Below are 41839 nucleotides of genomic sequence, written 5' to 3' on the forward strand. Positions count from 1 at the left end.
TGCGCCGCAGCGGGTCGCCGGTGAAGGTCAGCTCGAACGCGCCGATCACGGCACCGGCCAGGTCCTCGGGCGCACGCACACCCGCCAGCGCCGCGAACCACACGCGGCCCCTGCCGTGCAACGGGTGCCGTGCCGCGACCTCGGTCGCGAGACGCGTCTTGCCCGCGCCACCCGGCCCGACCAGCGTCACGAGCCGAGCCCGGCCGAGCGTGGCCGCGATGTCCGCCAGCTCGTCGTCCCGCCCGACGAAACTGGTGAGCCGCATGGGCAACCGGTCGACGACGGGCCGTGGCCCCAGCTCCCCGCGCACGGCCGCGAGGTGGACGTCCCGCAGCTCCCGGGACGGGTCGACGCCCAGCTCCTCGGCGAGCCTCTCGCGCACCTCGGCGTAGACGCGCAACGCGTCGGACTGCCTGCCCTGCGCGCACAACGCCCGCATCAGCAGCCCGGCCAGCCGCTCACGCAGCGGGTGCTTCTCGTACATGGCGGTCAGCGCGGCGACGTCCGGCTCGCCGCTCGCGAACCTGCTCTCCTGCGCCGAGAGCCTCGCCTCCTCCAGGCGGGCGGCGGCGGCCGCGGCGAACGGCGCCTCCCGCACGTCGGCGAGCGCCTCCCCGCGCCACAGGCCGAGCGCCTCGTCCAGCCGCCCGGCGGCGCGCAGCCGGTCGAACCGGAAGACGTCGACGTCCTCGGCCGCGACGCCGAGCCGGTAACCACCCGGCTCCAGCGTCACGGGACAGACCTTGCGCAGCCGCGACACGAGCGACTGCAACGCGTTCGAGGCGTCCGCGGGCGGCTGCTCACCCCACAGGTCGTCGACGAGCGTGCCGGTCGGCACGGGACGGCCGGGGTCGAGCGCGAGCCGGGCCAGCAGCATGCGGACGCGGGCCCCACCGACGTCGACCGGTGTGCCGTCCTCCGCCTCCACCGAGGTCGGCCCGAGCAGTTCCACGCGCACGTGTCGAGTTTCCCAGATCCCGGGAGCCGGTCTCGCGGGAACCGGTCAGGCGGGCCGCCAGCCCAGCTCCGGTCCGAGCTTCGTCGCCAGGTCGGTGAGGATCTGGACGTAGTCCTCGTGCTCGAAGCTGAACGGCAGCGCGAACGCCACCTCGTCGACCTCCCGGAACGCGAGCTGCGCGTACAGCTGCTCGGCGATCTCGCCGGACGTGCCGATGATGTCGCGGGCGAACATCATCCGCCGCGGCCCGATCGGCGACGCGGTGCGCGGCGTGCGCTTGTCTACGTAGTCCTGGTACTTCGCCCGCTGCTCCGGCGTCGCGGAGTCGGTCGGGATGACGACGAGCCCCTGGGAGACGCGGCCACCGCCGACCTCGCGGAACGCCCGGACGTGCGCCAGCTGGTTCTCGGCGAAGTCCTCCGACCCCTCGGCCGTGACGACGTTGCTGGTCAGGAAGTTCATGCCGTGCGCGCCGGCCCAGGTGGCCGACCGCAGGCTCGCGCCGCCGTACCACATCCGGTCGCGCAGACCGGCGGCGTGCGGCTGGACCCGGTCCGACCACACCTCGATGCCCTCGACGCCGCTGAAGCCGGTGACCTTCTCGCCCGCGACGAAGCCGAGCAGCCGCTGGACGCGGTCGTAGCCGAAGTTCTCGGCGTCGGCGGTCTCCGGGTACAGCGCCCCCTTGACCTCGTCCCAGTGCATCGGCGGGCCGACGCTGACACCGGGGTTCAGCCGGCCGCCGGACAGCACGTCGACCGTGGCGAGGTCCTCGGCGAGGCGCAGCGGGTTCTCCCAGCCGAGCGGGATGACGGCCGTGCCGAGCGCGATCCGGCTGGTCCGCTGGCTGGCGCGTCCTGCGCACCGGGCTCGACGACATCGCGGCACGCCACTCGCTGGTGACCGATGTGCGCGGGCGCGGGCTCTTGGTGGCTTGGAGATCGCGGACGAGTCGCTCAGCGCGCGCCGATCACCCGCCGGTGCCTGGAGCTGGGCCTGCACATGAACATCGTGCGGATGCCGGGGATGGGCGGGGTCTTCCGGATCGCCCCGCAGCTGGCGGCGTCGGAGGAGGAACTGGAGCTCGGGCTGGGCCTCCTGGACGAGGCGATCGGCGCGGTGGGGTAGAGGTCGGCGCGTTCCCCGGCTCGTTTCCCGGCGCGGCCAGACCGAATTGCCGGTTCTGTCCCACGATCAGCGCTGCCACCGGCGAAATGCCCGCGTTAACGTACCGTCATGTGCGGGACACAGCTGGTGAGGTGAGGATCCTCGGTCTTGTCGAGGTGCGGGGACCGCACGGCCGGGCGGTGCTGACCGGCACCCGGCAGCGCAGCATCGTCGCCGTGCTCGCCCTCCGGGCGGGCACACCGGTTTCGGTCGATCGCCTCGTCGACGTGCTGTGGGGCGAGAACCCGCCGCGCACGGCGGTGCGCTCCCTGCACAGCCACGTCGCGCGGGTGCGCCAGGCGCTCGCGAACTGCGGGCTGCCCGGCGCGCTGCGCACCGAACCCGGCGGGTACCGGCTCGACGCGGCCGTCGACGCGCAGACGTTCGACCGGACCCGGGACCTCGGACTGTGGCGCGGCGAGCCGCTGACCGGCACGGAACTGTTCGGGTGGGGCCTCGCGGAGGTCGACCGGCTGCGCGAGCAGCACGTCGCCGCGCTGGAGGCGTTCTGGGGCGAGCGGCTCGACCGGCCGGACGCCGTCGAGGAGCTGGAGCGGCTGGTGGCGGCCCACCCGGCCAGGGAACGTCTGGTCGGCCTGCTGATGAAGGCTCTGCACCTCGGCGGTCGGCACGCCGAGGCGCTGGCGGTGTTCCGCAGGCTGCGGAGCAGGCTCGCCGACGAGCTCGGGACCGACCCCGGCCCCGACCTCGTCGCCCTGCACACCGCCATCCTGCGCCGCGACCCCTCCCTCTACAGCGCACGACCCGCGCAGCTCCCCGCCCGCGCCGGGCACTTCACCGGCCGCGCCGCCGAGTTCGCCGCCCTCGCTGACCTCCCGCCGATCGTCGTCGTCTCCGGCATCGCCGGGGTCGGCAAGACGACGTTCGCCGTCGAACTGGCCCGCCGCGTCGCGGACCGCTTCCCGGACGGGCAGGTGTTCCTCGACCTGCAGCGCCTCACCCCCGAGCAGGCGTTGACGGAGGTCCTGCACAGCCTCGGCGTCCCAGCGGACCGGGTGCCCGCGGACGCCGCCGCGCTGTACCGGACACTGCTGCACGGCAAGCGGATGCTGATCCTGCTCGACGACGTGCGCCGAGCGCGGGACGTGCTGCCGCTCGTGCCCGGTGACCAGGGCAACCTGCTGCTCGTCACGAGCCGCGACACGCTGTCGGCGCTCGGCACACGCCACGCCGTGCACACCGTGGGGCTCGGTCTGCTGTCCGAGTCCGAGTCACGCGACCTGCTGGCGGGCATCCTCGGCGAGGACCGCGTGCGGGCGGAGCCGGGCGCGGCGGCCGAGCTCGTCGTCCGCTGCGGGCGGCTGCCCCTGGCGCTGCGCATCGCCGCCGCCCGGCTCACGGTGCGGCCCGGCAGGCGGATCGCCGACCTGGTGCGCGAGCTGACCCGCAACGACCCGCTCGACGTGCTGTCGGTGGACGGCGACGACCGCACGATCCGCACCGTGTTCGCGAGCGCGCACCGCACGCTGAGCCCGCAGGCGGCCCGGCTCTTCCGGGTCCTGGGCGAGCACCCCGGCGCGAGCTTTCCCGCCGACTTCGCCGACGCGCTCGGACCGGGCCTCGACGAACTCGTCGCGTCACACCTGGTCGAGGAGGTGGGCGGCGGCCGGTACGGCCTGCACGACCTGATCCGGTTGTTCGCCCGGCAGAGCGGCGACATCGGCGACGGCGTGCGGCGGCTGCTCGACCGGTACCTCACCGTCGCGCACGCGGCGGGACAGGTGCTCAACCCGCGCCACGACCTCGTCACGCGACAGGGCTCCGACGACCTCCCGTTCGGCGCGGACCGGGCGGAGGTGCTCACCTACCTCGACACCGAACGCGACAACTTCCTGCGCGTGATCCTGCTCGCCGCCCGCGCGGGGCAGCACCGGGAGACGTGGCAGCTCGCCTACCTGCTGACGGGCTACTTCGAGGCGCGCGGCAACTGGGCGGCGCGCGTCGAGCAGTGCGAGCTCGCCGTCCAGGCCGCCCGCGCGCTCGGCGACCGGCGGGCGGAGGCGGAGATGCTGCGCGGCCAGGGCATCGCGCTCCAGATGACATCCCGCATCCCCGAGGCGATGGTCGTGCAACGTCAGGCGCTCGCCCTGGTGCGCGCGGCGGGCGACCCGCGCGGGGAGGCGCGGCTGCACAACAACATCGGCAACGCGCACTCCGAGCTGCGGGAGTTCCACCTGGCCCTGGAGTCCTACCGCGCGGCGACAGACGTCCACACCGCCGCGGGCGACGAGGTCGGCGCGGCGCTCGCCCGCCGCAACCTCGGCTACACCTACGTCCGGATGGGCCGCCCGGAACTCGCGACCGAACCACTGTCCGCGGCGCTCGCGACCTTCCGGGCCCGGCGCAACCAGCGGCTGGAGGCGGCGACGCTCATGACACTCGGCAACGCGTCGCGGCGGCTCGGCGACCTCGGACCGGCGCTGCGCGACTTCGGGGACGCCCTGCGGATCAGCCGGGAGATCGCCGACCACCGCTTCGAGGCGGACGCCCTGACCGGCCTCGGTCTCACCCAGCTCGCGCTCGGCGACCCGGCCGCGGCGAGGGACGGCCTCACCGCCGCGCTCGAGGTGTGCGAGGCGCTCGGTGACGTGCACCGGCAGGCGGTGATCCTGCTGCACCTGGCGGAGGCGGCGCTGACGCTTGGCGACCTGACCGGCACCCGCGCCCGCCTGGAGGCAGCGCTCGCGGCCAGGACCCAGGCACCCGACGAGTTCGAGCTGGCGGGGGTCCACCGCACGCTGGCCGACCTGGAAGGCCGGTGCGGGCGGTGGACCGCGGCGGCCCGCCACCTGGCTCAGGCGATCACGCTCTTCCTCTCGTGCCGCCGATCGTGAACACCGCGATCCGCTTGCCCACCACGCCGTTCCTCACCGAGGTGATCTCCAGGGTGAACCTCTTCTGCTCCCCGGTCACTCGCAGGACCCGGTAGGGCACACCAGCCTCCCCCGTGCCCGCCCTGATCGTCACCGCCGCGCGGGGCTCGGCCAGGTAGTCCTGGCCCAGCTTCGCGGTGCCGTCCACGAACCGGTAGGTCACCTCGACGTTCTCGTCCGCCTCGCCGTCGCGTGCCCGCAGCGTGGCGGTGTAGGAGTCCGCCTTCTCGTGCACCGGCCCGTCGTGCGCGTCCACGACGTCCGGGCAGTCGGGCGGCTCGCATTCCGTCCCGGCGTAGGCCGGCGCGACTCCGAGCACGAGCAGCAACAACACCATGATGGTCTTCATCGACAACCCTTTCGGTGGGTCCGTCCTCACTCAGCGGAGACGGACCCACCGGGGGTTGATACCGAATAGCCGGAAATCAGTACTTCTGGTTGATCAGGTACTGGGCACCGCCGAGCTCCTGACCCCTGGCGTCGAGCTGGCGCACGTGCAGCTCGGCCGGGCCCACCTCCTGCCGCGTGGAGAAGGTCAGCGCTACCTCGATGCGCTCCTCGCCCTTGAGCGGCACCCCGTCGAAGCGCGCCCTGGTGTCGACGACCTGGAACTGCGTCTCGCCCACCTGCTGCACACCGGCCGCACGCCCGCCGCCGGCCTTCCAGCGGTCCAGCAGCTCCCGGCCGAGGTCGAGGACGACAGTGCCGCCGAACGGCACGGGCTGCTCGACGAGCAGCGTCTGAATCGCCTCACCGCGCTCGGGGTTGCCGATCGTGTAGGGCACGCGGACGGGCTGGTTCGGCGTGACCCGCACCGAGTCGACGTTGCGCCACACGATGTTGTTGTTGTTCTGGGCGTTCGCCTGGGTGTTGCTGCCCTCGGCGAACGTCATCGGGTCCGCGCTGGACACCCAGCGGGCGAGCAGGCAGAAGTGCGCGGGTCCCGGCACGTTCCAGCCCGGCCACGTGATCATGACCGTGGTGCCGCTCACCGGCACCGTCGCGCCGGCCGATCCGATGTGGGTCCAGCCGCTCGGCCACGGCGTGCCGCCGCCGAGGTTGCTGCGGTACAGGTGCAGGGTGCCGTCGACGTTGCCGATGCCGCCCGGCTTCCGCTTGATGTCCACGAAGACGTAGTTGTTCACGCCGACGATGGGGTTCTGCGACACCGCGCACAGCACCGGCGTCGAGCACACCTTGATGTCCGGGCTCTGGTAGATGCTGCCCGAGCTGGGCTCGTTGCCAACGTCGCTCAGGTTGTCGCGCATGTAGGCGTCGCGCTGGTAGGGCGTGGCGTTCACGGCGGGCGCGATCAGCGCCGCCGCTGCCAGCAACGCCGCCAGGGCTGTCGCCAGTCTGGCTCTCATCCAGGTCTCCCTCGTAGGTGGTGGTTTGCTGAACGAAGAAGTACCGGTCTGCTGTTGTGGCGACGTTGTCGTGCGGTTGTCGGCATCGCGCCACGCGGAGGTTCGCGGTCGTCGCAGGCGTATCAAAGTCACGACGTTCGCGCTGCTCGCGTTCGTCCTGCCGGCCGAGGTCCGCGCCGAGCCGAGCGTGCACGTCATGGGCCGCCGGATCAGCGCAGAGGTGCAGCGCCAGGCCGTCACCGTCGCGCTGCTGGGCGTCGGCGTGGTGATGTTCGTGGGATCACCCCGGCGTTGCGCGAACACAGGCGGCGTTAGGACTCCCGAACTGCCGGATCGCGGATGTTACGGAGGTCGACGCCACGAGAGCGCGTCGCCGAGTGGGCTGAACGAGGGTTGGCACGGCGCGAGCTCATCGGCGTTGCCCTGTGCGAGCTGGTCGACGCGGTGCCGTTCACCGACTTCGCTCGCCGGCGTCTCGAGCAGTTCCTGCGGCACTGACGAGTCCACAGTGGTCTTGCGGCCGCACCTCAGGCGCCGCTGGGGAAGGTCTCCGGCTCCAGGGTGTCGATCTGCCGGATCTGCAGCGGGTGCAGCGCACGGGTCTCGTCGAACCAGAGGAAGGCGTCGTAGCGGCCGCCGAGCCTGGTGGGCAGGTAGTTGCGCACGCGGTCTTGGCCGGGGTCGTAGACGACGCCGATGGCGCGATGGGGGAGCTCGGTGGTGAGCAGGCCGGGGAGGTCATCGCGGGGGAAGACCATCAGGGCCAGTTCGGGGGCGCTGACGTGCAGCACGTGTTCGAGCGATCCGGGCCGAGCGGCCGGAACGGGCATCTCGCGCAGCGGGGCGCCCCACGAGCTTCCTGCGATGACCGTGCCGTGGTGGCCGCCGAAGCCGATCAGCACGACCTGGTCGCCACCGTGGCGCTCGCGGGCGAGCTGGCCGATGTTCACGTTGCCGGACATCGCCATGTGCGTGGCGCGGGCGTCACCGACGTGTGTGTTGTGCGCCCACACCACGGCTTTCGAACCTGCGCCGTAGTGCAGCAGGAGCCGGTGCAGAGTCTCGTCCATGTGCTGCTCGCGGATGTTCCAGGAGCTCGGTCCACCGGCCGTCATCGCCCGGTAGTAGTGCTCGGCCCCGGCCACGACCTCGGCGTTCTGCCACGCCCCGAACGAGCCGGTGCCCTCGGTCGCGGCGCGTTCCCGCAGGCGCACCAACAGGTCTACCACTTCGTCCTCGCAACTGGCAGGGAGCAGGCGGGTCGCCCTCGCGTAGTCCCGGGCGCTCTCGCCGTAGGGTTCGAAGCAGCGGTACGCCGCCAGAGCCGCGGGCACCTCGGCGGGGTCGTGCTCACGGACGTGCACCATGATCTCGCGCAAGGACTCCCACAGCGAGTACACGTCCAGCCCGTGGAAACCCACCCGCCCGGCATAGTCCTCCGTGGCGTTGCGGGCGCGCAGCCAGCGGGTGAAGCCGGCGACCTCCTCGTTGGCCCACATCCACGTCGGCCACCGGTCGTAAGCCAGCAGTGCCGCGCGCGGGTCCTCGGGTGCACCGGGGGAACAGCGCACCGAGCGGTCGACCCGGTCGCAGTCCGGCCAGTCGCCTTCCACCGCGACGAAGGAGAAACCCTTCTCGGTGATCAGCCGCTGGGTGAGAGCGGCGCGCCACCGGTAGAACTCGTGCGTGCCGTGGCTGGCCTCGCCGATCATGACCACCCGCGCGTCACCGACGCGGTCCAGCAGCACGTCGAAGTCACCGGGATCGGTCAGCGGCGAGCAAAGCGCCGCGACCTCGTCACCGAAGCGGTGGCTCACCGGTTGCGCAGCCACCGCAGCAGGAGCAGCAGCGAGACGATTCCACCGACCGCTACGAGTCCTGACCGCGCCGAGACCACGCGAACCGCGTCGCTCTGCGCTTGGAGCGCGTGTTCGTCACGCCGGTGACTGCTCATCGTGGACCTCCGTCGGCGGCTCGGCTCGAGCACGCCCGTATACCCGTTTCGACGACCGGCAAACGTCCGGTCGGAGGTGACGGTGGTAGGTGGGCAGTCCAGGCTCGGGCCGTCCGTTCCGCCGCGAACTCGGGATCAGCGCAGGAAGTGGTCGAGGGTGAGCGGCAGGTCCCGCACGCGGATGCCGGTGGCGTGGTGGGCGGCGTTGGCGATGGCGGCGGCGGTCCCGACGATGCCGATCTCACCGACGCCCTTGGTGCCCATGGGGTTGGTGTGCGGGTCGTGCTCGTCGATCCAGTGCGCCTCGACGTGGGGCATGTCGCGGTTGGTGGCGATGTGGTACTCGGCGAGGTCGTGGTTCATCACGTGGCCGAAGCGTTCGTCGAGCAGGCTGTGCTCGTGCAGAGCCATGGACAGGCCCATGGTCATGCCGCCGATGAGCTGGGAGCGGGCCAGGCGGGGGTTGACGACCCGGCCGACGGCGAACACGCCGAGCAGCCGGGACACCCGCACCTCGCCGGTGTCGGCGTCGACGCGGACTTCGGCGAACTGGGCGCCGAAGGCGTGCATGGCGTAGTCGTCCTGTTCGGACTCTTCAGGCATGGATGCGCCGGCTTCGTCGCCTTCCGCGGGGTGGTCGCCGTACTTCTCGCGGAACGCCCGTGCGGCGGCCACCACCGTGGACCCCCACGAGGTGATGCCGGACGAGCCACCGGCCACCGATGCCGCATCTTCTTCCGTCTACATGAGACAGACAGAGGTTCTTCCAGTGGTCGCTTGACTTCTTGTGTCGCAGGAAGCGTTCGTAGTCCTGTCGACGCCTGCAGCGGCCCTGCCACCATGGCGCCTACAACACGCATACCGTGAGGCGCGTCGGCGACCGGGTGATCAGCCCGACTCCACCCGACCAGCCGGTCACCAGGCTGGAACCGGAGCCGCAGGCGCTGTTCTGCGCTGCTCCCACCCGAGCCGCCGAACGCGGGCGATCGGCGTGAGCCGGGCAGTGCGGCACTGGTCGGGGCGTCGTTGGTGACGGCGACAGAACCACCGCATTCCCTGGTCGACGCTTCACCGGTCTTGCCGCCCGAAACCACCTGGAGCAGCCGGTGACCCGTGTAGTCGCCGTTCCTCGGCCGCTACCGGAGCTTCGTCACCGACCGCCCCGGTGCAGGGGCGTGATCGTCACGGGCCACTGCCGGGGCTTTGCGATCATCCGGGGCCTGTGCCCGACACCTCGGCAGCCGACGGCTTTCCGTTCGGCCTCGGGCGTCGGGAAAACGCACCGGCGTTCGGCAACTCGATCAGGGGACGTGTGTCCCCCGTACGGGCTGTAGCGCTTTCGTGATCACGGAATGTCGTGGTTACTGGAGTTGCCATATGACTCTGGGGGTCAGGTGATTTCACCATGTTCAACACAATCGCGTCTTCTTGTCCCGCCGTCCCGAACCCTCGCTCTGGTTCGCTGGGTCAGCTCGTGCACGACCAGTTCGGTGCACTGGTCGAGGCGGTGGGGCCTCCGGGCCGGCGCACGGAGTTCGAGCAGCTGCCGAGTACGCTGCTCGGCCCCTCCGCCGCACTCCCGACCGGCGCGGCCGGGGCGTGGTGCTCGGTCGTGGCCGACGACCACTCGCCCGTCGAGTACTCGATCTCGTTCGAAGCGGGCCGGGCGCCGCAGCTGCGCCTGCTGGCCGAACCGAACGGGACACCGCCGGGGGTGCGGGAGAACACGGCGGTCGGCCGACGGGTCCTGTGCGGGCTGGCGGAGCGCTACGGCTTCGACCTGCGGCGGTTCGCCCTGGTCGAAGACCTGTTCCTCCCCGACCGGCCGCAGGGAGCGTTCGGGCTGTGGTGCGCGGTCGTGCTGACCGGGCACGGCGAGCCGTCGTTCAAAATCTACTTCGACCTGGGTGCACGGGGTGACGGGCAGGCCCTGGAGCTGGTCCAGGAAGGGCTGATCCGGTTGGGGTTCCGCCGCGCCCGCCGGCTGGTCGGCGACGCGGTGGCCGACGGCGGCCGGCCGATGTACTTCGCGCTGGATCTCGGGCGGTGGTCCCGGCCGCGGGTGAAGGTCTACTTCGCTCACCACGGCGGCGGCCCTGAGGACGCTGCGCGGGCGGCGGGCGCGGTTCCCGGGATCATCGGGGGAACTGTCGAGGAGTTCTGCCGCGCCGCCGCCGGGGCGGGCCCGTTCACAGCGCGCCCTTTGGTCTCGTGCTACTCGCTGGTCGACGTCGAGCGGGAACGGCCCGGCGGGTACACGGTGCACGTCCCGGTCCGGGACTACGTCGAGCACGACGGCGAGGCGCGAGCCCGCGCGGTGGCGGCGATGCGCCGCCGGGGGCACGACCCGGTGGTGCTGGACCGGGCGTTGGCCGCGGTGACCGGGCGGCGACTGGACGCCGGAGTGGGGTTGATCTCCTACCTGTCGCAGGTGTCCACACCGCACGCCGAGAGGCTGACCGTGTACCTGTCCGCGGAAGCCAACCGAGTGCGGCCGCCCCGCCCACGCGTTCCCGACGCGGTGCCGGGCCGGTGAAGGGCGTGGACGACGTGCCGGTCATGGAACCGTTCCGCGCCAAGGTCGTGGAACCGATCCCCCTCACCACGCGAGCCCAGCGCGAGCAGGCGCTGCGACGAGCGCACCACAACCTGTTCGACCTGCGGGCCGAGGAGGTGACCATCGACCTGCTGACCGACTCGGGCACCGGGGCGCTGTCCGCCGCGCAGATGGCCGCGGCGATGCTCGGCGACGAGAGCTACGCCGGGGCTCGCTCGTTCCACCGGTTCCGGACGGTGGTCGAGGACCTGACCTCCTACCCGCACGTCCTGCCGGTGCACCAGGGACGGGCCGCCGAACGCATCCTGTTCTCCACCCTGCTGCGGCCGGGGCAGATCACCCTCGGCAACACCCACTTCGACACCACCCGCGCCAACGTCGAACTGGCCGGAGGCCAGGCCCGCGACCTGCCGTGCCCGGAGGCCGCGGACCTGGACAGCCCGCACCGGTTCAAAGGTGACATCGACCTGGACGCGTTGCACCGCACCCTCACCGGCCAGGACAGCCCGCGGGTGGCCGCGGTGGTCATGACGCTGACCAGCAACGGCATGGGCGGCCAGCCCGTCTCGATGGCCAACCTCGCCGAGACCGCCCGGCTGTGCCGGGCCCACGGGGTGCCGCTGTTCCTGGACGCGGCGCGCTTCGCGGAGAACGCCTGGCTGGTGACCCGGCACGAGCCCGGCTACCGCGACCACAGCCCGCGCGAGGTGGCCGAGGAGGCGTTCCGGCTCGCGGACGGCTGCACGGCCAGCATGAAGAAGGACGGCCTGGTCAACACCGGCGGGTTCCTGGGCCTGCGCGACCGCGACCTGGCCCAGCGGTGCGAACTGCTGCTCGTCGCCACCGAGGGCTTCCCCACCTACGGCGGCCTGGCCGGCCGTGACCTGGACATGCTCGCACAGGGACTGGTCGAGGTCACCGACCCCGACTACCTGCGGGCCAGGGCGAGCACGACTGCCTACCTCGCCGAACTGGCGCGGGCGGCCGGGGTCGCGGTGGTGGAGCCACCTGGTGTGCACGCGGTCTACCTCAACGCCGGCCGACTCCTGCCGCACATCCCCCCGCACCGCTTCCCCGGGCACGCGCTGGCCTGCGCGCTGTACCTGGAAGGTGGCATCCGCGGCGTGGAATGCGGCTCCCTCTACCTGGGCAAGGAGGACGAGCACGGCGACCCCGTGATCAGCGCCCCCTGGGAACTGGTCCGCCTGGCCATCCCGCGCCGGGTCTACAGCCAAGGCCACATCGAGCACGTCGGCCGGACCCTGGCACGCGTCGCCCAGCACGCCGACCGCCTGCCCGGTTACCGGATCACCGAGCAGCCCACCCTGCTCAGGCACTTCAAGAGCAAACTGGAACCCGTGCCACTCCACACCGACGAGCCTCGGTCGACGACCGACCCCACCGCCCGGTCGAGCCCGGAGCCACACCCGGCGGCGATGTCGGCCCCGCCCTGCAACACGCTCACCCCAAGCCGATGAACGGCGCCCCGCAGTTGCTCGGTGCGCTCGGGACCGTCCTGCCCCGACTCGCCGGGATAGGCCTTGTCGTGCTGTTCGGACCAGTGCTCCCGGATCAGGTGGTGTTCGCCGTGGTCGCTTTGTGGTCTGCCGGGGTGCAGGACGAGGCGCGGACCCGTCAGCGGGTGTGGACGCCAGGCTGGTCGTCGCCCGTGAGGTCGGCGAACTGGATGCTCACCGGGTCACCGATCCAGCCCTTGCCGATCATCACCGAGGCGTGCCACGGGTGGTCGGGGAAGGCGTGGTTGTTCCACCACGCCGAGGTCGTGCCGTCCGGGTTGATCGAGATCAGCTCGTCGAAGCCGTCGCCGTCGAGATCCGCGAAGCGGACGCGCTCGGGGTCGGCGTGGCTCGGTCCGAGGTCGACGGCTGTGCCCCACGGCCGAGCGGGGAAGGCGCCCGTGTTGCGTCTGGCTTGGACCGGGGTACCGGAGGTGGTGCCCAAGGTGATCAGCTCGGCCTTCGCGTCGCCGTCGAGATCGGCGAACCGCGTGTGCCCGGGCGGTGCCTGACCCAGATCCACCGGGTCGCTCCACGGCCACTCCGGGAAGTCGCCGGTGTTGGGCCAGGCGCGGACCACCTCTTCGACGGTGATCAGCTCGTCTCTGCCGTCGCCGTCCAGATCGGCGAAGTGGATGCCGGCCGGATCGGTCGCCGATGCCGTGCCGACGATCACCGACGCATGCCATGGGCGGTCGGGGAAGCCCCTGTCGTTCCACCACGCCGTGATCGTCCCGTCGGCGGCGATCCGGATCAGTTCGTCGAACCCGTCGCCGTCCAGGTCGGCGAAGCGGGCCAGAGCCGGGTCGACCTGGCCCAGCACCATGCTGACCGGGTCGCTCCACGGCCACTCCGGGAAGCCGCCCGTGTTCGACCAGGCCCGGACCGTGCCGTCGGCGGCGGTGTGGATGTCGACCATCTCCGCTTTCCCGACCGGCGGTTTCCCGCGTTGTGGCGGATCGGTTCCCGCGGTGACCACGACCGCCACCGTCGTTCCCGCCAGCAGGAACAGCGCGGCCAGGATCGCGACCAGTCGGCCGCGGCGGATTCGAGAGCGGACAGCTTTCTTCGGTTCCTCCGGTTGTGCCGGCGCCTCCGATTCCGCAGGCGAGTGCCGATCCGGTTCCACGCGCATTTCCGGCACCCGAGCCGCGGCGGCTTCGTGCCAACGACTTTCCCATTGTTCTTCGTCACCCTCGCAGGCCCGCACGTACGCCAGGGTCACGGCGAGGCTCGGGAACTCACGCCCTCCGGCCGCCCGAGCCAGAGTCGCCGGCGCGTAGTGGGCACGCTGCGCCAGTGCCCGGTACGGCGGGCAGCCCGCCTTCTCCCGCAGCAGGCGCAGGTCGTGGGCGAAGAGTTGCACCACACCCGCGTGCGGATCCACCGGGCTCTCAGGCCGTGGCATGCACGCCCCCTCCATCCGACCGGCTCGGCCGGGTTGTCTCCTGCGTTCCGGGTTGTCTCGCGTTGATTGTCTCGGCCGTCCGGCGCGCGGAAACAATTCCCCGATGCGGTAGACCTGGATCGCGGAACGGGTACAGCCCGTCGCCTCTCTGACCAATCGGGTGAATCGACTCTCGAGCAAGGAATCCACGATGTCGAAGCTACGTCTGGCACTGGCCGTCCTCTGCGCGTTCGCCGCTCTTGCCGCCGGAACCGCCTCGGCGGCCGGAGGGGAAAGGGTGCTGAATTCGCAGAAGTGCGTCGAATACGTCTGCATCAGCGTCATCCACTCCGGCCTGCTGGTGGAAAAAGTGGAGGTTTACCAGAACGGTCGCGGACCCAGTTGGTACGGCCACGTGGGGTTCACGTCGAACGTCGAGCCGCACGTGGTCGGCGCGGATGGCAACCCCGTGCCCTGGGTGGTCATCCAGTTCGACCGCAGGGTTCGGAAGGGCACGGACTTCTGCGGTGAGGCGTGGGTGAAGGAAGGCGGCGGCTACGAGCGCCGCGGACAGCTCTGCGTGCATCTCTGACACCCCGCCCGCGGTGGCGCCCCGCTGGGGGTGGGGCGCCACCGCGGCTCATGACAGGAGAAGACGATGTTCCGGAAAGTCACGCTCGCCGTCCTGACCACGCTGCCCGCCCACACGCGACGGAGATCTGTCCGCACCAGGTCAGCCGCCATGCCGCCCTCTCGTGCGCCGCCAGCGGCCCCACGCAGAAGGACGCCGCCATCGGCGCACAGCTCAACGCCGTGCTGAACAACAAGATGCGCGGCCGCATGAACGCCTACACCACCTCATGCGCCAGCGCGGTCGTGCGTACGGTCCACCACCGGGGTTCGACGAACGTGCCGCCCCGAATGGGTCATGGAAGGAAAGCGTGCCTCCTGATCCTGAAGATTCTTCAGAAGGCGGCTGACGACATAGGTGGCGTCGCGACCGGCGCCGCGCAGGGGTGGCGGAGGAGAGGCTGCGCTGCCATTCGAGGCCGACGAAACCGAGTCCGCGGTGGTGGCGGGAGAGACCGCGGCTGTGCTCGGAGCCGAGTGCGGCCAGGTAGGGCAGGTCGGGGCGGTAGCCGGTGGCAAGGATGATCGCGTCAGCGTGCTCACGTTGCTCGTCGCGCCAGATGACCTTGGAGCGGTCCAGGGCGGTGAACATCGGCCTGCGGTCGGGACGGTGGCGGGCGAGGGCGGCGCGGTAGACGCCGGTGTCCAGCACTGGGGTGGTGAAGCCGTCGGGCAGCCAAGGACCGAGCGGGAGGTTGTCGAGGCCGGACTGGCCTGCGCCGATGATGATGGCGTCGTGGCTGTTCATGGGCACCTCGAAGAAGCCGTCACCGAGCACGATGACGGACGGGTGGACGGTCCGGGCTAGTTGGCGGTGCGGCGTTCCAGGAAGACGGTGTCGCGCCATACGCCGTGGTGCTGGGCGATGCGTTCGCGGACGCCCAGCGTGCGGAAGCCCGCGGAATGGTGCAGGGCAAGGCTTGCGCGGTTCTCGGGGAAGATCGAGGTCTGCAACGTCCACAGCCCGGCGTCGTCGGCGGCGGTGACCTGCTTGTGCACCAAGGCTTTGCCGACGCCTCGGCCGCGGAAGTCCGCGCCCACGTAGACGGAGGTCTCGGCCACGCCCGCGTAGCAGTCCCTCGTGGACACCGCGGTCGCGGCGGCCCATCCTGCTACCTGGCCGTCGACCTCGGCGACCCAGCGGTGGTCGGGGAGCCATTTGGCGTCGAGAGCCCGGCGCAGGGGTACTTCGGTTTCGAAGGTGGCGTGTCCGGTGGCGATGCCCTCGCCGTAGATGCGGCGCACGGCGTTCCAGTCGGAGACCTCCAACGGCCGGATCAGCACGTCGGCCGGCAGATCGGTCGGGCAGCACGGGCGGGGCGCGAGAACGCCCATGACGACGTCGGCGGCGTGGGGCAGGCCGGTGCAGCACGACGGGTTCACGCTGACATGTGTCGCGGTGCCTTCCTTGTGCTGGCGCAGGAAGCCCACCTCGACGAGCTTGCGCACGTGGTGGGAGCACGTGGACTGGCTGATTCCGACGAGTTCGGTCAGCTCGCCGACGGTCATGGAACGCCCGGCGGTCGCCACGGCGTGCAGCAGGCGTACGCGGGTCGGCTCCGCGAGACACGCGAACCAGTCCGCGTAGGTCGCGGCATCATCGGCGGGCAGCACGGCCGGTGTGGGCGCTGTCGTGGTCATGGCTGAAGTATCGACGCAGATCGATGGTTGCGTCAATCGATCCGGGTCGATAGAGTCCGCCGTGTTGTTTTGAAATCCATCAATGCAAGGGGTGTGTGGTGAGGGAGCTTCCGGTCGTCGTAGTAGGTGCCGGGCCTGCGGGTTTGTCCGTGGCGGCGAACCTGGTCGAACGCGGCGAGCGGGTGCTCGTCCTGGAGGCGGGCGATCGTGCCGGTGCGGCCGTGTCTGAGTGGAACCATGTCCGGCTGTTCTCGCGGTGGAGCGAACTCGTCGACCCGGCGGCCGAGCGCCTGCTGACGCAAGCCGGGTGGGTGCGGCCCGACGGCGATGTCTATCCGAAGGGCGAGGAGTGGGTGGAGAGCTACCTGCGGCCACTCGCCGAGGTGCTGGGGGATCGTGTTCGTTTCGGTGCTCGCGTGGTGGGATTGGCGCGTCGCGGCCGGGATCGGATCGTGGACTCGGGACGCGAGGCCGAACCGCTGACCGTGCACGTGCGGACCGCCGACGGTGAGGAACGGATCACGGCACGTGCGGTGATCGACGCATCCGGCACGTGGGGCTCGCCGAACCCGCTCGGCGGAGACGGCCTCCCGGCGGTGGGAGAGAAGGCGGCGGCCGCGCAGATCACCTACCGCATCCCTGATCTGGTGGCTGATCGCGCTCGCTACGCGGGTAAGCGGATCGCGGTCGCCGGTAGCGGCCACTCCGCGCTGACGGTTTTGGTGGTGCTGGCGGAGCTCGCCGAGCAGGAGCCGGGTACGGAGATCGTCTGGCTGCTGCGCAGGGGAGCCGTGGGCAACGCGTTCGGTGGCGGTGAGGCGGATCAGCTGCCGGCACGCGGCGCGTTGGGTCTGCGCGCGAAGAAGGCGGCCGAGGCCGGGCACATCTCGACCGTGACCGGCTTCCGCACGGCGGTTGTCGAACGAGCCGAGGACGGCAGGCTCACGCTGGAATCGTTCGACGGGCACCGGGTCGAGGGCGTCGACGAGGTCGTCGTGCTGACCGGGTTCCGGCCGGACCTGTCGTGGTTGTCGGAGATCCGCCTCGACCTGGACCCGGTGCTCCAGGCGCCGACGAAGCTCGCGCCGCTGATCGACCCGAACGTCCACTCGTGTGGCACCGTCTACCCGCACGGCGAGGCCGAGCTGCGTCACCCCGAGCCGAACGTCTACCTCGTGGGCATCAAGAGCTACGGCCGCGCGCCTACGTTCCTCTCGCTGACGGGGTATGAGCAGGCCCGTTCGGTCGTGGCCGCGATCGCCGGCGACCACGAGGCGGCAGGCCGGGTCGAGCTCGTCCTGCCCGAGACCGGTGTGTGCGGTGGGGCCGGCGTGTTCGACGAGCCGGAGGCGCGGAAGAACGAGGGCGGTTGCTGCGGTTCGCCGGAAAACGGTGTGCTGACGATCGGTTTCGCACCCAGTGCCCACTGACACCACGGCGGCCCTCCCGCGGTGTTCGTGGTGCTGGGCGTGATCGTGGTGCAGGCGGCCGCGTTGTCGAGCGCCGGCGTCTCGCGCTACTGGTCGAGCAGTTCGGCGACCAGGCCGCGCACACGGCGGTCGATGTCGTCACGGATCGGCCGGACCGCGTCGAGGCCCTGGCCCGCCGGGTCTTCCAGCTGCCAGTCGAGGTAGCGCTTGCCGGGGAACACCGGGCAGGTGTCGCCGCAGCCCATGGTGATCACGACGTCGGACGCCTCGACGTCGGAGCCGGTGAGCTTCGACGGGATCTCGGCGGTGATGTCCAGGCCCCACTCGGCCAGCGCGGCCGCGGCGGCGGGGTTGACCTTCTCGGCGGGGTCGGAGCCTGCCGAGCGGACGGCGATGCGGCCCAAGCCGTAGTGCCGCAGCAGCGCCGCGGCCATCTGGGACCGGCCCGCGTTGTGCACGCAGACGAACAGCACTTCTGGGGTCTTGGACACGTCGGTTCTCCTTGTTCCCAGCGGGTGCGTCCCTGGGCGGTTCGGACGAGCAGGGCAGATCACACTCGGTGCATCGACTTTTGTCAATTCAAGCGGCTATGGTCTTGGTCGTGACCAGTCCCGGCCAGACGCTGCTCGACTCGACGACGGCCGCCCGCCTGTTCAAGGCGCTCGGCGACCCCGTCCGTGTCGAGCTGGTCGGCCTGGTCCGCCGGACCGAGGGACAGGAAGCCTGCTTCTGCGACCTCGCCGGCCAGTTCGACATGCCGCAGTCCTCGCTGAGCCACCATCTCAAGATCCTTGTGCAGGCCGGAGTCCTCAGTCGCGAACGCCGCGGTACGTGGAGCTGGTACCGCATCGACAACGCCGCCATCGACACGCTCGCGGCCGTGCTGGCACCGGGCGGTCCGCTGCGTGAGGCCGGCGCCTGCCGCGACTGACCTGACCGAACCGCCCGCCACCCGGCACGCCGTCGGGCGACGACGCCTGTCCCATACCTCGGAGAACTCGTTGACCGCCAGGGAAACCGCCGCGCCGGACGTGCTGCACCGACTGTCCTTCCTGGACAGGCTGCTGCCGGTGTGGATCGGCCTCGCCATGCTCGCAGGGCTGGGACTCGGCCGGTTCGTGCCGGGCCTGCGGGGCGTGCTCGAGTCGGTGAAAGTCGGGGACGTGTCGCTCCCGATCGCACTCGGCCTGCTGTTGATGATGTATCCGGTGCTCGCGAAGGTCCGCTACGACAGGCTCGGCACCGTCACCCGCGACACGCGCACGATGGTGCTGTCACTCGTGCTGAACTGGGTGCTCGGCCCGGCGCTGATGTTCGCACTGGCCTGGATCTTCCTCGCCGACCTGCCCGAGTACCGCACCGGACTGGTCATCGTCGGCCTGGCCCGCTGCATCGCGATGGTCATCATCTGGAACGACCTCGCGTGCGGTGACCGCGAGGCCGCCGCGGTGCTCGTGGCGCTCAACTCCGTGTTCCAGGTGATCATGTTCGGCGTGCTCGGCTGGTTCTACCTCGTCTTGCTGCCCGGCTGGCTCGGCCTGGGAACCGCCTCGGTGGAGTTCTCCGCCTGGGAGATCGCCAAGTCCGTGCTGACCTTCCTCGGCATCCCGTTGCTGGCCGGCTACCTCAGCCGAAAGCTGGGGGAGCGCGCGAAGGGCCGGGAATGGTACGAGTCGACCTACCTGCCGCGTGTCGGACCGATCGCGCTGTACGGCCTGCTGTTCACGATCGTCGTCCTGTTCGCCCTGCAGGGAGAGACCATCACGAGCCGCCCGCTCGACGTTGTGAGGATAGCGCTGCCGCTGCTGGCGTACTTCACGATCATGTGGGCCGGGTCCTACGCGCTGGGCAAGACCTCGGGACTGTCGTACGAGCGCACCACGACCCTGGCCTTCACGGCGGCGGGCAACAACTTCGAGCTCGCCATCGCCGTCGCGATCGGCGTGTTCGGTGTGACGTCCGGTCAGGCCCTCGCCGGCGTGGTCGGACCGCTGATCGAGGTCCCGGTGCTCGTCGGCCTCGTCTACGTCAGCCTGTGGCTGCGGCGCCGGTGGGTGACCGGTGCCGGCGTCTGACGTGGTCGTGATCGGCGGAGGTCAAGCAGGACTGGCCGCCGCCTACTACCTGCGCCGCGCAGGGCTGTCCTATGTGGTGCTCGACGCCCAGCCGATCCCCGGCGGAGCGTGGCCGCACGGGTGGAACTCGCTGCGGCTGTTCTCGATCGCGCGCCACAGCTCCTTGCCCGGCTGGCCGATGCCGGCCTTCTCCGACGGCTACCCGACCGCTCAACACGTGGTCGACTACCTCGCCGCCTATGAGAAGCGCTACGACGTGCCGGTGCGACGGCCGGTCGTGGTGACCTCGGTGAGCCGCGACGGCGACGAACTGAAGGTGCGCACTGATTCCGGGGACTGGTCCGCACGGCACGTGATCAGCGCGACCGGCACCTGGTGGCGGCCATTCCGGCCGCTGATGGAGCTACCCGGCCGTCAGCTGCACACCGTCGACTACCGCGACCCGGGTGAGTTCGCCGGGCAGAAGGTGGTCGTGGTCGGGGGCGGCAACTCCGGCGCACAGATCGCGGCCGATCTGCTGCCCCACGTGTCGCCGACATGGATGACCCGAAGACCGCCGCGCTATCTGCCGGACGAAATCGACGGCAAGGCCCTGTTCGACATCGCCAGCCGACGCGCGGGCGGAGTCGGCGAGCTCGGCGACATCGTGGCAGTGCCGCCAGTCCGGCAAGCGCGGGACAGCGGCCTGCTCACGGCCACGCCGATGGACGCCGACGTGCTCGCTCGAGCCGACGTCGTGATCTGGGCCAGCGGCTTCCGGCCCGCTCTGGGCCACCTCTCGCCGTTGCGGCTGAGGGACGAGCGTGGCCGGATCGCGGTGGAGGGCACCACGGCGATCGGGGAGCCGCGCATGCACCTGCTCGGGTACGGCGGCTGGACCGGAGCCGCGTCGGCGACCCTGATCGGCGTCGGGCCGACAGCGAAAGCAACGGTGGCGAGGATCGACGCGGAGTTGGCCGCCCGGCCACGATGACGCCCTCGAACCGTTGATCATCGGGTTGCTCGCAGCCGCGGTCGATCCCCGCGGCCGGCCGGAGACAAGCGATGGTTCGCCCACGCTCGACACGAGTCGACTCAGCCCGTCCTCCTACACGGGGGTGCGCTCTCCGCTGACGCCGGCCAGCAGCGCGGACATCCTGTTCGCCGTCTCCGGACGCACCCGGTAGTACACCCAGGTGCCCCTGCGCTCGGAGTCGACAAGCCCCGCCTGCCGCAGCAGTTTGAGGTGATGCGAAATCGTCGGCTGCGAGAGGTTGAACGCCGGCGTCAGCTCGCAGACGCAAACCTCACCGGACGGCCGCGAAGCGATCAAGAACAACAGCCGTAGCCGCACCGGATCACCGAGCGCCTTGAACACGGTCGCCATCTCCGTGGCCTGCTCCTCGGTGAGTGGCTCCTCGGACGAGGGCTCACAGCAACCGGTGTCTTGCTTCGACATCTTTCAATATTGGTTCGCCTCCGCCTCCAGCGCAAACGTCGCACGGACGACCAAGGCCGAACCACGCGAGACTGTCCGAGCCGCGCTACGCGGCTGCGGTCGGAACGAGCTAGCGTTGCCGACCATGACCGACCGCGCCGACGTGCCACCCGAGGTGCTGGCTGCCCTGCGCGGCATCTGCGCCGGCCTGCCCGAGAGTTACGAGGAACCGGCCTGGGTCGGGACGAGATGGCGTATCCGGCAACGCACTGTCCTGCACGTCTTCACCGCACATCCCGGCAGTACCGGCGCGTTCAGCCGTGCCGCCGAGCTGACCGAGCCCGCGGTGGTCATGACGTTCCGGGCCCAGGCCGAGGAGTTCGACTCGCTGGTCGGTGCCGGCCACCCGTTCTTCCGCGCCGCTTGGGGAACCCAGGTCGTCGGCATGATCATCGAACCTGACGCCGACTGGACCGAGATCAAGGAGCTGCTGACCGAGAGCTACCGCGAGCTCGCCCCGGCGAAGCTCGCGCGCCTCCTCCCGTGAGCAGCGGTCGAAGTCTTCCAGCCAGTGAGCAGCCGATCTGAGAGGGTCCCCTGCGCTGCCGGTTCGGGGTGGAGCAGGCTCCATCCGCCGGCGCGGCCGTGATCATCGCGACACGGTAACTCGGACGGGTGAGCGAAGTCGCCGGGGCGCGTTGTCAAAGTCCGCCGTTCACGACACATTTGTGTCATGACGCGGGTGGGATGGCGGCGGGGGGAGGTTCTTCTCGGGCTCTACGAGGTGCTCGGCCCCCAGAAGTCCGGCGGAATGGGTGTGGTGCACCGGGTCCGGCACCGGACCTGGAACACCGATCTCGCGGTCAAGGTGCCCAAGCCCGACCACACCGACACGGTCGCGCGCCGTGCCCGGTTCGAGCTGGAGGCCGGTACCTGGGTCGCGCTCGGACCGCATCCCAACGTCGTCAACTGCGTGTACGTGCGCCGCGTCGACGACCAGCCGTGCGTGTTCGCCGAGTGGGTGGACGGCGGGTCGCTGGCCGATCTGCTCGACGAGGGGCGACTGCACGAGGGCGAGGACAGGGGGCTTGCCCGGTTGCTGGACCTGGCGGTGCAGACGGCCTGGGGCGTCCACCACGCCCACGAGGCCGGGCGAGCCGCCCAGTCCGACGACGGTCCGGTCGGTGCGGCCGCCGAAGTAGACGGCGGTGTCCTCGGCGAGCGTGTCCCACCGCAGCGCCATCACGCCGCGGACGTACTGCTTCGGCTCGTCCACGGTTCCGATGAGGGCGCGGTTCTCCAGGTGCTCCAGGACCCGCTCCAGCCGATCGGTCGCGACGTCCGTGCTGTCCGGGTCGACCTGGGAGAGCAGCATGTCCACCTTGGCATCGCTCAGGTAGAGGTAGTAGCGCGGAGAGGCGTCCGGGCGAGGCGGCCCGTGCGCCCTCTCGGGCTGCAGGTACAGGTGAACGCCCCCGTGGATGTCCCCGGCCTGCACCAGGTTGCCGTGCACGTCCCCCGCGGCGTTGAGCGTGCTGCCCGCCGCCTGCTCGGCTTCAGGCACATCGTGTTGTGACACGACGACGATTCTGCCGGTTCACGCCCATTTCATTGCGAATGAACCCGTTCGCGGCCTGTCGAACCGCGCCGGAGCAGCCTGTTGCCCCAGGCGATCCCGATCACCGCCAGCACCAGCCACGCGGCAGCGGCGGCGATCGACGGACTGCTCGGCCCGGCCCAGGCAGGTCCGGGGCAGCCACTGGGGTCGCTTGTCCTCCATCGCCCGTCTCTCAGGTTCTGGCGGGGACGGACAGTGCTGATCGGACCAAAGCTGTCTGATCAACTGGAACGTTCTCCGGGGGCAGGGGCGGGTGCTGCAGGCGAACACGGTGCTGGATCCGGCTTGAGTCCCCTGAGCACCTCGCCGAACCTGTCGACGTCCGGCGGACAGCTGTGAACTGTCTGTCCACAATGGAATTAAGAGTGAACTTTCCCCAGAACCTCGCGGCCGCCGGAATCGCTGCGTAGAGTGCTTTGTGTCGAGGGGAGACATGGATGGACACCGTCCGGTTGGGGGCCGGCGAGTTATCCGGGGATCTGTTGAAGGACCCGCACGAGGTGTACGCGAGGTTGCGAGAACGCGGTCCCGTGCACTGGGTGCGGCTGCCGGACGGCCAGGAGATGTGGTTGGTCGTCGGGTACGAGGTCGCTCGTGCGGCGCTCGCTGACGCCCGGCTGTCCAAGGACCTGACCAAGATCGGTGCCAGTTCGTTCGACCAGGAGTTCCTCGGGCCGCACCTGCTGGTCAGCGATCCGCCGCAGCACACCCGCCTGCGCAGGCTCGTGTCGAAGGAGTTCACGCCGCGCCGGGTTGAGGCGATGGCCGATGGTGTGCGGCGCCAGGTGGCTGTTCTGCTGGACGACGTGCAGGCCGCAGGGCGGGCAGATCTGGTGGAGGACTTCGCCTTCCCTTTGTCGATCGGGGTGATCTGCGAGCTGCTCGGTGTGCCCGCGATGGACCGGGAGTCGTTCCGCAGCTGGTCGAACGCCATCAACGCGCCGATCGGGCTGGCCGCGAAGGTCGACGCGTTCGGGCAGCTCAAAGAGTATCTCGGGGAGCTGGTCGCGGCCAAGCGCGCCGAGCCGGGGGACGACCTGCTCAGTGCGCTGATCAGGACGACTGACGAGGACAGCGACCGGCTCACCGGTGCCGAGCTGCGGTCGATGGCCTACCTGCTGCTTTCCGCCGGGCACGAGACCACGGTCAACCTCATCTCCAACGCCGTGCTGACTCTCATCCGCCACCCCGACCAGCTCGCCGCCCTGCTCGCGGACCTGTCGCTGGTGGACGGCGCGGTCGAGGAGGTGCTGCGGTTCGAGGGACCGATCGAGTCGGCGACCTTCCGGTTCGCTCTGGAGCGCATGGAGATCGGCGGTGTCACGATCGAGACGGGCGACCCGGTGCTGGTGGTGCTCGCGGCGGCCAACCGCGACGAGACGCGGTTCAGCGCCCCCGAACGGTTCGTCGTGCGCCGCGACGGCGGCGGGCACCTCGGATTCGGCCACGGCGTGCACTACTGTCTCGGCGCGCCACTGGCCAGGATGGAGGGTCGCATCGCGATCCGTGCGTTGCTGGAACGCTTTCCGAGCATCACACTCGACGTGCCGTTCGACGAGTTGAGCTGGTTGCCGGGCACTTTGTTGCGCGGTGTGCGGAGCTTGCCGGTCTGCTGGCCGGACGGCGTTGCGAAGGAGGAACTGTGACCGGGCGCTGGTTCGCGACGGCACCTGTTGCCACAGCGGCGGTGCAGCTGATCTGCGTGCCGCACGCCGGCGCGGGGGCATCGGCCTACCGGGACTGGCAGGACCGGCTCGGACCGGAGATCGAGGTGCTGCCGGTGCAGCTGCCCGGCCGCGAGGCGCGCTTCGGCGAGCCGCTGGTGCGGTCGGTGTCCGAGATCGTCGGCAACCTGGTCGAGCCCGCGCTGGAACGGGTGCGCGGGCCGGTCGCCGTCTTCGGCCACAGCATGGGTGCGCTCATCGGCTACGAGCTGGCGCACGCCCTGGCCGAACGGGGGCGGACACCGGTGCACCTGTTCGCCTCCGGCTATCGCGCCCCGCACCTGCCGCTCGCCGGTCCCGCGCTGCACACGCTGCCGGACCAGGAGTTCCAGGACCACATCACCGGGTTGCGGGGCACGGCGAGCGAGGTGCTCGACCACCCGGAGCTGATGGGGCTGCTGCTCCGCGTCCTGAAGGCGGACTACGAACTCTGCGAGACCTACCGGCACCCCGAGCGCCCGGCGTTCGCCGTGCCGGTCACCGCCCTCGGCGGTGAGCAGGACCCGGACACCACGGGAGAACGGCTGGCACGATGGGAGGACCTCAACACGGGCCGGACCACTGTCCGCTGGTTCTCCGGTGGACATTTCTACCTGCACCACCATCTGGACGAGCTGATGGCCATCATCGAGGACACGTTGCTGAACACCGGCGAGGAACATGGGGGTTCCAATGACGGTAGTGACCGACCAGACCGTCCGCGAACAGCGAATTCGCGAGTACTACCAACGAGTTGACGCGCACGACCTGATCGGGTTGCTGGACCTGTTCGCCGGCGACGCGGTCTACCACCGGCCCGGCTACGCGCCCCTGGTAGGCCGCGGGAGCCTGGAACGCTTCTACGGCGAGGAAAGGGCCATCCGGGAGGGCAGCCACTCGGTGTCCGCCACCGTGCTCGACGGCGACCGCGCGGCCGTGCACGGCGAGTTCCACGGTGTGCTGAAGGACGGACGCGCGGTGTCGTTGCGGTTCGCCGACTTCTTCGTCTTCAACGACCAGGGGTTCTTCCAGCGCAGGGACACTTTCTTCTTCGCTCCCATGGTCTGACAGCATGGCCCGATGACCGACGACCTGATCGACTCCGGGGTGCGCGACGGCCGAGGCCGTCTTGTGACGCTCACCGCCATCACCGACGACAACTGGCGCGCGGTCGCCGACGTGGTGCCGCGCGACGACCAGCGCGAGTTCGTGCCACCGTCGGCGGCCCGCTACCTGTTGCTGTCGTCGCGCGAAGGAGTGTGGCACTCGCTCGGCATCTGTGCCGACGAGGCCGTCGTCGGGCACGTCATGTGGGGGTTCGACCCCGACGACGGCGCGCACTGGGTCGGCGGGCTGCTCGTGGACGCGGCGCGGCAGGGCGAAGGCGTCGGGCGGGCGGCGTTGACCGTGCTGCTGGCATGGCTCGAGGCCAAGCCCGACTTCGTCCGGGCGCGACTGTCCTATCGGCCCGAAAACGCGGCCGCGCGCAAGCTCTACGCCAGTCTGGGTTTCGTGGAACTCGACCTCGTGGAGGACGACGAGGTGGTGGCCGAGCTCGTGCGGTGAGACGCGAGCCCGGCCACGTCACCAGCCGAGGATCGCGCCCATCACGCGGGCGTTCGGTTCGGCGGGTGCTCCGGTCATCATCTCGGCGTGCCGGCCGAAACCCTCGACGACGGTCAGCTCCGGCGTCAACCGCCGCCAGTCCGCCAGCGCGTGCTCGTCGAGTGAGGACTGCTCCGCCAGCACCAGGGTGATCGGCGCGGCGACGGATCCCTGGTGTTCCAGGGAGTTCCAGTACTCGGTGTACCTGGTGCGCTTGGTGGCGGCCCGGTCCTGCAGGTGCGGGTCGGACAACACGCGTTGCAGCACCGGGTCGAGCAGCGCGAGCCCTTCCGCCATGTCCGCGCGGATGCGGGCGGCGAGCGCGGCCGTCTGTTCCGAACCCGCCTCCGTGCACGCCATCGAGTCGAACAGCACGATCCGACTCACGTCGTGGCCGCGGCTTTCGAGCTCACGTGCCACCTCGAACGCCAGGTTGCCGCCCGCCGAGTAGCCGCCGAGCACGAGCGGGCCGTTCGCGTGGCGTTCGACGAGGTCGGCGTAGTGGGCGACCCGGTGGTCGTCCTCGACGAAGTCGAACGCGTGCACCGCGTGGCCGGGCAACGACTCCGCGAGTCCTAGGTAGACGGTGCCCCAACCGGCGATCGGCGGGAACAGGAACACCGGCGGGTCGTCCGGCCGGCCGAGCAGGTGATGCACCCGCACCGCCGAGACGCCCGACGCGCGCACCTGGTCGACCCGCTGGGCGATGCCGCGCACCGTCGGGTCCGCGAACACGTCCGCCACCGGCAGTTCGATGCCCGTCCGCGCCTGCAGCAGCACGAGCAGCGCGACCACTCGCAGCGAGTGACCGCCGAGGGCGAAGAAGTTCGCCTCGGCGTCCGACGTGTCCGCGCCCAGCACCTCGGCGAAGATCTCCGCCACGAGCCGTTCGGTGTCCGAGGACAGCGGAGTGAGCGTCGTCGTGGCCGTCCACTCGGCCTCCGGCAGCGCCTTGCGGTCGATCTTCCCGTTGCGGGTCAGCGGAAGGCGGTCGAGCCGCAGCACCACGTCCGGCACCATGTAACCCGGCACCGACTTCGCCACCCGGTCGAGGACGTCCCGCTCGTCGAACGCGTGCGCCGGCTCGGCGACGACGTACCCGACCAGTCGTTCCGGCCGGCCCGCCGCCCGTTGCACCAGCACCACGGCGGACGTGACGCTCGGGTCCTCGCTCAGCGCAGCCTCGATCTCGCCGAGCTCGACCCGGTGCCCGCGCAGTTTCACCTGGGAGTCCGCGCGCCCCAGGAACTCCAGCGTGCCGTCCGGCAGCCACCGCCCCAGGTCACCGGTGCGGTAGAGCCGGCCGCCCTCGAACGGGTCGTCGGCGAACGCCGCCGCCGTGCGCTCGGGGTCGTTGACGTACCCCCGTCCGACGCACGGGCCCGCCACGCAGATCTCGCCCTTCGCCCCGGTCGGCACGAGCGCGGCCGGGCCGAGCGGGATCGCCCGGTCCACCACGTAGACGCGTGCGTTGCGGATCGGGTGGCCGAGCGCGACCGAACCGGAACCCTCGGTCTGGTACGCGTTGACGGTGAGGTGCGCGATGTCGTCCGATGCCTCCGTGGGGCCGTAGGAGTTGACCAGTGCGATGTCCGGGTACGCGGCCATCCAGCGTGCGGCGAGCGGACGCGGCAGGGCCTCTCCGGTGGACACCAGCGTGCGCAGGTGCGGCAGCCGCCGGGGTTCGCGTTCGAGGAGGTCGAGCATCACCTCCAGCATCGACGGCACGACTTCGAGCACGGTCGCCTCGGCGGCCTCACGCAGCAGCACGCGGGGATCGGTCATCGCCTCGTCGCTCACGACGATCGTGCGGCCGCCCATGACGAGCGCGCCCAGGCACTGCCACACGACGATGTCGAAGCTCGGGCCGGCGTTCTGGACGAGTGCGGTGCTCGCGTCCATGCCGACGTCCTCGACCTTGGCGAGCATGTGGTTGATCATGCCGCGTTGCTCGACCATCGCGCCCTTGGGCCGGCCGGTGGAGCCGGAGGTGAACAGGACGTACGCGAGGTCGTCCAGGCTCACCGGCGCCGCGGCGCCGGGCGTGCCGGTCGTGTCCAGCGGCACGATCCTGCCGTCGAACCGGGTGGACAGCGTGTCGCTGAGCAGTCCTGGCTGGGCCAGGACCACCTCGCACCCGGCGTCGGTGAGCATGCCCAGCTGTCGCTCGTCCGGCTGATCGGGATCGAGCAGCACGAACGCGCCGCCCGCCCGCCACACGCCGAGCATCGTGATGATCATCGCGGGGCCGCGCCGCGCCAGGACGCCCACGACCTGCTCGCGGCTCAGTCCGGTGAGCAGCCCCGCCACCGCGCCCGCCTGCTGCACGAGTTCGCGGTAGCTCAGCGACTCGCAGGAGGCCACGATCGCGGTCCTGCCGGGGTCGGCCGCCGCGACGGCCTCGATCCGGGACAGCACCGTGTCCTGCGCGGGCAGCTCGGCCGGGTGGGAGCCGAGCCCGGCGACGAGCGCGGCACGTTCCTCGGGCCCCAGCACGTCGAGGTCGGCGAGCGGACGTTCGGGCGTGGCGAGACCGGCCAGAGCGGTGAGGAACCGGCGGACGAACGCCTCGACGGTCTCCCGGCGGAACAACCGGACGGCGAAGTCCAGGCGGCACTCGATCACCTCGCCCTCCGGCCGTGCCCTCAGCTCCAGGTCGAAGAGCGACCGCCAGGTCTCGACGTCCGGCTGCCTCGCCGTCACGCCGGGCAGGTCCAAGTCGGCGAGTTCCATGTTCTGGAAGGCGAACATCACGTCGTAGAGCGGGTTGCGGCTCGGGTCGCGGACGACGCCGAGCCGTTCGACCAGGTCGTCGAACGGGTAGTCCTGGTGCCGCAACGAGTTCGCGACCGTCGTGCGGACCTGGCCGAGCAGGTCCGCGACCGTCGCGCCCGGCTCGACGAATGCCCGCAGCGGCAGGGTGTTGAGGAACGGGCCGGTGATCGTTTCGGTACCGGGCACCGTGCGGCCCGCGAACGGCGTGCCGACGACGAGGTCACTCTGCCCGCTGTGCCGCCACAACGTCACGTACAGGCCGGCCAGCATCGTCGCGAAGAGTGTGGTGTCCGCGGCCTGGCCTGCCCGCCGCAGCCCGGCCACGACGTCGGCGGGCACGACGAAACGGACGCTGTCGCCCTCGGCGCTCTGCACGGCGGGACGCGGGTGGTCGGCGGGCAGGTCGAGCGGCTCGGGCAGATCGGCGAACCGGGTCAGCCAGTAGTCCTGCGAGTCCGCGAGCCTGCGCGCGTACTGCTCGGACCGCTCCAGCGCAGCCCAGTCCCGGTACTGCCGGACCGGCGGCAGGTCCTCACCCGCGTACAGCCGCGCGAACTCGCTGACCAGCAATCCCAAGGACGTGCCGTCCGCCACGCTGTGGTGGATGTCCACGAGCAGGTACGAGCTGTGCGGCGCGTGGACGAGGATCATGCGCGCCAGCGGTGCGGTTTCGAGGTCGAACGGCCGTACGAACCGCGCGAAGATCTCCTGCGGTGTCAGGTCCGCCGTCACCACGGTCAGGTCGGCGCGCAGGTCGTCGTGGATCACCTGCAGGAGTTCCGCGCCGTCCAGCCGGAACGAGGTCCGCAACGCTTCGTGGCGCGCGACGAGATCGCGGAACGCCGTGCGCATCCGTTCTACGTCCAGGTCACCGGTGAGCTCGATCAGGTGCGGCAGGTGGTACTGCGTGCCGCCCGGATCCATCCGTTGCAGCACGAAGAACCTGCGTTGCGCGGCGGTCGCCGGGACGGTCCGGCCACCGGGGGCCGTTGGCAGGACCAGCATCTCGCCCCGGGACGCCGGTACCGAGGCAAGGTCTGCCGGAGTCGGCTGCTCGAACAGCTGCTGCAGCCTCAGGCCGGTGCCCAAGGTCCGGTTCAGGTGTGCGAGCAGTGTCACGGCCTGCAGCGAGTTGCCGCCGAGCGCGAAGAAGCTGTCGTGCACGCCGACCTGGTCCACGCCGAGCACCTGCTCGAACGCCGCCGCGATGCCCGCCTCGGTGCTGGTGCGGGGCGCGACGTACGGCTCGCCGGAGCCGGTTGCCGCGCCGGCGCGCCGGTAGGCGGTGATCAGGTCATCCGGCGCGACGTGGCGCAGCGGCAGGTGGTGGGCGCGGTGCACGAGCTGGTCGACGTCCGGTTGGCCGTCCTGCCAGCGGGGTGTGTCGCGCGGCGCTGGTGTGGGTCGTTCCGGAGCCGGTGGTGCGGCGACGAACGCGGGCAGGTCGCCCCGCAGGCCCAGCGGACCCGGGCCACCGGGCCCGCGCACGAGTTCGGCCGATCCGTGCCCGACCGCGCTGAAGAACCGTTCGGCCGCTACGTCGTCGATTTGGTGCACGACAGCGGATCCGTACTCTTCGGCTGGGCCTTCGACGAGCTCGACGAGCCCGGCCCCGGCGACCGAGAAGAACTGGACCAGCCGTCCGCCGAACAGCACGGCGGGTACTGCTTCGCCGACCGCGTCGAGGGAGATTCCCGCGGCACGCAGTGATTGCACCGCCTCGGGGATCGAGTCGACGCGATAACACAGGTGGTAGGGCCTTTCTCCGGCGCGATCGAGCACTCCTGCCGTCGGGGAGTCCGCGCTGTCGGGCGCCACCAGTTCGACGCGCGGGCTGCCCGGCCGTTCGAACATCGCGAGTGACGACCGCTGGATCGGGTCGTGCGCCGCCGCTGTCTCGCGGAAACCGGCGGCGGTCAGCGCCGCGCGGGCGTCGGACAGTGATCGGACCGCCACGCCGACGTGGTCCAGTCCGAAGTGGACGGTCTGTGGCCTGGTGCGGCTCAGCGTCACGTACGTGGGCTGTTCCGGCAGCGCGGAGACCGGGATCTCCCAGCGCGTCCCGCCCAGCGGACGCCAGCCGTAGTCGTCGAGGAACGCCCTGGCCGGCTGGTTGCGCTCGGTCGCGGTGTGGTCGGCGGTGACGCGGTCGAGGCCGTGCTCGCGGCAGACCGCCGCGATACCCGCGAGAACCGCCTCCTCGACGGTGCGGCCCAGGACCCGGCAGCTCAGCAGGACGTTGTCCAGGTGCAGCGTGCCGTCCGCGATGGTGCTGAGCACGACGCCGGTCAGGCCGTGGTCACCGAACCGGTCGCTGACTCGCAGCACGTGCGCGAGGCGTCCGTCCAGTTCGGATCGCGTGAGCCGCAGGCCGCTGAGGTTGAACTGGTTGGTGCGCTGGGTGAGCTGCGCGACGCGCTCCAGCTCGTCGGGAGTGGCTGCGGTGAACGACGCCTGCAGGCCGAGCCCGGCCAGGAAGCCGGTCAGCGACGGGGCCACCGTCAGTTCGTCCTGGCGGCGCAGCTCGGCCCGGTACCGCTCGGCGCGCTGCCGGTCCTCGTCGGTGACCCGGTGTGTGTCGAACGCCCAGACGTGGTCGAAGAAGCGGGCGTCGGCGGGCACCCGGAACGTGAGCACCTGCGGCAGCGCGGCCACCATCGCGGCGCACTCGGCGGCGCTGTCGTCGAGGAACACGACGCTGTCGAGGCCGAGCCCGAGCTTCGCCACGACCTCGGCGAGGTTCTCGTGCTTGGGCCGCCAGTTCGCCCGGATCTCGGTGAAGTGTTCCTCCCGCATCAGCATGCCGGGGTTCTGCGAGAACACCTCCCGCACGTCCTGCTCGGCGTTCTTGCTCAGCAGCACGAGCACCATGCCGTCGGCCCGCTTGCGCAGCAACAACTCCTGCAGCGCCCGCGCCGGTTCGTCCACCACCACGCCCAGTGGCCCGTCCTCGCCGACGACGCCGCGCCAGAGCGTGTCGTCGGCGTCCACGGCGATGACCTTGAACGGTGCGCGCACGGTGCCCAGCACCCGCCGGGCGACCTCGGTGCCCGCCACCGCGAAGAACTCCTCCGTGTAGGGGACCGCGCCCAGCGCGAAAGCCGCGGGGTCGTCCCACTCCGCCACGCCGGACCGGTCGAGCGCCGCTTCGAGGTCGATCACGGTCACCGGCAGGCCGGCGAGGTCGCGGTGCCAGCGCCGGGAGATCTCCAGTTCCGACGGCAGCACGGCCACCAGCCGGGGACCCGCCGTGCTGGACCGCAGCGCGGCGAGCAGCTCGGTGTAGGAGCGCTCCTCGGCGGGCCAGTCCTCGAACCGGACCAGCAGCAGTGCGGGCCCGGGGTGGGTGTGCCAGCCGCTGGCGGGGTCGAGGAGCTCCTGGAACACCTGCCCGAACGCGCCGAACCGGACCTGGCCGCGGTGGCCGAACTGCTCGCACCACCACAGGTAGGGCGCTCGGATCGGGTCCGCGGTGAACGACGAGACCACCAGCAGGTCCAGCCGCCGGGCCGCGTCGATCCTGGCCCGTTCGGCGGGGGAGAGCGGCGCGAGTGACGCGAGCGGCGCGTCGGGCCGGGCTGCGGCGGCGGCGCAGAGGTCGAGGAGCTGCTCGACGAACCGCCGCACCGTGTCCGGTTCGAGCAGCGCCGCGTTCGCCTCCGCCTGCACGGAGAGGCTGCCGTCGGGTTCGGGGAAGACGTCGAGCTTCAGGTCGAGCTTGCTCGTGCCGTGCTCCACCGGCAGCGCCTCGTACCCGTCGGACGTGGCGACGCGGCCGCGGTCCTCCTGGAAGATCAGCATGGTGTCGAACAGCGGGTTGTGCCCGTGACGGCGGCCCGCGAGCGCGACGATCTCCTCGAACGGCAGGTCCTGGTGGTCGTAGTCGGCCAGCGCGCGGTCGCGGGTGCGGTCGAGCAGCGTCCGGAACGTGTCGCCGGGCGCGAGGGACACGCGCAACGGCAGGAAGTTCGCGAACATGCCGACCACCCGGTCGACGTCGGGGTGCGTGCGGCCCGCCACCAGCGAGCCGATGACGACCTCCTGCTGGCCCGCGTACCGCGCCAGAGCGGCCGCGTACGCCGCCAGCAGCGCGATGTTGAGCGTGGCGCCCTCGTCGCGCGCCAACGCCGACAGAGCGGCGGTGGTCGCGGGGTCGACGGTGAAGGTGCTCGTGAAGCCCGCGAACGTGCGGACAGCCGGGCGGTCGTGGTCGTAGGGGAACGTCAGCGTGGGCAGGTTCTCGACCCGTGTGGCCCAGTGCTCGCGCAGGGCCGGGGTCCTGGCGGGCGCCGCGAGCCGTTGCCAGTGCGCGAAGTCCCGATACCGCACGCCGGTCGTGGGCAGCTCGGCGCCGTCGAGCAGCGCGAGGAACTCCTCGACCAGCACCTGCACCGACGCGCCGTCCGCCGCGATGTGGTGCACATCCAGGAACAGGACGCCGCCGGTGGGCGTGGTGAACCAGAGCGCCCGCAGCAGGGTGTCGCGGGAGAGGTCGAACGGCCGGATCTGTTCGCGCAGGTCGGGGTCTTCGTCGACCTCGGTTGTGGTGAACTCGGCCTCCGCGTGCGGCCGGACCCGTTGCCGCACCTCGCCGTCGACGAGGTGGAAGGTCGTGCGCAGCGACTCGTGCCGGTCGACCAGCCGTTGCAGCGCGTCGCGCACGACCGCCGGGCCGACCGGCTTGGTGACGCGCAGCGCCATCGGCATGTTGTAGCTCGTGGCTTCCCGCGCCGACTCCTGGATGAGGTAGACCCGGCGCTGCGCGGGCGAGGCGGGCAGGTCGGTGTCGGACACCGGGTTGATCGGCGCGAGCATCGACGCGGGGGCGGCGTCGACCGCGCGGGCCATCGCCGCGAGCACCGGGTTGGCGAACAGCTCGCGCAACGGCAGCGCTCTGCCCAGGTCGCGTTCGATCCGGGACGCGAGCGCGGTGGCGCTGAGCGAGGTGCCACCGCGGCCGAAGAAGTCGTCGCCGCGGCCGATGACCTGGTCGCCGAGCACTTCCCGCCACAGCGCGGCGAGCGCGGTCTCGGTGGGACCGGCAGGGGGTTCGCTGTCCGAAGTGGACGCCTCGGGTTCCGGCAGCGCCCTGCGGTCGACCTTGCCGTGCGGGGTCAGCGGCAGCGCGTCGTGCACGGCGAAACCACCGGGCACCATGTACGCGGGCAAGCGGCCCGCGACGTGCGCGGCCAGCTGGTCGCCGGTGACGTCCTCGCGCAGCACGACGTGCGCGCCGAGCCGGTGGTCGCCCGCGCCGACGGGGTAGGCGACGACGACGCACTGGCTGACCGCCGGGTGAGCGGCCAGCACCGCCTCGACCTCGCCGGTCTCGACCCGGTTGCCGCGCACCTTGACCTGGCCGTCGATCCGCCCGACGAACGCCAGCGTCCCGTCCGGCCTGCGCGTCACGTAGTCGCCGGTGCGGTACATGCGGGCGCCGGGTTCCGGTGCGAACGGGTCGGGCACGAACCGATCTGCGGTGGCCGCCGGCGCCCCGAGGTACCCGAGGCTCACCCCGACGCCTCCGACGCACAGCTCGCCGGTCGCACCGTCGGGGACCAGGCGGAAGCGGTCGTCCACGATGTAGGTGCGGTAGTTCGGCCACGGTGAGCCGATCGGGATCTCGCCCCGCGGCGGGGCCGCCGCGGCACCGGGGGCCACACCGTGCGGGGCCACGGTGAACGTCGTCGTCGTGACGGTGGCCTCGGTCGGCCCGTAGGTGTTGACCAGCGCCACGTGCCCGGTGGCCGCGCCGGACTCCCAGTGCCGCACCAGCACGGCGTTGACCCGCTGACCGGACAGCGTCACCATCCGGACCGACCGCGCCGGGCCCGTCCCGGCGGCGCGCAGCTCCTCGTACCAGCCCTCCCAGTACGCCGTGGGCAGCGGCAGCACCGTGATCCGGTGGCGCGCCACGAAGCGGTCGAAGCCGGTGAACGAGTCGATCGCGTCCGGGGTGCGGGCGACGACGGTCGCGCCGCAGGCGAAGGCGGGGAAGACCTCCTCGATCGTGGCGTCGAAACCGGGGGACGCCACGTGCAGCACGCGGTCCGCCGCCGTCAGCCCGAAGACCTCGACGGTCGCGAGGTTGTGGTTGACGACGCCGCGGTGCGTCACGGCGATGCCCTTCGGCACGCCGGTCGAGCCGGACGTGAACACCACGTAGGCGAGGTCGTCGGGGTGCACGCCGACGGCAGGGGCGTGCGTCGGCTGGTCGTCGGCGGGCAGCTCGCCGTCGATCGTGAGGACTATGCCGGCGACGCGGGTCATGTTCGCGACCCGGTCGGCCGGGTAGGCGGGGTCGACCGGTACGAAGGCGCCACCCGCCTTGAGCACCGCGAGCAACGTGATCACGAGCGGTGCGCCGTGCGGCAGGACGACCGCGACGCGCTGACCCCGCTGCAGGCCCGACGCGATCAGGCGGTGGGCGAGCTGGTTGGCGCGGCGGTCGAGGGCCGCGTAGGAGAGCTCGGTGCCGTCCGCGTCGACCAGGGCGACGGCGTCGGGGGTGCGGGCCGCGCTCGCCTCGACCAGGCCGTGCACGGTGGTGGCGGGGCGCTCGCGCACCGAGCCGGCGCCCGCGTCAAGCAGCCGCTGCCGCTCCGCGGCGGGCAGGTCGTGGTCGAGCACGGCCACCGGGTCGGCGAGCATCGCGGTGAGCGTGCGCACCACGTCCTCGGCGATCGCCGTCGCCTGGGCGGTGCTCCAGCGCGCCAGCCGGTGTTCCAGGTACCCCTGCAGCGCGCCGTCACGTTCGTACAGGTAGAGGCTCAGGTCGAGCTTGGCCTCGGGCTTGGGCAGCGGCATCGGCGTGACGGTGAGACCGTCGGACGTGATCGGCTCGTACGGGTAGTTCTGCAGGGCGAACAGCGCCTGGAACAACGGCCGGTTGTGCCCGCTGACCGCACCGGCGATCTCCGACAGCGACACGTCCTGGTGGTCGAGCGCGCCCAGCACCGCGGTCCGGCACGCCGCCCACAGCTCGGCGCCGGTCTCCGCGACCGGAACGGAGATCGGCAACGTGTTGGCGAAGTACCCGATGAGCGACTCGTACTCCGGTGCCTGGCGGCCCGCGACCGGCATGCCGATGATCGGCCGTGCGGTACCCGTCCGCCGGGCCACCACCACGGCGAACGCGGCCAGCAACACCATGTACGGGGTCACGCCGTGGACGGCGCACGCGGCGTGCAGCGCTTCGGACGACGCCGGACTCAGCTGGACGGGAACGGTGCCGCCCTCGGCCGACTCGTCGGCGGGGCGGTCGGGCAGCGTGTGCAGCTCGGCCCGCCAGTAGTCGAGCTGGGCATCCACTGCGGACCGGGATTTCTTCCGGTGCGCGCGGACCACGTCGCTCCAGTGGGCGCGCAGTGGTTCGGGCGGCGGGATCGGGGCGCCGGTGCGCCGCAGGTAGGCCGCGGTCAGCTCGGTGATCAGCAGCGACATCGACCAGCCGTCGGCGATGATGTGATGCGTCGACAGCACCAGCACGTGCGCCGGGCCGTCCGGCACGACGTCCAGGCGCAGCAGCGGTCCGGTGGCGAGGTCGAACGGCCTGGTGACCGCGCGCGTCACCGCCGCGTCCACGGTGGAGTCGAGGACGGTCACCTCGGGCGGCAGCGACTCGTGCGTCAGCGTGTGCGCCACACCGTCCTCGGCGTGGAACGTCGTGCGCAACGTCTCGTGCCGCGCGGAGACCTCGGTGGCCGCGTCCCGCAGGGCGGCGACGTCGAGCGGGCCGTCGACGCGGACGGCCTCGCAGACGCTGAACGCGGTGCTGCCCGGGTCGAGCTGCTGGTGCACCCAGAGGCGTTCCTGCACGGGCAACAGCGCGCCACGGCCGAGGCGGGGGCCCTCGGACCGCTGTTTCGCGGTGCCGCGCAGGCGCTTCGCGAGCAGGCGGCGGCGGGCCTCGGCCGCACCGGAGGCTGCGGCGGGAGCGGCGTTCGCGGCGGAGCCGGATGCGGCAGGGGTGGCGTTCGGGGTGTCGCTCATCGGTCTTCTTCTTCCTCGTCGAGCATCGCCAGCACCTCGTCGTCGCTGAGACCGTCGAGCTCGGCCATCAGCCGTTCCTCGACCAAGACGGCGATGGCCGCGACCGTGGTGGCGTCGTAGAAGTCGGCGAAGTCGACGGTGACCTCGAAGTCGCGCCGGATGCGGGCGAGCACCTGGGCCGCGGCCAGCGAGTGCCCGCCTACCGCGAAGAACTCGTCTTCCACGCCGAACTCGCGGCCGGGCAGCACGTCGCGCCAGATCGCCAGCACCGCGTGCTCGGCGTCCGTGCGCGGGGCGACCGGTGCCGCGTGGACCCGCCGTGCGGCGAGCGCGGCGGCGTCGAGCTTCCCGTTGGCGGTGATAGGGAACCGGTCCCACCACTCGACCCGGCCGGGCACCAGGTGCTCGGGCAGTTCGGCGCGGCACCAGCCGAGCAGTTCCTGCTCCTCACCGGTCAGGTGGGCGACGAGCACGTCGCCGTCGGCGAGCACGTGCGCGGCCGTGACGGCGGGATGCCGCAGCAGCCTCGACTCCAGCTCACCCGGCTCGATGCGGTGCCCGCGCACCTTCAGCTGCCGGTCGGCACGTCCCTGCGGCACCACGGTGCCGTCGGGCCGGTACCGGCCGAGGTCGCCGGTGCGGTACTCGCCGGCGCCGAACCGCGCCGCGGTGAGCCCGGGATCGCCGGGGTAGCCGAGCGCGAGGTACGGCGTGCGCACGACGATCTCGCCGATCTCGCCCACCCCCGCCCGCCGCTCGCCCACGCGCACCAGCAGTTCCGCGCCGCCGACACCGCGGCCGACCGGGACGGTCGCGCCGGGGTGGGAGCGGGCGGCGCCGAGATCGACGTCCTGGGCCGCGACGGCCTGCGGCGTCTCCGTCGTGCCGTAGAAGTTCACGCACCGCACATGGGGTGCCCGCTCGGCCAGGTCGGCGCAGACCTGGCCGGTCAGCACCTCGCCGCCGAAGAACGCCCAGCGCAGAGCGGGCAGCGGCCGGGGCGCCGCACCGGCCAGCAACCGCGCCAGCGACGGCGTGAGGTGCACGGCGGTGACCTCGTTGGCGGCGAGCCACGCGGCCAGGCCGTCCGGGTCGCGCATCACGGGACCGGGCGGGACGCGCAGCTGACCGCCGCACCACAGCGGGGTGAACAGGTCGCGCAGGAACGGGTCGTGGCTCGGCCCGGACAGCGCCGCGAACCGGTCTCCGGCGCCGAACCCGTGCCGGGACGTGTGCCACTCCAGGAAGTGCGCCAGCGGGCGTTCGCCCGTGGCCACCGCCCGGGGCTCACCGCTCGTGCCGGAGGTGTGCACCAGGTAGGCGACCGCGTCCGGGTCACGGGGGACCCGCGATGCCGACCCGGTCGTCCGCACGGTCACGGCGCCGGCCACCTCGGAGCGTTGCGGGACGAGCAGCACCCGGCACCCCGCCGCCGCGTACCGGCGCCGGCGTTCGGCCTCGGGGTGGTCCGGGTCGAGCACGAGGAACGCCGCATCCGAGTGCAGTGCGCCGAGCACGGCCGCGGGCAGCAGGGCGTGCCGCTCGCCGTGGACCGCGACGACGTCGCCCGGTTCCACGCCGTGCGCGCGCAGTGCGGCGGCGGTGCCTTCGACGGCGGCGCGCAGGTCGCGGTAGGTCAGGCGGTGCGTTCCGTCGTCGACGGCCACGGCGTCCGGTGTGTGCGCGGCCCAGTGGTCGAGGCGGTCCAGCAGTCCACCGTTCCACTCGGCGACCGGCGGGGAGGCGAGGGCGGGGAGCGCCGCGTCGAGGGACGTGCGGGCGGCCAGTCCGCCCAGCGGCGCGAACGGCGCGGCCACCGCCTCGGCCAGCAGCGCGGTCAGCCGGTGGAGCAGGTCCGCGATCCGGACCTCGTCGTACAACGCCGTGTTGTAGACCGCCGTGAGCGCGATGCCCTGTTCACCCCGGTCCCGCACGTACAGGCTGACGTCGAACTTCGCGCCGAGCGACAACAGGTGCTCGCCGTGGGGCCGCACGGTCAGGTCGCCGGGCAGCGCGGCCAGTGGGTCGTCCGGGTCGAGCATGTTGAACAGCACCTGGAAGACCGGGCTGAGCGAGTGGTCGCGGCCGGGTAGTTCGGCGACGATCCGCTCGAACGGCAGGTCCTGGTGGGTGAACGCGTCGAGCACCGAGCCGCGCACGGCGCCGACCAGGTCGGTGAAGTGGCCGTCGGGGGAGACGGTGGCGCGCAGCGGCAGGGTGTTGATGAAGCAGCCGACCGTGTGCTCGACCGCGGGGTGGACGCGGCCGTCGACCGGGCTGCCGACCACCACGTCGGTGTTGCCGGAGAGCCGGGCGAGCACCGCCTGGAAACCGGCCAGCAGTACCATGAACAGGGTCGCGTCGTGCTCGCGGGCGAACGAGCGCAGGCCGGTCGCGAGAGGCGCCGGGACGGTGGCCGCCACCAGTGCGCCCTGGTAGGTCTGCTCAGCGGCGCGCGGCCGGTCGGGTGGCAGGGTCACGGCGGCGGGCAGGTCGGCCAGCGCGGTGCGCCAGTGCGCGAGGTGTCGTTCGTCGTCCGCGGTGCTCTGCTGCCACCGCGCCCAGTCCGCGTAGCGCGCGGACGGCGGGAGCGGCGGGTGCCCGGCGTAGTGGGCGAAGACGTCCGAGATCAGGATCTGCACCGAACTGCCGTCCGCGGCCAGGTGGTGGACCGTCGCGAACAGCACCCAGTCCTCGGCGCCGAGCCGGGCGAGGGTCGCGTGCAGCACGGGGCCGGTCGCCAGGTCGAAGACGTGCGCCGAGGACTGCTCGGCGAGCCGGGGCAGGTCGGCCTCGGTGACGTCGTGCACCGCGACCTCGACCGGGCGCGGCGGGAACACCCGCGAGTAGGGCACGCCGTCCTCGTCGCCGTAGCCGGTGCGGAGCACGTCGTGGGTCGCGACGACCGCGTTGATCGCCCGTTCCAGCCGTGCGGGGTCGAGCGGACCGGAGACGCGGTACGCGGCCGCCATGTTCAGCACGTGGGTGCCCGGCACCCGCTGCTCGAAGTACCAGAGCCGTGCCTGGGCGGGCGAGAGCGGTTCGCGGCCGCCGGCCGGGGTGGCGGGCAGCGGGTCCGCGGTCACGTCCGGCGCGGCGCGCAGCAGGGCGGCGAAGTCCTCGGCCACCGGCGCGTCGAAGATCATCCGCAGCGGCACGTCCCTGCCCAGGGCCTCACGCAAGCGGGCCTGCACCCGCACGGCGACCAGGGAGTGGCCGCCGAGGTCGAAGAAGTCGTCGGTGACGCCGACGTCCGCGACGCCGAGCACGTCGGCCCACGCCCGCACGACGGTGCGTTCGAGGTCGTCGCGAGGCTCGACCCGCACCCGCTCCGGCGCCGCGCCCCACTCCGGTGCGGGCAGCGCGGCCCGGTCGATCTTGCCGTTGGCGTTGAGCGGGAACGACTCCAGCACGACGACCTGCGCGGGCGCGAGCTGCGTGCCGACCGCCGCGGCGACGTGCGCCCGCAGCTCGGACGGCGTGCCCGTGCCGGTGACGTACGCGACGAGCACGGTGTCGCCCCGAGCGTCGGCCACTGCGGTCACCATGCACTCGCGGACGCCGTCGTGCTTGGTCAGCACCGACTCGATGTCACCGAGCTCCACCCGGTGGCCGCGGATCTTGACCTGGTGGTCGATCCGGCCGAGGAACTCGAGCATGCCGTCCTGGCGCAACCGGACCAGGTCGCCGGTGCGGTAGAGCCGCGCGCCCGGCACGTCCGAGAACGGGTCGGGCAGGAACCGCCCCGCCGTGAGCGCCGCGTCGCCGAGGTAGCCGCGGCCCACGCCGATCCCACCCGCGTACAGCTCGCCGGGCACCCCGGCGGGCACCGGCCGCAGCGCCGCGTCGAGCACGTGCAGCCGTATGTTCGGCACCGGCGTGCCGATCGGCACCACCTCGGGTGCGCTGGTCAGCACGGCGTGCGTGATGTCGTCGGAGCACTCGGTCGGGCCGTAGGCGTTCACGATCGGCACGCCGGGGTGCCGGTCGAGCCAGTCCCGCACCAGCGCGGGCGGCAGCGCTTCACCGGTCACCACGAGCCAGCGCAGCCCCGGGACCTCGGGCAGCCGCGGCAGGTCGAGCGCGGCGCGCAGCAGCGACGGCACCGTCTCCAGCACGGTCGCGCCGTGCGCGCGGGCAGCGCCCCACAGCAGCGCGGGGTCACGGGCCTCGTCGTCGTCCACCACGACGACCCGGCCGCCCACCACCAACGGCGTGAGGAACTGCCACACCGAGATGTCGAAGCACACGGAGGCGTTCTGCACGAGGGTGTCGGCGTCGGTGAAACCGAGGTCGTGGACCTTGGCCCACAGGTGGTTGACCATGCCCTTCTGCTCGACCATCGCGCCCTTGGGCACACCGGTCGAGCCGGACGTGAAGATCACGTACGCGAGGTCGTCCGGGTGGCACGACCACTGCTCGTGTGGCAGCGGCTCGCCGTCGACGTCTGCCAGGTCCGCGTGCGGCAGCTCCGGTGCCAGCTCCGCGAGCACGGTGGCGGTCGCCGCGTGGTGCAGCAGCAGCCGGGCCCGGCTGCCGGTGAGGATCCGGTTCAGCCTCGCGGCGGGGTAGCGCGGGTCCAGCGGCACGTAGGCCGCGCCGATCAGGAACAGACCGAGGACGGCCGTGAGGAAACCGGTGCCGCGGTCGAGCAGCAACGCCACCGCTTCGCCCTGCCGCACACCCCGCTCCCGTGCCCCGGTGGCGAACCGGGAAGCGGCGGTCAGCAGCTCGGCGTAGGTGAGGGAGCCGCCGGCGTCGGTCACCGCGACCACGCCGGGCGTGCGCCGCGCCTGCTCGGCGAACAGCTCCGCGAACGCCCGGTCCGTCGGGAACGGCACGACGGCGGTGCCGGGGACGCCGTGCAGCAGCTCCTGCTCGCTCGCACCGAGGACCGGCAGGTCGGTGATCGTCGTGCCCGGTGCGGCGAGCGCGCCCCGCAGCACCGTCTCGTACCGTTCGGCGAACCTGGTCGCCGTCACGCGGTCGAACAGGCCCGCGTCGTACTCGAGCCGCAGCCGCAGCCCGGTCGCGCGGGGCTCCAGCAGGACGGTGAGGTCGAACCGGGCGGTGCCGGAGTGCACCGGCAGCTCCTCGATCTGAAGCCCCGCCAGGCCCCCGCCGGGCAGCGGCGTGTTCTGCAGCCCGAACA

General features: G+C 71.7%; 27 protein-coding genes and 3 pseudogenes (1 of these 30 only partly in view). 15 read left to right on the top strand and 15 right to left on the bottom strand.

What is annotated here, in order from left to right; translation table 11 throughout:
• On the bottom strand, window positions 1–958 hold the 5' portion of the coding sequence (locus tag BLT23_RS23720) for an AfsR/SARP family transcriptional regulator (RefSeq protein ID WP_090052275.1). 2075 nt of this gene lie to the left of the window's left edge; only the first 958 of its 3033 coding nucleotides appear in the window; the start codon lies at window positions 956–958; its stop codon lies beyond the left edge, outside the window.
• A gap of 45 nt (window positions 959–1003) precedes the next feature.
• Window positions 1004–1846, bottom strand: coding sequence for an LLM class flavin-dependent oxidoreductase (locus tag BLT23_RS23725; RefSeq protein ID WP_245744119.1), 843 nt, complete (start codon window positions 1844–1846; stop codon window positions 1004–1006).
• Between the two features lie 114 nt (window positions 1847–1960).
• Between BLT23_RS23725 and BLT23_RS42185 the strand changes: the two genes are divergently transcribed.
• The gene (locus BLT23_RS42185) at window positions 1961–2086 is read left to right on the top strand and encodes a hypothetical protein (protein WP_342713688.1); all 126 of its coding nucleotides are present in this window, start codon (window positions 1961–1963) and stop codon (window positions 2084–2086) included.
• Window positions 2087–2196: 110 nt separating this feature from the next.
• The gene (locus tag BLT23_RS23730) at window positions 2197–4980 is read left to right on the top strand and encodes an AfsR/SARP family transcriptional regulator (RefSeq protein WP_245744120.1); all 2784 of its coding nucleotides are present in this window, start codon (window positions 2197–2199) and stop codon (window positions 4978–4980) included.
• On the opposite strand, the gene BLT23_RS23735 is transcribed toward BLT23_RS23730, so the two are convergent.
• The 5 genes and pseudogenes from BLT23_RS23735 to BLT23_RS23750 form a co-directional block, all read right to left on the bottom strand.
• On the bottom strand, window positions 4949–5368 hold the full coding sequence (locus BLT23_RS23735; protein WP_090052277.1) for a Calx-beta domain-containing protein: 420 nt from the start codon (window positions 5366–5368) through the stop codon (window positions 4949–4951). The two genes, BLT23_RS23730 and BLT23_RS23735, sit on opposite strands and share 32 nt — an antisense overlap.
• 76 nt (window positions 5369–5444) lie before the next feature.
• Window positions 5445–6386, bottom strand: a complete 942-nt coding sequence (locus tag BLT23_RS23740) for a hypothetical protein (protein WP_143036014.1) — start codon at window positions 6384–6386, stop codon at window positions 5445–5447.
• A gap of 527 nt (window positions 6387–6913) precedes the next feature.
• The gene (locus BLT23_RS23745) at window positions 6914–8203 is read right to left on the bottom strand and encodes an erythromycin esterase family protein (RefSeq protein WP_245744121.1); all 1290 of its coding nucleotides are present in this window, start codon (window positions 8201–8203) and stop codon (window positions 6914–6916) included.
• Complete coding sequence (locus BLT23_RS40910) at window positions 8200–8340, bottom strand: hypothetical protein (protein ID WP_176946895.1); 141 nt, start codon at window positions 8338–8340, stop codon at window positions 8200–8202. The genes BLT23_RS23745 and BLT23_RS40910 overlap by 4 nt, the downstream gene beginning before the upstream one ends.
• A 135-nt stretch (window positions 8341–8475) precedes the next feature.
• A pseudogene (locus BLT23_RS23750) lies at window positions 8476–9066 on the bottom strand (molybdopterin cofactor-binding domain-containing protein); the annotation flags it as partial.
• 748 nt (window positions 9067–9814) lie between these two features.
• Between BLT23_RS23750 and BLT23_RS23755 the strand changes: the two are divergent.
• Window positions 9815–10876 carry a tryptophan dimethylallyltransferase family protein gene (locus BLT23_RS23755; RefSeq protein WP_176946896.1) on the top strand — a complete coding sequence of 354 codons (1062 nt, stop codon included), beginning with the start codon at window positions 9815–9817 and terminating at the stop codon, window positions 10874–10876.
• 23 nt (window positions 10877–10899) lie between these two features.
• A complete protein-coding gene (locus tag BLT23_RS23760) occupies window positions 10900–12375 on the top strand; it encodes a tryptophanase (RefSeq protein WP_090052883.1) in 1476 nt (491 codons plus the stop codon).
• Between the two features lie 157 nt (window positions 12376–12532).
• On the opposite strand, the gene BLT23_RS42190 is transcribed toward BLT23_RS23760, so the two are convergent.
• Window positions 12533–13822 carry an FG-GAP-like repeat-containing protein gene (locus BLT23_RS42190; RefSeq protein WP_143036015.1) on the bottom strand — a complete coding sequence of 430 codons (1290 nt, stop codon included), beginning with the start codon at window positions 13820–13822 and terminating at the stop codon, window positions 12533–12535.
• A gap of 160 nt (window positions 13823–13982) precedes the next feature.
• On the opposite strand from BLT23_RS42190, the gene BLT23_RS23770 reads away from it, so the two are divergent.
• A complete protein-coding gene (locus BLT23_RS23770) occupies window positions 13983–14393 on the top strand; it encodes a hypothetical protein (RefSeq protein WP_143036016.1) in 411 nt (136 codons plus the stop codon).
• 213 nt (window positions 14394–14606) lie between these two features.
• Here the strand turns inward: BLT23_RS23770 and BLT23_RS40115 are convergent, their stop codons facing one another.
• The gene (locus BLT23_RS40115; RefSeq protein ID WP_143036017.1) at window positions 14607–15209 is read right to left on the bottom strand and encodes an NAD(P)/FAD-dependent oxidoreductase; all 603 of its coding nucleotides are present in this window, start codon (window positions 15207–15209) and stop codon (window positions 14607–14609) included.
• Between the two features lie 26 nt (window positions 15210–15235).
• The gene (locus BLT23_RS23780; RefSeq protein WP_090052300.1) at window positions 15236–16072 is read right to left on the bottom strand and encodes a helix-turn-helix domain-containing GNAT family N-acetyltransferase; all 837 of its coding nucleotides are present in this window, start codon (window positions 16070–16072) and stop codon (window positions 15236–15238) included.
• Window positions 16073–16170: 98 nt separating this feature from the next.
• Here BLT23_RS23780 and BLT23_RS23785 point away from each other — a divergent pair, with 98 nt between their 5' ends.
• On the top strand, window positions 16171–17502 hold the full coding sequence (locus BLT23_RS23785) for an FAD-dependent oxidoreductase (protein ID WP_090052302.1): 1332 nt from the start codon (window positions 16171–16173) through the stop codon (window positions 17500–17502).
• Between the two features lie 86 nt (window positions 17503–17588).
• Here the strand turns inward: BLT23_RS23785 and BLT23_RS23790 are convergent, their stop codons facing one another.
• Window positions 17589–17993 carry an arsenate reductase ArsC gene (locus tag BLT23_RS23790; RefSeq protein WP_090052304.1) on the bottom strand — a complete coding sequence of 135 codons (405 nt, stop codon included), beginning with the start codon at window positions 17991–17993 and terminating at the stop codon, window positions 17589–17591.
• A 110-nt stretch (window positions 17994–18103) separates the two neighbouring features.
• Here BLT23_RS23790 and BLT23_RS23795 point away from each other — a divergent pair, with 110 nt between their 5' ends.
• From BLT23_RS23795 to BLT23_RS23805, 3 genes are all read left to right on the top strand, one after another.
• On the top strand, window positions 18104–18433 hold the full coding sequence (locus tag BLT23_RS23795; RefSeq protein ID WP_245744122.1) for an ArsR/SmtB family transcription factor: 330 nt from the start codon (window positions 18104–18106) through the stop codon (window positions 18431–18433).
• Window positions 18434–18503: 70 nt separating this feature from the next.
• Window positions 18504–19577 (top strand): ACR3 family arsenite efflux transporter, encoded by a 1074-nt coding sequence (arsB, locus tag BLT23_RS23800; protein ID WP_090052308.1) that lies wholly within the window; start codon window positions 18504–18506, stop codon window positions 19575–19577.
• Window positions 19564–20550, top strand: coding sequence for an ArsO family NAD(P)H-dependent flavin-containing monooxygenase (locus tag BLT23_RS23805; RefSeq protein WP_218133863.1), 987 nt, complete (start codon window positions 19564–19566; stop codon window positions 20548–20550). The genes arsB and BLT23_RS23805 overlap by 14 nt, the downstream gene beginning before the upstream one ends.
• A gap of 114 nt (window positions 20551–20664) precedes the next feature.
• Here BLT23_RS23805 and BLT23_RS23810 read toward each other — a convergent pair whose 3' ends face one another.
• Window positions 20665–21015 (bottom strand): ArsR/SmtB family transcription factor, encoded by a 351-nt coding sequence (locus tag BLT23_RS23810; protein ID WP_090052310.1) that lies wholly within the window; start codon window positions 21013–21015, stop codon window positions 20665–20667.
• A gap of 124 nt (window positions 21016–21139) precedes the next feature.
• Between BLT23_RS23810 and BLT23_RS23815 the strand changes: the two genes are divergently transcribed.
• Both BLT23_RS23815 and BLT23_RS42280 read left to right on the top strand, forming a co-directional pair.
• Window positions 21140–21541, top strand: coding sequence for an MmcQ/YjbR family DNA-binding protein (locus BLT23_RS23815; RefSeq protein ID WP_089962278.1), 402 nt, complete (start codon window positions 21140–21142; stop codon window positions 21539–21541).
• A 264-nt stretch (window positions 21542–21805) separates the two neighbouring features.
• Window positions 21806–22081: pseudogene (locus tag BLT23_RS42280) on the top strand (hypothetical protein); the annotation flags it as partial.
• On the opposite strand, the pseudogene BLT23_RS42285 reads toward BLT23_RS42280, so the two are convergent.
• A pseudogene (locus tag BLT23_RS42285) lies at window positions 22031–22573 on the bottom strand (DUF7019 family protein); the annotation flags it as partial. The pseudogenes BLT23_RS42280 and BLT23_RS42285 sit on opposite strands and share 51 nt — an antisense overlap.
• 476 nt (window positions 22574–23049) lie before the next feature.
• Here BLT23_RS42285 and BLT23_RS23825 point away from each other — a divergent pair.
• The 4 genes from BLT23_RS23825 to BLT23_RS23840 are packed head-to-tail and all read left to right on the top strand — an operon-like array spanning window position 23050 to window position 25881.
• Window positions 23050–24258, top strand: coding sequence for a cytochrome P450 family protein (locus BLT23_RS23825; protein WP_090052315.1), 1209 nt, complete (start codon window positions 23050–23052; stop codon window positions 24256–24258).
• The gene (locus BLT23_RS23830; RefSeq protein ID WP_090052317.1) at window positions 24255–25073 is read left to right on the top strand and encodes a thioesterase II family protein; all 819 of its coding nucleotides are present in this window, start codon (window positions 24255–24257) and stop codon (window positions 25071–25073) included. Before BLT23_RS23825 ends, BLT23_RS23830 begins: the two co-directional genes overlap by 4 nt.
• Window positions 25018–25383 (top strand): nuclear transport factor 2 family protein, encoded by a 366-nt coding sequence (locus BLT23_RS23835; protein ID WP_245744124.1) that lies wholly within the window; start codon window positions 25018–25020, stop codon window positions 25381–25383. Before BLT23_RS23830 ends, BLT23_RS23835 begins: the two co-directional genes overlap by 56 nt.
• 12 nt (window positions 25384–25395) lie before the next feature.
• On the top strand, window positions 25396–25881 hold the full coding sequence (locus BLT23_RS23840; protein WP_218133864.1) for a GNAT family N-acetyltransferase: 486 nt from the start codon (window positions 25396–25398) through the stop codon (window positions 25879–25881).
• A gap of 18 nt (window positions 25882–25899) precedes the next feature.
• Here the strand turns inward: BLT23_RS23840 and BLT23_RS23845 are convergent, their stop codons facing one another.
• The gene (locus tag BLT23_RS23845; RefSeq protein WP_090052321.1) at window positions 25900–36687 is read right to left on the bottom strand and encodes a non-ribosomal peptide synthetase; all 10788 of its coding nucleotides are present in this window, start codon (window positions 36685–36687) and stop codon (window positions 25900–25902) included.
• A partial coding sequence (locus BLT23_RS23850) for a non-ribosomal peptide synthetase (protein ID WP_218133865.1) occupies window positions 36684–41839 on the bottom strand: 5156 nt, incomplete at its 5' end. The genes BLT23_RS23850 and BLT23_RS23845, both read right to left, overlap by 4 nt.

The sequence above is a fragment of the Lentzea fradiae genome, from assembly GCF_900100955.1.
GTDB classification, from domain to species: Bacteria; Actinomycetota; Actinomycetes; order Mycobacteriales; family Pseudonocardiaceae; genus Lentzea; species Lentzea fradiae.

Coding starts and splice junctions, on each gene's coding strand:
- BLT23_RS42185 (WP_342713688.1), top strand. CDS start 1,961: ATGAACATCGTGCGGATGCCGGGGATGGGCGGGGTCTTCCGGATCGCC.
- BLT23_RS23735 (WP_090052277.1), bottom strand. CDS start 5,368: ATGAAGACCATCATGGTGTTGTTGCTGCTCGTGCTCGGAGTCGCGCCG.
- BLT23_RS23740 (WP_143036014.1), bottom strand. CDS start 6,386: ATGAGAGCCAGACTGGCGACAGCCCTGGCGGCGTTGCTGGCAGCGGCG.
- BLT23_RS40910 (WP_176946895.1), bottom strand. CDS start 8,340: ATGAGCAGTCACCGGCGTGACGAACACGCGCTCCAAGCGCAGAGCGAC.
- BLT23_RS23760 (WP_090052883.1), top strand. CDS start 10,900: ATGGAACCGTTCCGCGCCAAGGTCGTGGAACCGATCCCCCTCACCACG.
- BLT23_RS42190 (WP_143036015.1), bottom strand. CDS start 13,822: ATGCCACGGCCTGAGAGCCCGGTGGATCCGCACGCGGGTGTGGTGCAA.
- BLT23_RS23780 (WP_090052300.1), bottom strand. CDS start 16,072: ATGACCACGACAGCGCCCACACCGGCCGTGCTGCCCGCCGATGATGCC.
- BLT23_RS23810 (WP_090052310.1), bottom strand. CDS start 21,015: ATGTCGAAGCAAGACACCGGTTGCTGTGAGCCCTCGTCCGAGGAGCCA.
- BLT23_RS23815 (WP_089962278.1), top strand. CDS start 21,140: ATGACCGACCGCGCCGACGTGCCACCCGAGGTGCTGGCTGCCCTGCGC.
- BLT23_RS23825 (WP_090052315.1), top strand. CDS start 23,050: ATGGACACCGTCCGGTTGGGGGCCGGCGAGTTATCCGGGGATCTGTTG.
- BLT23_RS23840 (WP_218133864.1), top strand. CDS start 25,396: ATGACCGACGACCTGATCGACTCCGGGGTGCGCGACGGCCGAGGCCGT.
- BLT23_RS23845 (WP_090052321.1), bottom strand. CDS start 36,687: ATGAGCGACACCCCGAACGCCACCCCTGCCGCATCCGGCTCCGCCGCG.